55 protein-coding genes, 1 other RNA gene and 1 pseudogene (1 of these 57 cut by a window edge) are annotated in these 56020 nt (G+C 62.5%); 33 read left to right on the forward strand and 24 right to left on the reverse strand.

Translation table 11 applies throughout. The features are described from left to right. Together dnaE and HY836_RS15540 are read right to left on the reverse strand one after the other, a co-directional pair. Nucleotides 1-2188, reverse strand: a 2188-nt coding sequence (gene dnaE / locus HY836_RS15535; RefSeq protein ID WP_290677705.1) for a DNA polymerase III subunit alpha, incomplete at its 3' end; no start/stop codon positions are given. 31 nt (nt 2189-2219) lie between these two features. Next, nucleotides 2220-3266, reverse strand: coding sequence for an AraC family transcriptional regulator (locus HY836_RS15540; RefSeq protein ID WP_290677708.1), 1047 nt, complete (start codon nt 3264-3266; stop codon nt 2220-2222). A 126-nt stretch (nt 3267-3392) separates the two neighbouring features. Between HY836_RS15540 and HY836_RS15545 the strand changes: the two genes are divergently transcribed. Next, nucleotides 3393-4601, forward strand: a complete 1209-nt coding sequence (locus HY836_RS15545) for an alkane 1-monooxygenase (RefSeq protein ID WP_290677711.1) — start codon at nt 3393-3395, stop codon at nt 4599-4601. Nucleotides 4602-4637: 36 nt separating this feature from the next. Here HY836_RS15545 and HY836_RS15550 read toward each other — a convergent pair whose 3' ends face one another. Together HY836_RS15550 and HY836_RS15555 are read right to left on the reverse strand one after the other, a co-directional pair. Continuing rightward, nucleotides 4638-5207 carry an N-methyl-D-aspartate receptor NMDAR2C subunit gene (locus HY836_RS15550; protein WP_290677714.1) on the reverse strand — a complete coding sequence of 190 codons (570 nt, stop codon included), beginning with the start codon at nt 5205-5207 and terminating at the stop codon, nt 4638-4640. A 30-nt stretch (nt 5208-5237) separates the two neighbouring features. Further along, entirely contained in the window at nt 5238-5906 is a 669-nt protein-coding gene (locus HY836_RS15555) for a TetR/AcrR family transcriptional regulator (RefSeq protein ID WP_290677717.1), read from the reverse strand. Between the two features lie 90 nt (nt 5907-5996). Between HY836_RS15555 and HY836_RS15560 the strand changes: the two genes are divergently transcribed. Genes HY836_RS15560 through HY836_RS15575 form a run of 4 tightly spaced genes read left to right on the forward strand, consistent with a single transcriptional unit; the run spans nt 5997 to nt 10246 of the window. Beyond that, nucleotides 5997-7511 carry an NAD(P)/FAD-dependent oxidoreductase gene (locus HY836_RS15560; RefSeq protein ID WP_290677719.1) on the forward strand — a complete coding sequence of 505 codons (1515 nt, stop codon included), beginning with the start codon at nt 5997-5999 and terminating at the stop codon, nt 7509-7511. Continuing rightward, on the forward strand, nt 7508-8410 hold the full coding sequence (locus HY836_RS15565; RefSeq protein ID WP_290677722.1) for an alpha/beta hydrolase: 903 nt from the start codon (nt 7508-7510) through the stop codon (nt 8408-8410). The genes HY836_RS15560 and HY836_RS15565 overlap by 4 nt, the downstream gene beginning before the upstream one ends. An 11-nt stretch (nt 8411-8421) precedes the next feature. Then, a complete protein-coding gene (locus HY836_RS15570) occupies nt 8422-9288 on the forward strand; it encodes an SDR family oxidoreductase (protein ID WP_290677725.1) in 867 nt (288 codons plus the stop codon). A 7-nt stretch (nt 9289-9295) separates the two neighbouring features. Beyond that, the gene (locus tag HY836_RS15575; RefSeq protein WP_290677728.1) at nt 9296-10246 is read left to right on the forward strand and encodes an alpha/beta hydrolase; all 951 of its coding nucleotides are present in this window, start codon (nt 9296-9298) and stop codon (nt 10244-10246) included. A 12-nt stretch (nt 10247-10258) separates the two neighbouring features. Here the strand turns inward: HY836_RS15575 and HY836_RS15580 are convergent, their stop codons facing one another. Both HY836_RS15580 and HY836_RS15585 read right to left on the reverse strand, forming a co-directional pair. Then, a complete protein-coding gene (locus HY836_RS15580; RefSeq protein ID WP_290677731.1) occupies nt 10259-10882 on the reverse strand; it encodes an NADPH-dependent FMN reductase in 624 nt (207 codons plus the stop codon). A gap of 90 nt (nt 10883-10972) precedes the next feature. After that, nucleotides 10973-11530 carry a flavodoxin family protein gene (locus HY836_RS15585; protein WP_290677734.1) on the reverse strand — a complete coding sequence of 186 codons (558 nt, stop codon included), beginning with the start codon at nt 11528-11530 and terminating at the stop codon, nt 10973-10975. 90 nt (nt 11531-11620) lie between these two features. On the opposite strand from HY836_RS15585, the gene HY836_RS15590 reads away from it, so the two are divergent. After that, entirely contained in the window at nt 11621-12487 is an 867-nt protein-coding gene (locus HY836_RS15590) for a 23S rRNA (adenine(2030)-N(6))-methyltransferase RlmJ (protein WP_290677737.1), read from the forward strand. Between the two features lie 31 nt (nt 12488-12518). Here the strand turns inward: HY836_RS15590 and HY836_RS15595 are convergent, their stop codons facing one another. Next, nucleotides 12519-13220, reverse strand: coding sequence for a pirin family protein (locus tag HY836_RS15595; protein ID WP_290677740.1), 702 nt, complete (start codon nt 13218-13220; stop codon nt 12519-12521). A gap of 174 nt (nt 13221-13394) precedes the next feature. Here HY836_RS15595 and HY836_RS15600 point away from each other — a divergent pair, with 174 nt between their 5' ends. From HY836_RS15600 to HY836_RS15615, 4 genes are all read left to right on the forward strand, one after another. Then, nucleotides 13395-14339 (forward strand): LysR family transcriptional regulator, encoded by a 945-nt coding sequence (locus HY836_RS15600; protein WP_290677743.1) that lies wholly within the window; start codon nt 13395-13397, stop codon nt 14337-14339. Beyond that, nucleotides 14336-15235, forward strand: coding sequence for a tRNA glutamyl-Q(34) synthetase GluQRS (gene gluQRS / locus HY836_RS15605; protein WP_290677745.1), 900 nt, complete (start codon nt 14336-14338; stop codon nt 15233-15235). Before HY836_RS15600 ends, gluQRS begins: the two co-directional genes overlap by 4 nt. A 34-nt stretch (nt 15236-15269) precedes the next feature. Continuing rightward, nucleotides 15270-15662, forward strand: coding sequence for an MAPEG family protein (locus HY836_RS15610; protein WP_290677747.1), 393 nt, complete (start codon nt 15270-15272; stop codon nt 15660-15662). A gap of 150 nt (nt 15663-15812) precedes the next feature. Further along, nucleotides 15813-16421, forward strand: a complete 609-nt coding sequence (locus HY836_RS15615) for a hypothetical protein (RefSeq protein WP_290677750.1) — start codon at nt 15813-15815, stop codon at nt 16419-16421. A 3-nt stretch (nt 16422-16424) separates the two neighbouring features. On the opposite strand, the gene HY836_RS15620 is transcribed toward HY836_RS15615, so the two are convergent. Both HY836_RS15620 and orn read right to left on the reverse strand, forming a co-directional pair. Beyond that, entirely contained in the window at nt 16425-16796 is a 372-nt protein-coding gene (locus HY836_RS15620) for a cupin domain-containing protein (RefSeq protein WP_290677753.1), read from the reverse strand. An 18-nt stretch (nt 16797-16814) separates the two neighbouring features. After that, nucleotides 16815-17405, reverse strand: a complete 591-nt coding sequence (orn, locus tag HY836_RS15625; RefSeq protein WP_290677756.1) for an oligoribonuclease — start codon at nt 17403-17405, stop codon at nt 16815-16817. Between the two features lie 139 nt (nt 17406-17544). On the opposite strand from orn, the gene HY836_RS15630 reads away from it, so the two are divergent. Genes HY836_RS15630 through HY836_RS15640 form a run of 3 tightly spaced genes read left to right on the forward strand, consistent with a single transcriptional unit; the run spans nt 17545 to nt 20095 of the window. Continuing rightward, nucleotides 17545-18813 (forward strand): M48 family metallopeptidase, encoded by a 1269-nt coding sequence (locus HY836_RS15630; protein WP_290677759.1) that lies wholly within the window; start codon nt 17545-17547, stop codon nt 18811-18813. Further along, complete coding sequence (rsgA, locus tag HY836_RS15635; protein WP_290677761.1) at nt 18810-19778, forward strand: ribosome small subunit-dependent GTPase A; 969 nt, start codon at nt 18810-18812, stop codon at nt 19776-19778. The genes HY836_RS15630 and rsgA overlap by 4 nt, the downstream gene beginning before the upstream one ends. Nucleotides 19779-19831: 53 nt before the next feature. Beyond that, the gene (locus tag HY836_RS15640) at nt 19832-20095 is read left to right on the forward strand and encodes a hypothetical protein (protein WP_290677764.1); all 264 of its coding nucleotides are present in this window, start codon (nt 19832-19834) and stop codon (nt 20093-20095) included. Between the two features lie 25 nt (nt 20096-20120). Here HY836_RS15640 and HY836_RS15645 read toward each other — a convergent pair whose 3' ends face one another. Together HY836_RS15645 and HY836_RS15650 are read right to left on the reverse strand one after the other, a co-directional pair. Then, nucleotides 20121-21149 (reverse strand): peptidylprolyl isomerase, encoded by a 1029-nt coding sequence (locus HY836_RS15645; protein ID WP_290677767.1) that lies wholly within the window; start codon nt 21147-21149, stop codon nt 20121-20123. A 98-nt stretch (nt 21150-21247) separates the two neighbouring features. Further along, nucleotides 21248-22285 carry a nitronate monooxygenase gene (locus tag HY836_RS15650; RefSeq protein WP_290677770.1) on the reverse strand — a complete coding sequence of 346 codons (1038 nt, stop codon included), beginning with the start codon at nt 22283-22285 and terminating at the stop codon, nt 21248-21250. A 126-nt stretch (nt 22286-22411) separates the two neighbouring features. Here HY836_RS15650 and kstD point away from each other — a divergent pair, with 126 nt between their 5' ends. Then, nucleotides 22412-24166 carry a 3-oxosteroid 1-dehydrogenase gene (gene kstD, locus HY836_RS15655; RefSeq protein ID WP_290677773.1) on the forward strand — a complete coding sequence of 585 codons (1755 nt, stop codon included), beginning with the start codon at nt 22412-22414 and terminating at the stop codon, nt 24164-24166. A 47-nt stretch (nt 24167-24213) separates the two neighbouring features. Here the strand turns inward: kstD and HY836_RS15660 are convergent, their stop codons facing one another. Further along, nucleotides 24214-24900 carry a TetR/AcrR family transcriptional regulator gene (locus HY836_RS15660; RefSeq protein WP_290677776.1) on the reverse strand — a complete coding sequence of 229 codons (687 nt, stop codon included), beginning with the start codon at nt 24898-24900 and terminating at the stop codon, nt 24214-24216. 86 nt (nt 24901-24986) lie between these two features. On the opposite strand from HY836_RS15660, the gene HY836_RS15665 reads away from it, so the two are divergent. Both HY836_RS15665 and HY836_RS15670 read left to right on the forward strand, forming a co-directional pair. After that, nucleotides 24987-25427 (forward strand): hotdog fold domain-containing protein, encoded by a 441-nt coding sequence (locus tag HY836_RS15665; protein WP_290644011.1) that lies wholly within the window; start codon nt 24987-24989, stop codon nt 25425-25427. Between the two features lie 11 nt (nt 25428-25438). Next, on the forward strand, nt 25439-25840 hold the full coding sequence (locus HY836_RS15670; RefSeq protein WP_290677898.1) for a PaaI family thioesterase: 402 nt from the start codon (nt 25439-25441) through the stop codon (nt 25838-25840). Nucleotides 25841-25863: 23 nt separating this feature from the next. On the opposite strand, the gene HY836_RS15675 is transcribed toward HY836_RS15670, so the two are convergent. From HY836_RS15675 to rpsP, 6 genes are all read right to left on the reverse strand, one after another. Continuing rightward, a complete protein-coding gene (locus HY836_RS15675; protein ID WP_290677779.1) occupies nt 25864-26859 on the reverse strand; it encodes a CobD/CbiB family protein in 996 nt (331 codons plus the stop codon). A gap of 55 nt (nt 26860-26914) precedes the next feature. Further along, complete coding sequence (locus tag HY836_RS15680; RefSeq protein ID WP_290677782.1) at nt 26915-27607, reverse strand: CoA pyrophosphatase; 693 nt, start codon at nt 27605-27607, stop codon at nt 26915-26917. Nucleotides 27608-27795: 188 nt separating this feature from the next. After that, complete coding sequence (rplS, locus tag HY836_RS15685) at nt 27796-28152, reverse strand: 50S ribosomal protein L19 (protein ID WP_035043354.1); 357 nt, start codon at nt 28150-28152, stop codon at nt 27796-27798. Between the two features lie 123 nt (nt 28153-28275). After that, the gene (gene trmD, locus HY836_RS15690) at nt 28276-29064 is read right to left on the reverse strand and encodes a tRNA (guanosine(37)-N1)-methyltransferase TrmD (protein WP_290677790.1); all 789 of its coding nucleotides are present in this window, start codon (nt 29062-29064) and stop codon (nt 28276-28278) included. Nucleotides 29065-29094: 30 nt separating this feature from the next. Next, the gene (gene rimM / locus HY836_RS15695) at nt 29095-29775 is read right to left on the reverse strand and encodes a ribosome maturation factor RimM (RefSeq protein ID WP_290677793.1); all 681 of its coding nucleotides are present in this window, start codon (nt 29773-29775) and stop codon (nt 29095-29097) included. Between the two features lie 13 nt (nt 29776-29788). After that, nucleotides 29789-30049, reverse strand: a complete 261-nt coding sequence (gene rpsP, locus HY836_RS15700) for a 30S ribosomal protein S16 (RefSeq protein WP_290677796.1) — start codon at nt 30047-30049, stop codon at nt 29789-29791. A 245-nt stretch (nt 30050-30294) separates the two neighbouring features. Between rpsP and HY836_RS15705 the strand changes: the two genes are divergently transcribed. Continuing rightward, the gene (locus tag HY836_RS15705; protein WP_290677799.1) at nt 30295-30765 is read left to right on the forward strand and encodes a hypothetical protein; all 471 of its coding nucleotides are present in this window, start codon (nt 30295-30297) and stop codon (nt 30763-30765) included. Nucleotides 30766-30807: 42 nt separating this feature from the next. Here the strand turns inward: HY836_RS15705 and HY836_RS15710 are convergent, their stop codons facing one another. Next, complete coding sequence (locus HY836_RS15710) at nt 30808-31170, reverse strand: DMT family protein (RefSeq protein WP_290677802.1); 363 nt, start codon at nt 31168-31170, stop codon at nt 30808-30810. A gap of 87 nt (nt 31171-31257) precedes the next feature. Here HY836_RS15710 and HY836_RS15715 point away from each other — a divergent pair, with 87 nt between their 5' ends. The 8 genes from HY836_RS15715 to HY836_RS15750 all read left to right on the forward strand — a co-directional run bounded on the left by HY836_RS15715 (nt 31258) and on the right by HY836_RS15750 (nt 40671). Beyond that, on the forward strand, nt 31258-32391 hold the full coding sequence (locus tag HY836_RS15715) for an AIR synthase-related protein (protein WP_290677804.1): 1134 nt from the start codon (nt 31258-31260) through the stop codon (nt 32389-32391). A 42-nt stretch (nt 32392-32433) separates the two neighbouring features. Next, the gene (locus HY836_RS15720; protein WP_290677900.1) at nt 32434-33093 is read left to right on the forward strand and encodes a dienelactone hydrolase family protein; all 660 of its coding nucleotides are present in this window, start codon (nt 32434-32436) and stop codon (nt 33091-33093) included. 184 nt (nt 33094-33277) lie between these two features. Beyond that, complete coding sequence (locus HY836_RS15725) at nt 33278-34420, forward strand: response regulator (protein ID WP_290677806.1); 1143 nt, start codon at nt 33278-33280, stop codon at nt 34418-34420. Then, on the forward strand, nt 34413-37514 hold the full coding sequence (locus HY836_RS15730; protein ID WP_290677808.1) for a PAS domain S-box protein: 3102 nt from the start codon (nt 34413-34415) through the stop codon (nt 37512-37514). The genes HY836_RS15725 and HY836_RS15730 overlap by 8 nt, the downstream gene beginning before the upstream one ends. Nucleotides 37515-37544: 30 nt before the next feature. Next, nucleotides 37545-37643: signal recognition particle sRNA small type (ffs, locus tag HY836_RS15735), an RNA gene on the forward strand. A 100-nt stretch (nt 37644-37743) separates the two neighbouring features. Then, the gene (gene aroB / locus HY836_RS15740) at nt 37744-38865 is read left to right on the forward strand and encodes a 3-dehydroquinate synthase (RefSeq protein ID WP_290677811.1); all 1122 of its coding nucleotides are present in this window, start codon (nt 37744-37746) and stop codon (nt 38863-38865) included. A 24-nt stretch (nt 38866-38889) separates the two neighbouring features. Continuing rightward, nucleotides 38890-40017 carry a deoxyguanosinetriphosphate triphosphohydrolase gene (locus tag HY836_RS15745; RefSeq protein ID WP_290677814.1) on the forward strand — a complete coding sequence of 376 codons (1128 nt, stop codon included), beginning with the start codon at nt 38890-38892 and terminating at the stop codon, nt 40015-40017. 75 nt (nt 40018-40092) lie between these two features. Continuing rightward, complete coding sequence (locus HY836_RS15750; RefSeq protein ID WP_290677817.1) at nt 40093-40671, forward strand: hypothetical protein; 579 nt, start codon at nt 40093-40095, stop codon at nt 40669-40671. 9 nt (nt 40672-40680) lie between these two features. On the opposite strand, the gene HY836_RS15755 is transcribed toward HY836_RS15750, so the two are convergent. Next, complete coding sequence (locus HY836_RS15755) at nt 40681-41052, reverse strand: hypothetical protein (RefSeq protein WP_290677820.1); 372 nt, start codon at nt 41050-41052, stop codon at nt 40681-40683. A 191-nt stretch (nt 41053-41243) separates the two neighbouring features. Between HY836_RS15755 and HY836_RS15760 the strand changes: the two genes are divergently transcribed. From HY836_RS15760 to HY836_RS15780, 5 genes and pseudogenes are all read left to right on the forward strand, one after another. Continuing rightward, entirely contained in the window at nt 41244-42260 is a 1017-nt protein-coding gene (locus tag HY836_RS15760; protein ID WP_290677823.1) for a glycosyltransferase, read from the forward strand. Between the two features lie 90 nt (nt 42261-42350). Continuing rightward, complete coding sequence (locus HY836_RS15765) at nt 42351-43814, forward strand: methyltransferase domain-containing protein (RefSeq protein WP_290677826.1); 1464 nt, start codon at nt 42351-42353, stop codon at nt 43812-43814. Beyond that, nucleotides 43811-44848 carry a glycosyltransferase family A protein gene (locus tag HY836_RS15770; protein WP_290677829.1) on the forward strand — a complete coding sequence of 346 codons (1038 nt, stop codon included), beginning with the start codon at nt 43811-43813 and terminating at the stop codon, nt 44846-44848. Before HY836_RS15765 ends, HY836_RS15770 begins: the two co-directional genes overlap by 4 nt. A gap of 15 nt (nt 44849-44863) precedes the next feature. Beyond that, nucleotides 44864-45964 (forward strand): annotated as a pseudogene (locus tag HY836_RS15775) (DegT/DnrJ/EryC1/StrS family aminotransferase); the annotation flags it as partial. 102 nt (nt 45965-46066) lie between these two features. Continuing rightward, a complete protein-coding gene (locus HY836_RS15780) occupies nt 46067-46846 on the forward strand; it encodes a class I SAM-dependent methyltransferase (RefSeq protein WP_290677832.1) in 780 nt (259 codons plus the stop codon). Nucleotides 46847-46926: 80 nt separating this feature from the next. Here the strand turns inward: HY836_RS15780 and HY836_RS15785 are convergent, their stop codons facing one another. Genes HY836_RS15785 through HY836_RS15800 form a run of 4 tightly spaced genes read right to left on the reverse strand, consistent with a single transcriptional unit; the run spans nt 46927 to nt 52294 of the window. After that, entirely contained in the window at nt 46927-47688 is a 762-nt protein-coding gene (locus HY836_RS15785) for a class I SAM-dependent methyltransferase (RefSeq protein WP_290677835.1), read from the reverse strand. A gap of 26 nt (nt 47689-47714) precedes the next feature. Next, nucleotides 47715-48794 (reverse strand): hypothetical protein, encoded by a 1080-nt coding sequence (locus HY836_RS15790; RefSeq protein WP_290677838.1) that lies wholly within the window; start codon nt 48792-48794, stop codon nt 47715-47717. A gap of 8 nt (nt 48795-48802) precedes the next feature. After that, the gene (locus HY836_RS15795) at nt 48803-50305 is read right to left on the reverse strand and encodes a hypothetical protein (RefSeq protein WP_290677841.1); all 1503 of its coding nucleotides are present in this window, start codon (nt 50303-50305) and stop codon (nt 48803-48805) included. Nucleotides 50306-50362: 57 nt separating this feature from the next. Continuing rightward, on the reverse strand, nt 50363-52294 hold the full coding sequence (locus HY836_RS15800; RefSeq protein ID WP_290677844.1) for a tetratricopeptide repeat protein: 1932 nt from the start codon (nt 52292-52294) through the stop codon (nt 50363-50365). Nucleotides 52295-52640: 346 nt separating this feature from the next. On the opposite strand from HY836_RS15800, the gene HY836_RS15805 reads away from it, so the two are divergent. The 3 genes from HY836_RS15805 to fliD all read left to right on the forward strand — a co-directional run. Next, complete coding sequence (locus tag HY836_RS15805; protein WP_290677847.1) at nt 52641-53486, forward strand: flagellin; 846 nt, start codon at nt 52641-52643, stop codon at nt 53484-53486. Between the two features lie 249 nt (nt 53487-53735). Next, the gene (locus HY836_RS15810; RefSeq protein WP_290677850.1) at nt 53736-54584 is read left to right on the forward strand and encodes a flagellin domain-containing protein; all 849 of its coding nucleotides are present in this window, start codon (nt 53736-53738) and stop codon (nt 54582-54584) included. 139 nt (nt 54585-54723) lie between these two features. Beyond that, nucleotides 54724-56020 carry the 5' portion of a flagellar filament capping protein FliD gene (gene fliD, locus HY836_RS15815; protein ID WP_290677853.1) on the forward strand. Its footprint extends 182 nt past the window's final position, so 1297 of the gene's 1479 nt are visible here — the first part of the coding sequence; its start codon is at nt 54724-54726; its stop codon lies beyond the right edge, outside the window.

Consider the following 56020-nt stretch of genomic DNA (forward strand, 5'->3'; position numbering starts at 1 on the left):
CCTCGACCTTCTTCTTGCCCATCGCGCGGCGCAGCATGTCGGCGCCGCCGAGCGAGTAGCCCCCCACCTTCTGGGCCACCTGCATCACCTGCTCCTGGTAGACCATGATGCCGTAGGTCTCCTTGAGCACGGACTCCATCAGCGGGTGCGGATAGTCCACCTCTTCACGCCCGTGCTTGCGGGCACAGAACGAGGGGATCAGGTCCATCGGACCTGGTCGGTACAGCGCCACCAGCGCAATGATGTCCTCGAAGACGCTGGGCTTGGCGTCTCGCAGCATGCCCTGCATCCCGCGGGATTCAAGCTGGAACACGGCCACGGTCTTGCCTTCTGACAGCAGCCGGTAGGCGGCGGCGTCATCGAGCGGGATCTTGGCGAAATCGAAGTCCTTCTGATCCGGGTGGCGCGCAACGATGTAGTCCTTGGCCAGCTCCAGAATGGTCAGCGTGGCCAGGCCCAGGAAGTCAAACTTCACCAGGCCGATGGCCTCGACGTCATCCTTGTCGTACTGGCTCACGGCCGAGTCGCTGCCGGGCTGCATGTACAGCGGGCAGAAGTCGGTGATCTTGCCCGGCGCGATCAGCACACCCCCGGCGTGCATGCCGATGTTGCGCACCATGCCTTCCACGCGCATGGCGAGTTCGAGCAGCGAGGCCACTTCTTCTTCGGCCTTCTCGCGCTCCTCCAGCTCGGGCGCTTCCTTGCGGGCGTAGATGATGCCGGGATCAGGCTCGGCCGGCACCCTGGCCAGCGTCACGCTCTTGCCCGGAGGCGCCGGGATCAGCTTGGCGATGCTGTCCACATGGCCATAGCCCATGCCCAGCACGCGACCCACGTCACGCAGCGCGGCCTTGGCGGCCATGGTGCCGAAGGTGGCGATCTGCGAGACGGCGTCGCGGCCGTAACGGTCCTTCACGTAGTCAATGACGCGGTCGCGGTTGCCCTGGCAGAAGTCGATGTCGAAGTCAGGCATCGACACCCGTTCGGGGTTCAGGAAGCGCTCGAACAGCAGGTTGTACTTGAGCGGGTCCAGGTCCGTGATCTTGAGCGCGTAAGCCACCAGCGAGCCGGCACCGGAGCCCCGGCCCGGGCCCACAGGGCAGCCGTTGTTCTTGGCCCAGTTGATGAAGTCCTGCACGATCAGGAAGTAACCAGGGAAGCCCATGTTCAAGATCGTGTTGATCTCGAAGTCCAGGCGCTCGACATAGGTGGGGCGCTGCTTCTCTCGCTCGGCCTCATCAGGAAAGAGGTGAATGAGGCGCTCGTTCAAGCCTTCGTGCGACAGCTCGCGGAAGTAGTCCGCCATCGGCTGGGGCTCACCCTTGTGTGGCCCATCGGTCATGATGGGCGTAGGGAAGTTGGGCAGCTGTGGCTTGCCCAGCACCAGGGTCAGCGAGCAACGGCGGGCAATGGCCAGCGTGTTGGTGATGGCCGAAGGGATGTCGGCAAACAAGGCGGCCATCTCGGCCGTGGTCTTGAAGTGCTGATCGCGCGTGAAGCGCTTGACACGCTTGGGGTTGCCCAGGGTCTCGCCTTCGGCGATGCAGGTGCGTGCCTCGTGCGCCTGAAAGTCATCAGGCTCCTGGAACTGGATGGGATGAGTGGCCACCACGGGCAGCTGCAGGCGCGCGGCCAGGGGCACGGCATCGCGGATGTAGGGCTCGTTGGTGCTGTGCCCGGCGCGTTGCAGTTCGATGTAGAAGCGCTTGGGGAAGGTCTCGGCCAGCTTGCGGGCCTGGGCCTCGGCCTTGGCCACATCACCCATCAACAAGGCCTGCCCCACCATGCCCATTTCGGCACCTGACAGGCAGATCAAGCCTTCGTTGTTGGCAGCCAGGGAGGCCCAATGCACCCAGGCGTGCGAGCGCTGCCCCGGCGCCGTCCAGGCCTCGCCCAGCAGTTCACACAGGCGCAGATAGCCCTTGCGGTTCTGGATCAGCAGCAAGAGGCGGGTTGGGGCCTTGCCGGCATCATCAGGCTCCACCCACACATCGGCACCGATGATGGGTTGAACGCCCTTCTTCTGCGCGCTTTTGTAGAGTTTGAGCGCCCCGAACAGGTTGCTCAGGTCGGTCACCGCGACCGCAGGCTGGTTATCCTTGGCCGCAGCCTTGACCAGGTCGTCGATGCGGACGGTACCGTCAACGACTGAAAATTCGGTGTGGGAGCGCAGGTGTACGAAAGGCATCCGGGCATTGTAAGAAGCCCCGGCCCTGGATTCAGGCAGATGGCGCGTCAACGGCCTTCTGATCTACCCTGGCTTGCCGGAAATCACGCGGCGTGACGCCCAACCAACGCCTGAAGGTCCGGCTGAAGTTGGAGGTGTCCTGATATCCGAGTTTCTCCGCGACAGCCTCTACGCTCAAGCCCGTATGAACGAGCAACCAGCAGGCGAGCTCCTCCCGCACGCCATCCAGCAATCGCTGGTAGGTCATACCCTCTTCGCGCAAATGGCGAATGAGCGTGCGCACGGACACGTGCTCCATCTCTGCCATTTGCTCCAAAGATGGATAACTGCCATCACAACCGAGCAAGCGACGCTGAACGCGCGTGGTCACCGTCCCCAGTTGGATCTGACTGAGCTGGCGTTCGCAGTCACGCAGTGCCGTGCGATAAGCCTCCGGATCAGGCGCCAAGCTGGGGCAGGTGAGCAAATCGGGCGGCATCTCGATGCGAAGCTGCTCTGAACCAAACTCGCTTTGCGGACAGAAGTCCCGGTAGTGCTGCGCCCAGAGCGGCTCCGCAAAAGGCCAATGAATGGTGATGCGTCCCAGCAGGTCCTGCCCGGTGATGGTTTCCATCAGGCGCAACAAACCTGCCGCAATGTGGCCGATCAGGTATTCACGGACCTCAGGTGCCGAGATCACCTCGGTCAAGGTGATCGCAAAGCCACCACGCGTGTCGACATCAAAACGCCCCAGACGCTGACGCACATCGGCAAAGCGCTGCAGCAGCATCATCACTTCACCCACATTGCTGGCGGCCATGCCGGCATAGCCCACCGCCCCATGCGCGGACAACTGCGTGGTCTGACCAACCGCCAGGCCCAGCCAGGGGCATTGGGTCAACTCGATGGCCCGCACGATCAGACGGCGCGCCTGCTCGAAGCTCAGAAACAGGTTGCTGCCATGCAGCTCCGCCCAGTTCAGGCGCGTGCCTTGCAGGATCTCTTCTTCGGAGAAGCCGCGACGCCGCAGCTCCGCACAGATCAGGCGCGCGTAAACCGGATGCATGGACGGCTTGAGCCAATCTACTGGCGCATGCATGTCAGTCCTTTCGTGCCGGGTGCGCGTGTCACCAAATGACGATATTCTGCCAGCACAAGCGGTGTCGCGTCGAGGACGAAAAACGCACAGTCTCGTCATGGTTCAAGGAACTGAGGAGACACATCAATGAGTACCGTTCTGCCCTTGCATGCGCAAGACCCCGCCAGCTACCGTGACCGCAAGAAAGCCATGTGGCTGCTGTCGGTGATGGCACCTGCCGCTGTTGTGATCGGCCCCGTGGCTTATCTGCAGGGCTACACCCACCCCCTGTGGTTCTTCGCCAGCCTCATCGCGTTCTACATCGGCATCCCGCTGATGGACGCCATCATGGGCGAAGACCTGAGCAATCCGCCCGAAGCCGCCGTGCCCCGCCTGGAGGCTGATGGCTACTACCGCTGGATCAACTATGCCGTGGTGCCGGTGCTATGGTGCAGCCTGCTGTTCAACGTGGTCTTCCTGGCTACGCACGACCTGCCCTGGTACAGCTGGCTGGCCACCACCATCGTCACCGGCTCCATGCTGGGCTTTGGCCTGAACCTGAGCCACGAACTGGGCCACAAGAAGGACTGGATCGGCCGCAAGATGGGCCTGTTCAATTCGGCGCTCGGCGGCTACGGTCACTTCTCGATCGAGCACAACCGCGGTCACCATCGCCATGTGGCCACGCCGGAAGATCCGGCATCGTCCAAGATGGGCGAGACGATCTACCGCTTCATGTTCCGTGAACTGCCAGGCGCCTTCTTCCGCGCCTGGGACCTGGAAACCGAGCGCCTCGATCGCCTTGGCAAATCCGTCTGGAGCATCGACAACGAGATCGTGCAAGCCGGCCTGGTCACTGCCTTGCTGTATGGTGGCCTGACATGGGCCTTCGGCACGCAGATGATCCCTATCCTGGCTGTCGTGGCCTTCTGGGGCGCCTTCCAGCTGACCTCGGCCAACTACATCGAACACTATGGCCTGTCGCGTCTGAAGAAGGCCGATGGTCGATACGAGCACTGCCAGCCGCACCACTCTTGGAACAGCAACCACATCGTGTCCAACCTGGTCGTGTTTCATCTGCAGCGCCACTCGGATCACCACGCCAACCCGACCCGCAGCTACCAGTCCCTGCGCAACTTCCCTGAACTGCCCACCCTGCCCTCCGGCTACTTCGGCATGTTCCTGGCCGCCTATGTGCCACCGATCTGGTTTGCCGTGATGGACAAGCGCGTGATTGCCGCCACCGGTGGTGAGGTGGACCGCATCAACTTCCTGCCAGCCAAGCGCGCCAAGCTGATGCGCCAGTTCGGTCTGAAGGAATCAAGTGCTGGCCAGGCCGCTGCCAAGCAAGCCTGATCACCCGGGCATTCACGCCTGACGCCGCGTTGATGGTCAAGCCGTCAGCGTGGCGATTTCACGTTGCAGGTTGGCGCGGGCCTGGTCTTCCCACAGTGCCTGCAAGGCTGGGGTGAAATAGACCTGAGGCCGATCCACAAAGGCTTGCAGGACCTTGGCCCGCCCCGCCTTGTAAGCCTGTTCGGGCACCCAGTTGTACTCCTGGGCAACCTGCCCGGCATAGCGGTCATACGCGTCAGGAGACGCAGCCAGGATGCCCAGATCCAGATCGAGGAACACCGCCGTGTCCGTGTCGCCATCGGTCCACTCATGGCGATGCGTGGCGCGTACCTTGCGCTGCACCGAGTCGATCAGGGCTGGCGAAGCACCGGCTTGCGCCAGCATGTCGCCGGCCAGCAAGGCACTGCGTTCTTCGTTGTCGTGCTGGTGGGTGTCATACACCGCATCGTGGAACCAGATCGCCAGCATCACGGCCTGGTGATCCCGGATGAGATCCCGATGCGCCAGTTGCCCTTGCAGCAAGGCCTCGATATGGGCCATGCCGTGATAGGCACGATGGGGCTCTTCGTAGCGCTGGGTCAGTTGCTGGCGGATGGCTTCAAGCATGCCGCCACCATAGCAGGCCTGGCTACAGGTTCAAGCCCGCCTGGGCGCCGCCCCCACCAGGGACAACAAGCCTTGATACGGCAGCAGATTGGTCTTGACCACTTTGTCGATGGGTTCGGCAAAGCCGTCCTGCATCCAGCGTGAGGCCAGCAGCACGTTCAGGCCGATCATGCCGTCGGCCAGCAGATCCAGGTTGATCTCGTCGGCGCGTTCTTTGGGCACCAGCAGGTGCAGGTGCTGACGCATCATGGTGGAGTAGTCACGCGCGGTGGCCCCGCTCATGGCGGCCACTTCGTCATTCACGCCCAGTGAATCCACCAGCATCACGCGGCCACGGCGGGGGTCGTCGCGGATGAACTCCAGGAACACGCGCATGGCGGGCTCCAGCATGCCCAGCGGCGTCTGCTCGGCCTGTTTGATCGACGCGAGCGTCAAGTCCATCAACTGCGCGCGCAGTTCGGCGTAGGTGGCCAGGAAAAGCTGCGGCAAGGTCTTGAAGGATTCGTAGAAGTAGCGCTCCGTCAAGTGCGCCGCCACGCAGACCTCGCGCACGGTCGTGGCGTGAAAGCCTTTGGTCCCGAACACCTCCAGCGCGCCCTCGATGAGCTTGGCACGCCGAAGGCGCTGGCGCTCTTCGGGCAGGACGCCGCCATAGCGGCGCTTGTTCGGGGGGGAGGAGTCGGAAATGGCTGCGTCCATAGGAATCCCTATATTGACATGGATCATTGTCAAAGATATTCTGACAAGAATCCTTGTCACAAATCAAGGTGTTTTCACTTTGATCGCCACATGAAGCCAAACGAATTCAAACCAGCGGCCACAGCCAGTCAGAACCCTGGCACGGGCATCGAACGCCACCGCATCATCGTTGTCGGAACCGGATTTTCGGGCCTGTGCATGGGCGTGAAACTCCGTGAAAACGGCGAGGACGACTTTGTGTTGCTGGAGCGCGCCAGCGACGTGGGCGGCACCTGGCGTGACAACACCTACCCCGGTTGCGCCTGCGACGTGGAGTCGCACCTGTACTCCTTCTCGTTCGAGCCCAACCCGAACTGGTCGCGCATGTACGCGCCACAGCCCGAGATCTACGCCTACCTCAAGCACGTCGCCACCAAGTACGACCTGCTGCGCCACATCCGCTTCCACGCCAACATCACGTCCTCGCGCTATGACGAGGCCCGCAAGGTGTGGACCGTCCAGGCCGAAGACGGCCGCGTGTTCGAAGCCGATGTGCTGGTCTCCGGTATGGGGGGCCTGAGCAACCCGGCCATCCCCGACCTCAAAGGCCTGGACAGCTTCGAGGGCACCACCTTCCACTCCGCCACCTGGCGCCACGACTACGACCTGACCGGCAAGCGCGTAGCCGTGATTGGCAGCGGTGCCAGCGCCATCCAGTTCGTGCCGGCGATTGCGCCCAAGGTGGATCACCTCACCTATTTCCAGCGCACCCCGCCCTGGGTCGTGCCCAAGATGGACCGCCCCATCAAGCCGGAAGAAAAGGCCGACTTTGCAGCCAACCCCTGGCGCCAGAAGATCGCCCGTACCAAGCTGTACTGGACGCTGGAAGCCCGCTTCCTGGCCTTCAAGTTCAAGCCCGAGTGGATGAAGCTGGTGGCCAAGGTGGGCAAACACAAGATCGCCCAGGCCATCAAGGACCCGGCCCTGCGCGCCAAGCTCACGCCCGACTACACCCCCGGCTGCAAGCGCCTGCTGATCTCCAACAACTACTACCCCGCGCTGGCTCGGACCAATGTGGAGGTCGTGACCGATGGCATCCAGGCCATCACGCCCCGCGGCGTGCGCACCCAGGACGGCCGCGAGCACGAGGTGGACGCCATCATCTTCGGCACCGGCTTCAAGGTGCAGGACCCGATCCCGCCCAAGGCCGTGTTCGGCAAGGGTGGTGCCGACCTGGCGGATGTGTGGAAGCAAGGCGCCGAGGCCTATATGGGCATGTCCGTGGCAGGCTTCCCCAACTTCTTCATGCTGATGGGGCCCAACACCGGCCTGGGTCACAACTCCATGGTCTTCATGATCGAATCGCAGGCGCACTACATCGTCGAGGCGATCAAGACCATGAAAGAGCGCCGCATCAAGGCGCTGGAAGTCAAGCCACAGGCCCAGCAGCGCTTTGTGGACGACGTGCAGGCCGATCTCAAGAAGACCGTGTGGAACTCCGGCTGCAAGAGCTGGTACCTCGACGACAAGGGGCGCAACACGACCCTGTGGCCCGGGTTTACATTTGCCTACCGTTTGAAGACCCGTCGTTTCAATCTCAACACCTACAACACCGAGCGAGCATGAGCATCCAATCCATCATTGCCAACATGGTTCTGCGCCATCAGTTCAAGCGCGCCGGTCGCGGCCCCTTGAACGTGCAGAAGGCGCGCCACATGGTCAACAAGGTGGCCAAACGCAACCCGCCGCCCCCCAAGAGCATCAAGCACACGCCGGTGGCGGCTCAACCAGCCAACTCGCTGTGCTCGGCAGAATGGTTGAGCGTGGCTGCGCCTAAGCGCACGGTGCTGTACTTCCACGGCGGCGGCTATTTCTTCTGCGGCCTGGAAACGCACCGTCCCACCTGCGCCTACCTGGCCCGCACGGCCGAAGCCCAGGTGTTGTCGGTGGACTACCGCATGGCGCCGGAAAACGTCTTCCCCGCTGCCGTGGACGATGCTGTGGCCTGGTGGAAGGAGCTGCTCAACAAGGGCATCGACCCGAAATCCGTGGTGTTCGGTGGCGACTCCGCCGGCGGCGGCCTGGCGCTGGCCTGCATGCTGGCCTCGCGCGACCAAGGTCTGCCGCTGCCGGCTGGCGCCGTGCTGTTCTCACCCTGGAGCGACCTGACCTGCTCAGGCGACACCATGAAGTCCCTCGCCGATGTGGACGTGATGTTCAACCCCGAATCCCTGCCGGAGGCCGCTGCGCTGTACCTGAACGGCAAGCCCGCCAACACGCCGCTGGCCTCGCCGCTGTTTGCCGATCTCAAGGGCCTGCCGCCTTTGATGATCCACGCCAGCAAGCACGAGATCCTGCTGGCCGACTCCACCCGTCTGCACGAACGCGCCCAGCAACAGGGCGTCAAGAGCGAGCTGCACCTCAAGGCCAAGATGCCCCATGTGTGGCCCACGATGGTGATGCTGCCTGAAGCACGCCAGACCCTGAAAGAATGCGGCGCCTTCATCGCCCGCGTCACCCGCTGAGGAGCCACCACATGAAGTCATTCAAGAACAAAGTCGCCGCCATCACGGGCGCTGCATCCGGCATGGGCCGCACGCTGGCGCTGGAACTGGCTCGCCGCGGTTGCCACCTGGCACTGAGCGACGTCAACGAGACCGAACTGGTCAAGACCGCTGAAATGGCCGGCAAGTTCGGTGTGCGCGTCACCGTGCAAAAGCTGGACGTGGCCAAGCGCGAAGCCGTCTATGACTGGGCCGAGCAAGTGGTGCGTGACCACGGCAAGGTCAACCTGATCTTCAACAACGCCGGCGTGGCGCTGACCACCACGCTGGAGCACGTCAAGATCAGCGATTTCGAGTGGATCATGGGCATCAACTTCTGGGGCGTGGTCTACGGCACCCAGGCTTTCCTGCCACACCTGAAGGCATCCGGTGATGGCCACATCATCAACACCTCCAGCCTGTTCGGCCTGATGGCCGTGCCCACGCAAGGCACCTACAACGCCACCAAGTTCGCGGTGCGCGGCTACACCGAAGCGCTGCGCATGGAGCTGGAAATGGAAGGCGCCCCTGTGAGCGCCACCTGCGTGCACCCGGGCGGCATTGCCACCAACATCGCGATGGCCGGCAAGGTTGATCCGATCATGGAAAAGCTCACCGGCACCACCGAAGAGCAGCAAAAGCGCCGCGCCAACAAGCTGATCAACGTCACCACGGCCGAATCGGCCGCCCTGCAGATCCTGGCTGCCGTCGAGAAAAACGAGCGCCGCGTGCTGGTTGGCAACGACGCCAAGATGCTGGACAAGGTCGTCCGCATTTGTGGCTCGGCCTATCAAGTGCTCGTGATGCGCCAGTTGCGCAAGATGAACAAACCGCGCCAGGGCGCCAGAAGCGCGGCATGATGCGTGCATGAAGTGGCTGAAACGACTTTGGTGGAGTGCCGTCCTTCTGGGCATCGGTCTGGCGATTTCCGTCTGGGCGACCTGGGAGACTGACCGGCAACTGGGCGATCTCGTGGCGCGTTGGGCGCCCGAGCCATCCAGCTTTGTAGAACTCGATGGCATGCAGGTGCACATGCGGGACACAGGCCCGCGTGACGACCCCTACCCCATCGTGTTGCTGCACGGCATGTCGTCCAGCCTGCACACTTACGAAGACTGGCAAGCAGCCTTGCAAGGCAAGCACCGCGTCATCAGCGTCGACTTGCCCGGCTTTGGCCTGACCGGCCCCAGCCCACAGGGCGACTACCGCATCGACACCTATACCCGCTTCGTGCTGCGCCTGCTCGACACCTTGAGCCTGCGCCGCGTGATCCTGGTGGGCAATGCGCTGGGTGGTGAAGTGGCCTGGCAGACGGCCGTGCTGGCGCCCGAGCGCGTGCGCAAACTGGTGCTGATCGATTCGGATGGTTACCAGCCCTCGGTGCTGTCCATGCCGATTGCCTTCCAGATTGCCAGCATGCGGGGCCTGCGCTGGGTGGCCGAGCGCATCCTGCCGCGTTCGCTGGTCGAAGCCAGCGTGCGCAGTGTGTTCGGTGATCCGGCCAAAGCCACCAAGGACAAGGTGGACCGCTACTTCGAACTCAACCTGCGCGTGGGCAACCGCCGCGCCCTGTTCCAGCGCATGGATCAGGCGCAATTTGGCAGCAACTCGCCCTTGATCCGCCGCGTGCAACAGCCCACGCTGGTCATGTGGGGCGAAAAGGACGAGATGATTTCGCCGGATCAGGGCAATCTGTTTTGCCGCGATATCCCGCGCTGCAAACTCGTGACCTTCCCGGGTCTGGGCCATCTGCCGCAGGAAGAAAACCCCCAGGCCACGCTGAAGGTGTTTCAGGAATTTCTGGCCGCCACCAACTGACGACCAGTTGGATCACGCCGCGGCCAGGCGCCAGGCCGCCTGACGGATCACCGAAGCCACGACCTTGTCGAGCACCTGATCCAGTTCGGGCTTTTTCAGCACCACCTCGCCAGACAAGGCATCCAGTTGCTGATCAGCGTGAGGCAAGGCCAATTGCTCTGGCACCACCACCATCGCAAAGTTGGTGCTGAGATAAGTGCGCACGATGGGCAAGGCACGGATGCCACCCAAGGCGCCCGGCGACGCAGCCAGCAGGCCGACCGGTTTGCCAGCGGTGGCGCCACCACCTGAGGGCAAACCATCCTGCGCCTGCACGGTCGACAACCAGTCAAAGCTGTTGATCAGCAGCGGCGTGGGCAGCGCGTTGTATTCCGGGCAAGAGAGCAGCAAGCCATCGTGCTCGGCAAACAGCGCCCGCAAGGCCACGGCGCCAGCCGGTTTCCCATTGGCAGCCGCCCAGTCATCGTCATAAACCGGCATCGCCAGCTCTCGCAAATCCACATGCGTGACCTGGGCGCCCAAGGCTTGGGCCTTGCGGGCAGCCAGATCAACCAACTGTCGATTGAGCGATCCTTGGCGGGCACTGCCGGAGATGGCCAGCAACCGGACAGGACGGGGGGAAAGGCTTGCAGTCATGGAACGCTTTCTATGTACACAGCTTGCATCTTGCCGCAAACCGGCGCGCACCTGAACGCGACACGGTTCACGGATACCCGATGTCCACCTTCAGGCCGAGAACTTCGCCGCCACGTCGGCCACACGCGCGCCAAACAGACGGGCGGTTTCCAGGTCACCTGGCAGCATCTCATCCACGCTGGCATCGGAGGGCGTCGAGGCCATGGCGCCGCTGAACGAGGCCACGTAGTTCACGTCGTTGCGCGTGGCCGCCTTGCTGTTGCTGGGCATCAGGCCGGTGCCGACCCAGATCATGCTGTGCTGCATGGCCAGGGTGAACAGGTAATGCAGCGTGGACAGCTTGTCGCCGTTCATCGAAGCCGAGTTGGTGAAGCCCGCTGCGATCTTGTTCTTCCAGGCCTGGCTGTACCAGGGTTTGGACGACGCATCAATGAACTTCTTGAACTGCCAGGGCACGCTGCCCATGTAGGTAGGGGCGCCCATGATGATGGCGTCCGCAGCGGCCAGTTGTTCCCAGCCACCTTCGGGCAGATTGCCCTCGCCATCCACGGCCAGCAACTGGCCACCGGCGCCTTGCGCCACGGATTCGGCCATGCGTTTGGTATGGCCATAGCCGCTGAAATACACGATCACGATCTTCTTGCTCATGGCGGGTCCTATCGGGTTAAAGAAATGGGTCGACGAAAAAAGTCACAGACCCCGTGGGGCAAAACGGCATAAAACCGCTACCCTTGGGGGATGTTCAGTTACAGACACGGCTTCCACGCGGGCAACCATGCCGATGTGCTCAAGCACATGGTTTTGGTGCAATTGCTTGAGCACATGCTCAAGAAAGACAAACCTTTCTGGGTGGTGGACACCCATGCCGGCGGCGGTCTGTATGACCTGGCCAGCAACTACGCGGTCAAGAGTGGCGAGGCCGAAGACGGCATCACCTCGCTGTGGGAGCACCGCAAGGACAAATCCACGCCCCAGGCCGTCAGAGACCTGATCGCCCAGATCGCCGTCTGCAACGACGGTGACGCGCTGCGCTGGTACCCAGGCTCGCCCCAGATCGCCGCGCAAATGCTGCGCGAGGGTGATCACCTGCGCCTGTTCGAACTGCATCCCACCGAAATCAAGCTGCTGGAGGGGCACTTTGCCTCCGTCAAGCGCGGCGTCAGCATCCAGTGCGCGGACGGCTTTGCCAGCCTGCGAGGCTGCCTGCCGCCTCCGCCTCGCCGAGGGCTGGTCCACATCGACCCGCCTTATGAGCTCAAGGAAGACTACCGCCGCGTCCTGCAGACCGTGAAAGAAGCGCTCACCAAGTTCCCGACCGGCACCTACGCGATCTGGTATCCGGAAGTGGCCCGTCGCGAATCGCAGCAGCTGCCCGGACAGCTCAAGCGCCTGGCGGCCGAGCTGCCCAAGGTGGACTGGCTGCACGCCACGCTGCGCGTGAAGGCCGCCGAACCAGGCGGCAAGGGCCTGTTCGGCTCCGGCATGTTCATCATCAACCCGCCCTGGACGCTGTACGACCAACTGGCCGACGCGCTGCCCTGGCTGGTCGAAACCATTGGCCAGGACGAGCACGCCGCCTACACGCTGGAAGCGCAGCAAAGCTGACAGCGGGCCGAGCAGCATGGTGCGATGAGCCTCAGGCTGCCAGGTCGAAGAACAACACCTCGGCCTGCTGGCCCTGCGCGATCGTCAGGCTGGATTCACCTTCCAGCTTGAGCGCATCACCCGCATTCAGCGCCTGACCGTTGACCACCACCTGCCCGCGCGCCACGTGCACATAGCCCTTGCGCGCCGGGTTCAAGGCCAGCTCAGCCGTCTCGGCACCATCAAACAAGCCCACCGACAAGCTGGCATCCGCGTGGATGGTGACCGAGCCTTCGCGGCCATCCGGGGAAGCCACCAGACGCAAGCGTCCGCGCTTGTCTTCGGCACTGAAGTTCTTCTGCTCGTAGCTGGGGCGCAGGCCACGCTCGTTGGGCTCGATCCAGATCTGCAGCAGATGGGTCTGCTTGTACAGATCGTGGTTGAACTCGCTGTGCAGGATGCCCTTGCCGGCACTCATGCGTTGCACATCACCCGGCAGGATGCTGGCGCCATTGCCCAGGCTGTCCTTGTGGGCGAGATCGCCTTCCAGCACATAGGTCACGATCTCCATGTCGCGGTGGCCATGCATGCCGAAGCCGCGCCCCGGGGCGATCACATCGTCATTGATCACCCGCAGCGGGCCAAAACCCATGTGAGCCGGATCGTGGTACTCGGCAAAGGAGAAGCTGTGGAAGCTTTGCAGCCAGCCATGGTCGGCATAACCTCGTTCACCGGATCGGCGCAGTGTGAGCATGTTGGGGCTCCTTTCCTCTTTCGTTGCTGGGGCGTTGCGGGGGCGTTGACACAAGCGTTCAGGTGTCTCGCCATGGGTTTCACTGTAGGTCGCCCACCCCGGCTCGCCGCTGCGGCACACTGATGGCATCATTCAAGGAATTTGAACAGTCGCCGGACTTTCGGCCCACGCCCCATGACGGACCGCGCCCACGCTCTCTCGCCCGAAGCCCTGGAAATGGTGGTGGCCATCGCGCGCACCGGCAGCTTTGCCGCCGCGGCCCGCGAGCTGGGCAAGGTGCCTTCTGCCCTGACGTATTCGGTGCGACAGCTGGAGGACGCGCTGGACGTGCTGCTGTTCGACCGCCGCAGCCGCCAGGCGAAGATGACGGCGGCCGGCGAAGAACTGCTGCGCGAAGGCCTGTTGCTGCTTCAGCAGATGAATGCCGTGGCCAACCGCGTGCAACGCGTGGCCTCCGGCTGGGAGGCCGAGCTCACCGTGGCCGTGGACAAAGCCATTGCGCCGCACGCCGTGTTCGACCTGATGGAGGCGTTTTACGCGCTCAAGCCACCCACACGCCTGCGCATGCGCAGCGAGGTCATGACTGGCACCTGGGAGGCATTGGCCTCCGGCCAGGCGGATCTGGCCATTGGCGTGGCCGCAGATCGTGTGTCCAGCCAGGACATCCGCTTCGAGGCCATCGGCGAGCATCACTTCGTGTTGACCGTGGCACCGCATCACGCACTGGCGCAGGCGCCCGAACCCTTGTCTTCGGCGACCCTGGCCCAGCACCGCATCATCGCCGTGGCCGACACAGCGCGCGACCTGACGCCCATGACGGTCGGCATCCTGCCCGGCCAGGATGTCCTGACCCTGCCCTCCATGGCCGCCAAGCTGGAGGCGCAGTTGCGCGGCCTGGGTTGTGGCTTCCTGCCCGAGCCCATGGTGCGCCCCCACATCGCGGCAGGCCGCCTGGTCCGCAAGGAAGTGGACACACCGCCACGTGTGGTGCGCACCCATTACGCCTGGCGGCAAAGCGGCGCCCAACCCGGCATGGCACTGACCTGGTGGCTGCACCAACTCGCCAGCCCCACCACGCGCTGCGCGCTGCTGGATCTGCATGAGGGCCTGATTCTGTGAGCGGCTACGTCGGTCGTTTTGCCCCCTCTCCCACCGGGCCCTTGCACGCGGGCTCGCTGGTGGCGGCGCTGGCCAGTTGGCTGGATGCGCGAGCCCACGGTGGCCGATGGCTGGTTCGCATCGAGGACGTGGATCTGCCTCGATGCATCCCCGGCGCGGATCAGATCATCCTGGCGCAACTGGCCCGCTGTGGGCTGATCCCGGATGAGACGCCGCTCTATCAAAGCCAGCGTGGCGAGGTCTACCAACAGGCCCTGGATCAGTTGATCGCGGCCCACCATGCCTACCCCTGCGGCTGCACCCGAGCCGACATCGCCCAGGCCAATGCGGCCTTGGGTCTGACCAAACAACGCCATGGTGATCTGGTCTACCCCGGCACCTGTCGCCCAGACCAAGGCGGGCTCCATGGCAAGCCCGCGCGCGCCTGGCGTCTGCAGGTACCCGATGCACCCGATGACCTGCTCACCTGGCAGGACCGTGCCTTGGGCACGCAGCAACAGCACCTGGCCAGCGCCGTAGGCGACTTCGTGATCAAGCGTGCCGATGGCCTGTGGGCCTACCAACTCGCAGTCGTAGCAGATGACGCAGCACAAGGCGTGACCGACGTGGTGCGCGGCGCCGACCTGTGCGACAACACCCCTCGGCAGATCTTGCTTCAGCGCTGGCTGGGGCTGCCTACACCGCACTATCTGCACACGCCCTTGGTGCTGGGCGACAACGGCGAGAAACTGTCCAAGCAGAACGGCGCCCAGGCGCTGGATCTGCGCTCACCATTGGCCGCGCTGCAGGCTGCGGGCGCCGCGCTGGGCCTGTCATCGCCAGCTTCTGCGCCAGGCGACTGGCTGGCCGAAGCCGTCGAGCAGTGGCGAGATCGTTGGCCCCCGCTGCAGGCATAAAATCCCGCCACAACGACAAACTCCGGGATATGCCATGACCACAGACTTGTGGATGCTGACGTATACCGCCCTGCTATGCCTGGGCATCCCCTTCCTGTATGGCTCGGGGCGTTTTCTGCAACCGGGCGGGTTCCAATGGTCTGCCGGCAACCGCGACAAGGACCTGGCCGTACCCGACTGGACCACGCGCGCCGTTCGTGCCCACTTGAACCTGCTGGAGAGCCTGGCACCGTTCGCCATCGTGGTGCTGGTGGCCCACGTGGCAGGCAAGGCCAACGCCACCACGGCGCTGGGCGCCACCATCTTCTTCTGGGGGCGTGTGGCGCACCTGATCGCCTACACGGCCGGCATCGTCTACCTGCGAACGCTGGTCTGGTTTGCGGCCTGGTGTGGCGGCGTCATGATCATCACCCAGTTGTTCCACTGAGCGAGATCGCGCCAACCCCGAGGCAAAATGCGTGAAAGATTGCCCACCAGGCGCCTGCTTTATCACCTGACGCCTTGACACCGGGAACGATCGCCCTCATTGATGATCTGAAGAGATAACGTGACCTCAACCGCTTCAACAGGTGCATCCATGAACGCAGTCCGCATTGGCACACTGGCCCTGGTGGTCCTGCTGTCGGCGTGCGCGTCCAAGAGCGTCTCCAAGACGCAATCGCGGATGACAACGGCCGCCGTGACGCCCTTGAACGACCTCAACCTCGTTCGAGATGAGATTCCCGAGGTGCTACAAAACGCCGTCAAAGCGCCCTATCTCAAGCCCGCTGACGGTAGCTGCCCGATGGTGGTCACGGAAGTTCATCAGCTTGATGACGTACTGGGTGCCGACCTGGATGCGCCAGAGTCCGACGAACCGTCCCTGCTGGACCGCGGCACCGATGCGGCAGAGAACACGGCTGTCGGTGCACTTCAGCGCACCGCAGAGGGGTTGGTGCCATTCCGAAGTTGGGTTCGCAAGCTGTCTGGTGCCGAGCGGCATTCCAGGAAGATGGCGGCCGCCATCTCGGCAGGCTCCATTCGCCGCGCCTTCCTCAAGGGCGTCGCGGCCTCACAAGGCTGCGTGATCAAGCCACCCGTGCAACTGGCTGCTGCATCCGCACCAGCTTCCAGCGTGGCGCCAGAAAAAGTCAACCCGTGCAGTGACGCAGCCGCCACCAACTGCACCAGGCCACCGGCCCCTTGAGCCTCAAGCGGAGCGGTCCACCACCACGAAGTGCTTGCGCACCGGGCTGATCACTTCGAACGCGCCTTCAAAACCGCCAGGGATCACGGCACCCTGGCCGGCCAGCACGTCCACCGCTTGCCCGGCCTGATCGTGCAGACGCACATACCCCTCCAGCACGAAGAAATACTCCTCCTTGCTGGCAGGAAAGACGATGCGCCAGCGCCCCACCTCGCAGGCCCAGATGCCGCTCGTCATCAGGCCATCGGCTGATTCGTACAGCGTCCAGGTTTCCCGGCGTGGGTCGCCCTGCTCCAGGCGATCAGGCCTGGGGTGATCGATGCGGCCGGGTGTATCCGGTTGATCAAAGCGCGTGATCGCGGGCTGACTCGACATGATCTTTGCCACCCCTTCTCACTTGACCAGGAGGTGCTCGCGGTAATAGGCGAGCTCGTCGATCGATTCATGGATGTCCGCCAGTGCCGTGTGCTTCTGGGCTTTCTTGAAGCCCTCTGCCAGGCCAGGCTTCCAGCGTTTGGCCAGTTCCTTGAGCGTGCTCACATCCAGATTGCGGTAATGGAAGTAAGCCTCCAGCGTGGGCATGTAGCGCGCCAGAAAGCGGCGATCCTGGCAGATCGAATTGCCACACATGGGCGACTTGTTGTTGCCGATGTAGGGCTTGAGAAAGGCGATGACGGCCTTGGCGGCCTGATCCTCATCGACAGTCGAGGCCTTGACGCGATCGATCAGGCCGCTCTTGCCATGTGTGCCCTTGTTCCAGGCGTCCATGCCATTGAGCATCTCATCGGACTGGTGGATGGCGAACACCGGGCCTTCCACGCGGATGCTCAGATGCGGATCCGTCACCACCACGGCGATCTCGATGATGCGATCGCTGTCGGGCTTCAGACCCGTCATTTCCAGGTCGATCCAGATCAGGTTCTGGTCGCTTTTGCTCAGCACGGCAGGGGCGCTGTCGGCGGCAGGAGTCGGCGCGTCGCTCATCAATGCAGGTCCTTGGGGTCGGCGCCCCGTTCTTGTCATACGAAAATCACGGACCCGCACAAGTCAAAAACTTTGTTTTTGACAGCCTATGCAGCCGAGCCCGAACGGGCAATTGTGCGGCAAACGTACACTGACGCCCATGCAACCCAGTGATCTGACCCTGCTTTTCGCGGTCTTCGTGACCGCCTCCCTGCTGACCAAACTCTGGCTGGACACCCGCCAGGCCCGCTTTGTGGCCCAGCACCGTGCTGCCGTGCCAGGCGCGTTCAGCAAGGACGTGACCCTGCACAGCCACCAACGCGCAGCCGACTACACCCAGGACAAGCTGCGCTTCGGCTTGCTCAACACCGCCATCAGTACGGCTGTGTTGCTGGGCTGGACGCTACTGGGCGGCCTCGATATCCTGAACCACGCCGTGCGCGACGCGGTGTTTCCGCGTTGGGGCGGGCTGGCCTATCAGCTCGCCTTGCTGGGTGCCTTCACCGCCATCGGTGCCGTCATCGAATGGCCCATGGACGCCTGGAACACCTTCCGCATCGAACAACGCCACGGCTTCAACCGCATGACCTGGCGCATGTGGATCGGCGACCAGATCAAGCAAGTGATCGTCGGCATCCTCATCGGTACACCGATTGCCGCGCTGATTTTGTGGCTGATGGGGGCGGCTGGTCAGGCCTGGTGGCTGTGGGCCTGGGCCGCCTGGGTGGCCTTCAGCCTGCTGCTGATGGTGATCTTCCCGATCTTCATCGCGCCGCTGTTCAACAAATTCACGCCTTTGCAGGACGACGGCCTGGCCACCCGCGTGACCGACCTGATGACACGTTGTGGCTTCAAGGCCAAGGGCTTCTTCGTGATGGACGGCAGCCGCCGCTCGGCCCATGCCAATGCCTACTTCACCGGCCTGGGTTCATCCAAGCGCGTGGTGTTCTTCGACACCTTGCTCAACAAACTGTCGCACGGCGAGGTTGAGGCCGTGCTGGCGCACGAGCTGGGCCACTTCAAGCACAAGCATGTGCTCAAGCGCATGATCATGATGTTCGTGATGAGCCTGGCCGGTTTTGCCTTGCTGGGCTGGCTGTCGCGCCAGTTAGGCTTCTACCTGGGCCTGGGTGTGTCGCCGAACCTGGGCGCACCGAATGATGCGCTGGCCCTCTTGCTCTTCATGCTGGCCTTGCCGTCTTTCATGTTCTTTGTGTCTCCCGTGTTCGCCTACTTCTCGCGCCGTGACGAGTACCAGGCTGACGCCTATGCCTGCCAGCAATCCAGCGGCCAGGATCTGGCCATGGCCCTGATCAAGCTGTACAAGGACAACTCGTCCACCCTGACACCTGATCCGATGTACGTGCGCTTCTACTATTCGCACCCGCCCGCCTCCGAGCGACTGGCTGCGATGGCGGCCTCAGCATGAAGCGCCACGGCAAAGGCGCCCCACAAGGACGCCACGGTCGCCCCGGCAAGACAGCCGACACCAGCGGGTGCAGCAAGGGCCTGGTGGTGGCCACGCACGGCCGACACGTCGTGGTGGAAGATGAAGACGGCGAGCGCCTGATCTGCCATCCCCGCGGCAAGAAGAGCGAAGCCGTGGTGGGTGACCGCGTGCTGTGGCAACACACGCTGGACGGCGGCGACGAAGGCGTGATCGTGGCCGTGGAAGAGCGCAAGAGCCTGCTCTACCGCCAGGACGAATGGCGCAGCAAATCGTTTGCGGCCAACCTCGATCAGTTGCTGATGTGGATCGCCGTGGAGCCCGTGTTCAGCGAGTCTCAACTCACGCGCGCCCTGATTGCGGCCGAGTCCGCCGGCATCCCGCCCATCATCGTGCTCAACAAGATCGACTTGCCTGGTGCACCAGCCGCCCGGGAACGCCTCGCGCCCTACCGCGCCATGGGCTACCGCGTCGTCGAACTGTCTTTGAAGCAAGAAACAGAGGCCGCACGCGCGCAGGTCGGCCCCTTGCTGGATGGCAAGGCCACCCTGGTGCTGGGCCCCTCCGGCGCTGGCAAGAGCACCCTGATCAACACCCTGCTGCCCAACGCGCGAGCCGAAACGCAAGAGATCTCGCAAGCGCTCAACTCGGGCAAACACACCACCACCTCCAGCCTCTGGTACTGGCTGGACGACACGCGCACCACCGCCGTGATCGACTCGCCGGGCTTTCAGGAGTTCGGCATGCACCACATCCCGCCCACCGAACTGGCGCGCTGGATGCCTGACATCGCCAAGCACATGAACGACTGCCGCTTCCACAACTGCACGCATCGCCAGGAACCAGGCTGCGCCGTGCAGGCAGCAGTGGAGCGCGGTGAAGTCAGCCCCATTCGTTTGAGCCTGTACACCGCCTTGTACGAGGAACTGAGCCAGCCGCGCTGGTAAGCACCGCCCGCTCGGCACCTTTTACCCGGATCAACCGCCCCTTCCTGAACACCATGAGCGACCACCTCTCGACCCTGCCGGCCACGCTGGATGATTTCAAGCTCGGCTACCTGAGCCTGCACGATCTGGCCCGCACCTGGCGCGATGCTGCCCAGTCGCATGAACCGGCGCTGCCGCAACGCTATGTGGACGTGCTGGAGCGCGTGCTCAACCAGCTGGAAAGTGCCGCGCTGTTCACGGAAGAAAGCTGCTCGTTCAGCCAGGCCGACATGGTGGCCGCGCTGGGTGACTGGTTGACCAAGGCTCGTGCCGTGTAAGGTTGTGCACGAGCTCAATTCCGGCCTATTTGGCCGAAGTCTGTTGCGTCTGACTGGCAACCTTCTTGCGTAACTGAGCCTCGATACGTTCCCTCACCCGCTCATATGGCGGAGGCACGACAGAACGCATATCGGTCACTAGGATGACGTGCCAGCCAAACGGGGACTTCACTGGTGCGGCAGTCATGTCATTGGGTTTGAGTCGCTTCAAAGCTTCACCGAAAGGCGGCACGTAATTGGTCGGGACCGCCCAGCCAAGATCGCCACCTTGCTCGGCTGACCCGGGATCACGTGAAACAGCTCTGGCCACTGTCGCAAACGGCTCCCCGGCTTGCACACGTTTCAAGGCTGCATCAGCCTGGTCTCGCGTTTCAACCAGAATATGGCTGGCCTTGTACTCGGTGCGGTCCAACGTAGCGATCCAGCGCTCGTATTCGGCTCTGATCTGCTCTTCGAGGATGTCGGGGCCTGTTGAATCAGAAGGTAGATCTGTATAGGCCAGACCTCGGTTCACAACAGGCAAGGCCTTCAGCTTGGGATAGCGCGACTGCATTGCAACGGTCGTCGCTTCAAAATTGTCCTTGGCATCCTTGAGGTTCCAGCGAGTACGGACGGTGGTGCCGACCATCGATGTCGTCACAGCGCCATCGAAATCACCAAGGTAATAGCTGTACCCCCCCTTCAGGGTCACATGCTTGAAGAGGTCCGGTGGAGCTGGTTTGCGCGTACGCACGGTGCCGTCACCGTCGGAATACACCACTTCTGTCCACGAGCATGTAGCTGGTCGAATCTTGACGACCATGATCGGGTCTTCACGGTCCATGCGCAGTACATAACGTGACTTGTCATCACACTCGATAGCAAAACCCATGGTCTGATGCCCATCCAGACCCAAGAATGCCTTGGGGGCATCCATATAAAGGCGTCCATACAGGTACGCATCTCTCAATGTCGGTACTTCATTGACATCAGCGCGATGGGCATATCCGGCGCAGCCTCCCAGCAAGAGCGCCAGCGCGAACGGAATCGATCGCGCGAAAACAGTGGATTTCATTTTTGTGAAATGGGGTCCAGCAAACAGGCTGCCATGATGAATGAATGGCAACTCGCTGGCTACCCCGTGATCAAGTAGCAGGCATGCATGCCCTACGATCAAGCCGCGCGATCTTGCAACCCTTGCTGTGTCGCACTCATCGGGCCAAATGCGGAAGCCAGATCCGCCACCACATCGGCCGCCCACATGACAGATCGAATGCGCGCCACCTCGTCACCCGCATACAAAGCCGTGCTGTCACGCATGTGGGGCGGCATGGACGCCTCCATCGCCGCCGCAGAAAACAGGGGCAGATAAGGCCGCTGCCATTGCACCAACGCAGCCTTCATGGGCGTGAAACGCCGCGTCAGACCCGTCAACTTGTAGAGCAGGCTGATCCAGGCGGGCGCCTGGCCTTGGGAGTCACACCAACGCCGCGTGGCCTCGTTATCCAGCACACGATGGGGCGCCGCCCAGTTCATGCCAAACAGATTGGTGAGCACGGTGTGCTCGGCCCTGACCAGCGCCTTCTTGTACAGGTCGTGTGCCTGGCTTTCGTGCGTGGCCACAAAGCGTGTGCCGGTTGAAACGCCCGCGGCACCTTGATGCCGTGCAGTCAGCGCGTCTTCGGCCGTGTACATGCCACCCGCGGCAAACACAGGCACGGGCCCTGCCTGATCGACGATGGGCGCCAGAATCGACTTGAGCAGGCTGGTGCCCCGCACATGCCCACCAGCCTCCCGCCCCTGCACAATCAGCGCATCCACGTCATCCTGAAGCGCCATGCGCGCCTCTTCCACACTGCCAACTTGCTGAAAGGTGTAGATGCCCGCCTGCTTGAGCCGCCGAATCAAGGCCGGATCGCGCCCCCAGAACAAGGTCACCATGGCCACTTGATGGGAGATGATCAGATCCACATGCCGGGGGCGTGTGAAAGGCAGCAGCAGATTGGCATTGAAGGGTTGGCTTTCACACAAACGACGCGTCAAGGCCAGGGCCACACCCCATTCGGACGCGTCCATGATGCCCAGCGTGCCGATGCCACCTGCACGGCTGACTGCGGCAGCCAGTTTGGGCCCTGCAATGCCCGGCATACCCGCCTGCATGACCGGGTAACGAACGCCAACACGTCGCAATGCCGCCAGTTTGTCCGTCATAGCGCCTCCAAAGGCCGCAGCCCAGGTTTACCCACCACCGACATGGGTGGCCTCCCTGTCATCCGAAGCCCCCGTATTTGAACCGAGAATGGCCCGATAACCAAACCGTATTTTTCAGGAACATACATGGCCGCAACTCCCAATCGTCGACAGATTCTTCAGGGCGCCGCGTCCGCTGCACTGGTCTCCAGCGTGGTGAGTGGCATGACCTCCAGAGCACACGCAGCAGAAGTCGAGTTCGACGTGGTGGTGATTGGTTCAGGCGCGGCGGGCATGACAGCAGCACTGGCAGCGGCCAAGCGGGGCCTGCGGGCTGTCGTGATCGAAAAAGCCCCCAAGTTTGGTGGCTCCACCGCCCGCTCTGGCGCCGGCATCTGGATCCGCAACAACGAGGTGCTGCAAAAGGCGGGTGTGCCGGATACCCCTGAAAAGGCGGCCACCTACCTGGACGCGGTGGTGGGCCCCATCGTGCCCGCAGACCGCAAGGCGGCCTACCTGCACTACGGCCCCGAGATGATCTCTTTCATCCTGCGCAATACGCCGATGCGCTTCCGCTGGATGACAGGCTATTCCGATTACTACCCCGAACTGCCCGGCGGCATGCCCAACGGCGCGTCCATCGAGCCCGATCAGTTCAACGGCAAGTTGCTGGGCAAGGAACTGGCCAACCTGAACCCACCCTACCTGGCCACGCCACCCGGCATCGTGATCTTTGGCGGCGAGTACAAGTGGCTCAACCTGGCAGCTGTGTCAGCCAAGGGGGCGGCGGTCGCTGCCAACTGTGTGGCGCGTTACCTTGAAGCCATCCTCAAAGGCGAAACACCGCTGACCATGGGCCAAGCTCTGGCGGCTGGGTTGCGCGCCGGACTGCTCAATGCCAACGTGCCCGTGTGGCTCAACGCCCCCTTGATCGACCTGCAACAGGACGGCAGTGGCCGCGTCACCGGCGCGCTGGTCAACAAGGAAGGCACGCCCACGCTGGTGAAAGCTCGCCTGGGCGTGGTCATGGCCACCGGTGGTTTCGAGCACAACCTGGAAATGCGCCTGGCCTACCAGCAGCACCCCATCACCGCGGACTGGACGGTGGGCACCAAGACCAACACCGGTGACGGCCATCTGGCAGGTCAGCGTGCCGGCGGTGCTTTCGACCTGATGGACGACGCCTGGTGGGGCCCCATCATCCCGCTGCCCGAAGGCCCTTACTTCCTGCTGGCCGAGCGCACCTTGCCCGGCAGCATCATGGTCAACGGCCAAGGCAAGCGCTTCCTCAACGAGGCATCACCCTATACCGACTTCGTGCACACCATGTACCAGCAGGTCACCGAGGGCAAGGACATCACCACGTGGATGGTGGTCGACCAGCGCTTCCGCAACCGCTACCTGTTCAAGGAGACCCTGCCCTTCCTGCCTCTGCCCAAAGCATGGTTCGATTCAGGCGCGGTGGTCAAGGACCTGACGCTGGAAGGCCTGGCCACCAAGATGGGCGTGCCGCCAGCCGCCCTGCGCAACACCGTGCAGCGCTTCAACGGCTTTGCCGAGGCGGGCAAGGATCTGGACTTCCATCGCGGCGACAGTGTGTACGACCACTACTACACCGACCCCGCCGTGCGCCCCAGCTCCAGTCTGGCCGCGCTGCGCTATGCGCCGTTCTACGCCTTCAAGGTCAAGCCCGGCGATCTGGGCACCAAGGGCGGCCTGCGCACCGATGCCCGAGCCCGCGTGCTGCGCACCGACGGCAGCGTGATCCAGGGCCTGTATGCTGCCGGCAACGTGAGTGCATCGGTGATGGGCCGCACCTATCCCGGGGCCGGCTCCACCATCGGCCCGGCCATGACCTTCGGCTACATCGCCGCCAACGACTTGGCCGATAACCAGGCATGAGAACCCAGGCTTGAGGCACCAGGCCTGATCAGAAAAGCCCAGCAGGGTCAATCGCAAGCCGCCACGCTCAGCCAGGCGGCTTGCGCCAACCTCTCGCGTTGCTGTGCCGGCGTGGCCTTGACCCGCCCGGACAGCCACGCGCGACTGTAGTTCTCGGCTGCACCGATGATCAGGGACGGCAGCAGCTCCATCGGCCAGTCCTTGATGCGCCCGGCACGCCCCGGCTCGCCAAACCAGCTCATCACCAGCTTGGCACGTTGTCGATTGCGTTGCTGCAACTCGGACCCATGCGGCCCTTTGGACACCGCCGAGCGCGCCTGGAACATCAAGCGTGCCAGCTCGGGCTGCGCACTGATCCAGTCCACATAGCTGTAGACCAGCGCTGCCACGCCTTCGCGCATTGTCTGCGCCTTGGCCAACTCGGCATCAATCAGATCGCCTTGATCCTGCAAGGCACAGAAGAACAGTGCCGCCACCAGCCCTTCCTTGCTACCGAAGTGGTGGTACAGGTTGCCCACGCTGGCTTCACAACGCGCCAAGATCATCTCGATGGTCGTGGGCTCGATACCGTGTTCATTGAAGCAGGCGAGCGCCCCCGCGAGCATGCGCCGCTTGAGCTGGGCCCTGGCACCTGGGTAGGCACGCTCCAGCACGGCCTTGGGGCCGGCACCGGCAGGGGTTGAATTGGCTTTGTGTGAGGCGGACTGGCTGGGTGCGTCCATGGCGGCTTTCATGAACCTGTATTTGACACCGAATATTATTCCAGAATATTATTCTGCTTGTCATCAACAAGTCCGAGACAGGACACCGAGGAGCCCCCATGAGCCAAGTTCTCAACATGTTCAACAGCGTTGGCGCCGAACAGTTCACCAACATGATCTGCCAGATCGCGCCCTACTTCAGCACCATCCAGCCCAGCATGACCACCCTGCGCCCAGGCTATGCCGAAGCCACCGTGCCGCTGCGCCGCGAGGTCACCAACCACCTGGGCACCATGCACGCCATCGCGCTGTGCAACGCCGCCGAGTTGGTGGCCGGCACCATGACCGATGCGTCCATCCCCGAGGGCTATCGCTGGATCCCCAAGGGCATGAGCGTGGAGTACCTGGCCAAGGTCAAGACCGACATCCGCGCCGTGGCAGATGGCAGCAGCATCGACTGGACGCAAGCGGGTGACCAGGTCGTGCCGGTGGACGTGTTCGATACCGAAGGCAAGAAGGTCTTCGCCGCACGCATCACCATGAACGTGAAGGCCGCCTGACCGTGATCGACATGCTCGCCATGGGCCAGCAGGTATTGGCCTCGCAACCCTTCAGCGTCTTCCTGGGCACGCAACTCATCGCCTTCAACGATGAACAGGTCGAGTTGCACCTGCCCCTGCGGGATGAGTTGAAGCAGCAAAACGGCTTTGCCCATGGCGGCGTGTTGAGCTATCTGGCTGACAACGCGCTGACCTTTGCCGGCGGCGCCAAGCTCGGCCCTGCGGTGCTGACGGCCGAATACAAGATCAACTACCTGCGCCCTGCCGTGGGTCGCCAGTTGATCGCGCGCGCCAGCGTCATCTATGCAGGCAAGACCACGGCCACCTGCCGGTGCGATGTGTTCTGCGTGAACGAGGCTGGCGTCGAGAAGATGTGCGCCACGGCGCAAGGCACGATCGCCAAGGTTGGTTGAAGCCCGGCGACCGGTGAATTGACTCAGCCGATGAGGTTGGCCAGTGACAGCAAGGCCAGCAGCAGCATCCACAACACGACCGAGCGCCAGATCAGGCCCACCACGCTGCGCAGATGGGCCATCTGGGGCAAGGCACCGGTGGTGCTGCCTTGCGCCTCGATCACGTCGGGCGCATCGCCTTGCGTCAAGGTGCGGCTGACGTCCTTGCCATCGTCGGATGAAGGTGCAACCTGGCCACCTAGTCGCACACCCAGGGCACCCGAAGCCGCCGACAGGATCGTGCCTTCATTGGGGCGCACCCACAGCACCGCGTGACGGCGCCAGGCATCCACCGCATCCTCGAAGTTGCCGACCACGGCAAAGCCGAATGCCGTCAGCCGGGCTGGGACATGGTCCACCAGCGAGAACAGGGTCTGCGACAGGCCCATCAGGCGATCATGGGTCGACACGCCTGTGACCTGGCTGCGGTACGACCAATAACGGCTGGCAAACTCGGCCATGCGGTACAGCACGGCACCCGCAGGCCCCAGCCCCAGTGACGAAAGCGCCACAAACCAGAAGAACACGCCAAACACATGGCGGTGCGCGGCCAGCAACGAGTACTCCAGCACATGGCGCAGGATCTCGGTGCGCGGCAACTCGCTGGCATCCAGGTTCTGCCAATGGGCCAGTAACTCGCGGGCGCGGTCTTCACGGCCAGCTTCCAGCGCATCGCGGATGCCTGTGAAATGGTGGCTGAACTGCCTGAACCCCAGGGTCAGGTACAGGATAGCGACATCCATGCCCAAAGCCATCACCGTGCTGTAGCGATTGGTGAGCACATAGAGGCCGGCGATCATCGCCGCTGGCGCCACCACCGTGACCGCCCAGACGATGCGGGCGTGCATGTCTTCACCTGCATCAAAATTGCGCCCGACCCAACGCACCCAGCCAGTCAGACCATGATGGATGGGATTGAGGTTCGACAGAGGCTTGAGCTGCTCCGCCAGCAAGGCGAAGAGCACGGCAAAAAAGCTCATGGACAGATCATAGCCCCCGCCCTGCCCTGCAAAGGCCGGTAAAGGTGGCCAAGTTTCAGGCAGACAGGAAGCGGTATAAATTTCGCAACATCGCGGCGGTGGCACCCCAGATGAAGTACTCCTTGTCGTTGGCGTGCGACGTCCAGGGCATGGAGAAGAACTCCAGGCGCGTGCCGGACACATCGAAGGCGCGTCGCTCGTGATAGCGAGGGTCCATCAGGAAGTGCAAGGGCACCTCGAAGATCTCGTCCACCTCGCTCGGATCGGCTTGCAAGATCAGGCGATCGCCCTCGCTGGCTTGCGGCACGATCAAACCCACCACGGGGGTGACCACGAAGCCCGTGCCCGTGGTGTAGGTGGGCAAGGTGCCCAGCACATCCACGCGCCCCGGGTCGAGCCCCACTTCTTCCTGCGCCTCGCGCAAGGCAGTGGAAACGGCATCCGGATCGGTGGGCTCGCTGCGACCACCGGGAAAACTGATCTGCCCGGCGTGTTTCTTGAGATGCGAGGTGCGCTGCGTCAGCAATACGCTGGGCTCATCGCGCATGACCAAGGGCACCAGCACGGAGGCGGCCACCGGGTTCGGCGATCGGTACCACTTCTCCACTTCGACATCGGGTTGCCAGATGGGCGGCTGCTGAAAGCGCTGTGCCAGCGAGGCCCGCGTGAAACGTTGCGGATCAACGGCCGGCAGGTGGGCGTCGTGGCCCAGGAGCTCGGCCACACGGGGATCGATCGTGAATGCCATGGCGACACCATAACAAAAGCCGCCGGAGCTTGCGCAACGGGCGGCTTTGGGTTGAGCGTCCTGAGGGGACGTCTGTGCTGAGAGAGGCTTTGGCAGCAGGCCAGCTTTTGACTCGCCTGTGGCTCGTCGAAACCTCGCTTGTACTGCTTCGCAGTACACCGTGGCTTGCCGCCACGGCTGAGCTACGCTCAGGCGAGCTTTTCTTTGATACGTGCCGACTTGCCGGAACGCTGACGCAGGTAGTACAGCTTGGCGCGACGCACATCACCGCGACGCTTGACTTCGATGCCAGCGATCAGGGGGCTGTACAGCTGGAACGTACGTTCCACGCCTTCGCCGCTCGAGATCTTGCGCACGATGAAGCTGGAGTTCAGGCCGCGGTTACGCTTGGCGATCACCACACCTTCGTAGGCCTGGACGCGCTTGCGGGTACCTTCCACCACGTTGACGGACACGATCACGGTGTCGCCAGGGGCGAAAGAAGGAATGGTCTTGTTCAGACGAGCAATTTCTTCTTGCTCGAGCTGTTGAATGATGTTGGACATCAAAGGCTCCTAAATGATCTTGCCCGCGCCAGAAAAATTGATCGCCGTGCGCACTGAACTAAACCAGCTTGCTCGGCACCCCAAAAGGGGCATAGGCCGGGTAGAGGATCGGAAAACCGCAGATTATAGCGCGAGTTGGGACAAAAAGTGTTCGTCTTGTTTGGACAATTCACCTCGCGCCCTGGCCGCCTCGATCAATTCGGGGCGACGACGCGCCGTGATGGCCAGTTGCTGCTCCCGGCGCCAGCGGGCAATGTGGGCGTGATGGCCCGACATCAGCACAGGCGGCACGGCCGCTTCCACGCTGGCCAGATCACCCTGCTCGGGCAGGCTCAGCACCTCGGGGCGGCTGTAGTGCGGGCAGTCCAGCAAGCCGTCGGAAAAACTATCCTGCTCGTGGGAAGCCGCATCGTGCAACACACCGGGTTGCAGACGGGTAACCGCATCGATCAAAGTCAGCGCCGGCAGCTCGCCACCGGAGAGGACGTAATCGCCCATGGAAATTTCCTCATCCACGTGGGCATCGATGAAGCGCTGGTCGATGCCTTCGTAGCGGCCGCACAGCAGCACCGCCCCCGCCCCCTGGGCCAGTTGCTGCACGCGCTGTTGCGTCAAGGGCTTGCCGGCCGGGCTGAACAGCACCACCGGCAGGCGTTCGCCACCAGCAGCCTGTTGATCAGACCGAATCGCCGACAAACAGCGCACCAGCGGCTCCACCAGCATCACCATGCCGGGGCCACCACCAAAGGGACGGTCGTCCACCCGGCGGTAAACGCCCTCGGCGTGATCGCGCAGCGGCCACAGGCGCACGTCAACCAGGCCGGTTTCGAACGCGCGGCGCGTCACACCCACGTTCTGAAACGGGGCGAACAACTCGGGAAACAGGGTGATGACGTCGAAGCGAACGGCCATCTCGGCCCTCCGTTCAAGGTAGGTGGAGAATCAGTAGTCCAGGCCCCAATCGGCCACGATGCGCCGATCAGCCAGGCTGACACTGACAATGAAGGCCGACACGAAGGGGATCAGGCGCTCGACGGGCTTGCCATCTTCGCCGGCTTCGCCTTCGCAGCGCAGCACGCTGTTGGGGCCGGTGTCGAGCAGATCGACCACCTTGCCCAGGGCTTCGCCCTCTTTGTTGACCACGTCCAGGCCGATCAGGTCGACCCAGTAGAACTCGTCTTCGTCGGGCGTCGGGAAGGCCGAGCGCGACACGTAAACCCGGGCACCCTTGAGCGCCTCGGCGGCATTGCGGTCATCCAGCCCTTCGGCTGTGGCCACCACCACGTCGCCCTGATCACGCGCCTGCTTGACCTGCAGGAAACGCGGCTTGGCCAGGCGCGCCACACCCTTGGGGGCGGCAGCAGGCTTGGCAGCCGGCGCGGCAGCATTGGCTGCACTTTTGGCGGCGGACGGACGCGGCAAAGCACCCGAAGGCGTATCGCCCGGGCGCAAAAACCATTTCTTGGTACAAAAGAGCGCCTGAGGATCGGAGGAGAAAGGCTGGACCTTGATCCCGCCCTTCACACCCCAGGCGTCAACGATGCGCCCGACCTCTACCGCGTCTGCAGGCCAGACGACACCGTCGTCCAGAACAGGGGCGTAGGTCTCGGCGCGATCGTTCATGCAGTCGTCAAGCTCAGGCAGCAGGGGCGGCCTTGGCCTTGGCGTCGCGAACCAGACGGGTCACGGCTTCGGAAGGCTGAGCACCGTTGCTGACCCAGTGGTTCAGACGGTCCAGCGACAGGCGCAGGGTTTCGGCATTGCCGGAAGCCAGGGGGTTGTAGAAACCCACGCGCTCCAGGAAACGGCCGTCACGGCGGTTCTTTTGCTCAGCCACAACGATGTTGTAGAAAGGGCGCTTCTTGGAGCCACCGCGAGAGAGTCGAATCACGACCATGATGTGTCCTTCAATTGGTTGGGCGGCTGCCTTTCCCGGGAGACACTCGGGGGCCGGCGGCCATTGGTCGGTCAGACGCAAAAAAAGACTGTCCGACCAGGTAAATGTTTTTTCGTGAACCGTTTAGATACGCGCCAGATGCGCCCTAGGCTGCCAGTCAAAACCGCCGCCTGGGTAACACCCAACTCGAGCCACGAAACCGCGCATTATAGTCTGGTTCAACGCCACTGTGTGAAAACCTATCCATGACATCCACCACCACTGGCTACAAGTCCAAAACCCTGGCCACCTGGGTAGCCCTGCTGACAGGCCCGGTCGGCGGGCACCGCTTCTACCTCTACGGCCTGGGCGACCTCTGGGGCTGGCTGCACGCTGTGCCAACGTTGGTGGGCGCCTGGGGTCTCAACCGGGTCTTCGAGTTCGGGCAGGACGACCAACTTTCGTGGCTGCTGATCCCCGTGCTGGGCTTCATGGTGGCCTACACGATGCTGCAAGCCATCCTCTACGGCCTGACGCCCGACGAGAAATGGCATGCGCGCTTCAATCCGCAACTGGCTACATCCACCGGGTCTGCGCCAGCCAGTGGCTGGTTTGCCGTGATCGGCGCGGCCCTGGCGTTGATGCTGGGCGCCACGGTGCTGATGTCCACGATCGCGTTTTCCGGCCAACGCTATTTCGAATACCAGATCGAAGAGGCGCGCAAGATCAGCCAATGAAGCCAGCCAACCCCGCGCCTTTCGCCTGATGAAAGCCGAGACTCAGGCGCGGAACATGAAATACGCTGCCCCGACCAGGCACAGCGCCGCCCAGATGTAGTCCAGCTTGAAGGGTTGCCCCAGGTAGAACACGGCAAAAGGCACGAACACGCTCAGGGAGATCACCTCCTGCATCACCTTGAGCTGGCCCACCGTCATCTGCTGGGCGCCAATCCGGTTGGCCGGCACCTGCAGCAGGTATTCGAACAGGGCAATGCCCCAACTCACGATCGCCGCGAAGAACCAGGGCTTGCTGGCCATGTTCTTGAGGTGCCCATACCAGGCAAAGGTCATGAACACATTGGACATGACCAGCAGCAGCGCGGACTGCAGCGGCACCGGAATGGACTGGATGAAGCTGTTCATGCCCCGCAGTCTATGCAAATTGACCCACAGGCCGCTCGGGTACGGGATAATCGCGGTTTTCCCGAACACACAGCTCTTTGCCCGCCCATGACCACGCCCACCAGCTCCAACAACGGCACGAACGCACCCCTCACCTACGACCAGGCCGGTGTCAACTATGACCTGATCGACCCGTTGAAGGTCGCGGCGCAACGTGCCGCCGCTGAAACCGGCGCCAACCTGGCCAGCCATGGTTTCTCGGAAGTGCTGGCTTCGCGTGGCGAATCCGCCTACGTGGTGGACGTGGGCCCGATGTACCTGGCCTCCATCGTGGAATGCCTGGGCACCAAGACGCTCGTGGCCGATGAAATGGCCACGCTGACCGGCAAGAGCTACTACGACAGCATCGCGCAAGACACCATCGCCATGGCCGTCAACGACCTGATCACCGTAGGCGCCACGCCCCTGGTTGTGCAGGCCTACTGGGCCGCAGGTGGCTCCGACTGGTTCGGCGACAAGATCCGCGCCAACGCCCTGGTGGCCGGCTGGAAAAAGGCCTGCGAGGTCTGCAATGTGGCCTGGGGTGGCGGCGAAACGCCCGCCCTGGCCGGCATCGTGGCCGATGGCCGCGTGGACCTGGCTGCCTCGTGCACCGGCATCATCAGCCCCAAGACCCGCCTGTCCGTGGGCGACAACATGGAAGCCGGTGATGCCATCGTGCTGCTGGCATCGAGCGGCATCCACGCCAATGGCCTGTCGCTGGCACGCAAGCTGGCCGAGCGCCTGCCCAAGGGCTACCTGACCGATATCGGCAATGGCCAGACTTATGGCGAAGCCCTGCTGGCCCCGACCACGCTGTACTCGCCCGTGACCGAAGCCCTGGCGGCCGCCGGCATCAACCCGCATTACTGCGCCAATGTGACCGGCCACGGCTGGCGCAAGCTGCTGCGTCACCCCAAGGCCCTGACCTACCGCATCACTGCCCTGCCCGACAAAACGCCTGTGCTGGCCTTCATGCAGAAGGAGTGCGGCCTGGATGACCACGAGGCCTACGGCACGCTGAACATGGGTGCCGGCTTTGCCCTGTACGTGGCCGCCGGCGACGCGCAGCGCGTGGTCGAGATCGCACAAGGTCTGGGCATTCCCGCCCTGGTTGCCGGCCGTGTGGAAGCCGGCCCCAAGCAGGTCGTGATCGAGCCCTTGAACGTGGTCTACGGCGCCGACGAACTGCAACTGCGCTGAGCCTGACGCAACGCAACCAGGCCAGGAGCCGGCATGGGCCAGATGATCACCTTCCAGCGCCCCGACGGCGGCCAGACACGAGGGTATCTGGCCGACGCTGGCCCGAACCGCCCCAGCGTGATCCTCATCCAGGAGTGGTGGGGCCTCAATGACCACATCCGCTCTCTGGTGGATCGCATGGCCGCCGACGGGATCACGGCCCTGGCACCAGATTTGTACCGAGGCCGCCTGGCCAGCACCGCAGACGAAGCCAGCCACATGATGAGCGGCCTGGACTTTGCCGACGCCACCCACCAGGACTTGCGTGGTGCCGCGCAGTACTTGGCGCAGCGCGGCAGCAATGTCGGCGTGATGGGCTTCTGCATGGGCGGCGCGCTCACCGTGGCCAGTGCGGTACATGTGCCGGGCCTGTCGGCTGCGGTGTGCTTCTACGGCATCCCGCCCGCTCGATTTGCCGATCCGGCGCAGATCCGCATCCCGCTTCAGGGGCACTTTGCCAGTGAAGATGACTGGTGCACGCCGGCTGCAGTCGACAAGCTGGAGGCTGCCATGACAGAAGCCGGCCAGCACCCTGACCTCCACCGCTACAAGGCCCAACACGCCTTCGTCAATCAGACTCGCCCCGAGGTCTATGACGCAGTTCGCGCCCAGCAAGCCTGGGATCGCTCCGTCACGTTTCTGAAGCAGCACTTGCTGACCTGAAGCTGCACGTGAAATCAGCGTGAAATAGTTCCAACCTCGCTGAGAAGTGGGGGCAGGCCGCGCATTTTCAACCTCAATTTTTCCAAGGGCCTGTCGATCTCCTCCTCGGGGATCAGGCGCCCCGGGCTGCCAGTTTTGCATCAGCCGCAATCAGTGAGTCGCCTGGCACATCAAGGGACGAACAATGGCTCAGGCTCGCGTACTGATCACGGACGACGATGACATGACCCTGGAGATGCTCGAAGCGGCATTACAGGATCGTTACCAGGTCACCCTGGCGCACAGTGGCAGAGAAGCCATCGACAAAGCGCACAAGGAGGCTTTCGATCTGATCGTGCTCGACGTCGACATGCCCGAGATGGATGGCTATGCCACTTGCACGGCACTCAAGTCGGACAGTGGTACGGCAGACATCCCTGTGTTGTTTCTGTCGGCCCGCGTCAACATCGAAGAACGCTTGCGTGGCTACCGAGTAGGGGGCACCGACTACCTGACCAAACCCTTCGATGTCATCGAACTGACGACCAAGATCGATCTCGCCGTAGAGCAACGGGTTCGCAACCAGTACCTCAACAGCCAGTTCGAAGAGGCCATGAACACGGTACTGACCACCGCCAACATGTATGGCGAAGTGGGTGTCGTGCTTGACCTTCAACGGCAACTGAGCAACTGCTACAACTACACCGACGTTGCCAACGCCTTCTTTGGCGCATTGAGCAAAATGGGCTTTGAGGGCTCGCTGCGACTGATGGGCCGCCAGGGCGTGGCCTCCCGCTCCGGCCAAGGCGAATGCACGGCTCTGGGCAACTCCATACTCGACCACATTGAAAAGAGCAGCGGCCCGAAGATCCAGGCCGTGGGCGACAACACCAGCTTCAACTACGGCAACGTGCTGATGCTGGTGCGCAACCTGCCCATGAATCCGCAAACCGGCCAATACCCTCAAGATGAACTCGATCGTCTGGCACGGGTGCGCGACAACGTGGCCTTGATGGCTGAGGGAATCGTCTCGCGCATGCGCGCACTGGATGTGGAACTGGAGAAGTCCAGTTTCGAACACACACAGAAGCTTGTGGCGGTCACGCGTGAGGCCCTGGTGGACATCTCGGCCCAGCAACATGCCAACCGCATGCACATGGGCCAGGTGTTCCAGCGCATGCATACAGAAGTAGAGCACTCGTTCATCCACCTCGGCCTGTCAGAGTCGCAGGAGGAGCACCTGTCCAACACGCTCAAGCGCTACATCAGCGAAGCCATGGGCGTCTTCGATCACAGCAACCAGATCGAAGCCCACCTCAACAAGTTGATTGAACGCCTCAATGGCTGAGCAAGCCAGATTGAAAGCAGTCAAAGGGACCGATGAGCCCCTGACGCTGGAGACCGTTCGCCAGCAGATTGACCAGTCCATCCTGCGCAACGTCAACATGACGATGCGCATCGGCGCGGCTGGCGGTGTGATGCTGGCGATCGGCCTGAGCCTGATGCCCAATCAGGAGCCACACATCCGTCATTTGCGGATGGCCAGTGGCGCTCTGTTTGCGGTCCTGGCCATCGCGGCCATGCTGATCAACCAGCGCTGGGGCCCCAGGGTCGCCGCCACCGCTTTCGCGATCTTCACCATGATCGTGAATTACGGGCTGGCTCTGGCATTGGGCACGGGCATCTCGTCTTCGGCTGGGGCTGTACCCGCTGCGCTCATCGTGGTGATGGGCTACGTGCACGGCCCCAAAGTGGGTGTTCTGGTAACACGGCTCTCCGTTGGCTGCGTGCTGGCCTTGCTCGCCGCGCAATGGTATGGCTTTATCCCCGGCATAGGCCCCACCAACACCCCGCCCGTGGCATCGTATGCCGTTGTGCTGATCATCGTCTTCATGGTGATCGACTCGACCATCACGCATTTCAGCCGCCTGTTCTGGAACGCCATGGCCACGATCGACAAGGCCCGCCAGGACCTGCAGGACAAGGTCGAGATGCAGGAGAAGACGCAGCGAGAGCTGGTCGACAGCAAGCAGCGCCTGGCCACCTTGCTGGACCACGCGCCCATGGCCGTGCTGATCTTCGACAAGGACACGGGGCGACTTCACTATGTGAACCATCACGCCCTGCAGGCCCATGGCGCCAAACGCACCAAGGACATTGGACGCCATCACCTGTTCACTGAAGACCCTTACACCCAGACCACATTTCTGGAGTACATCCACGCCACGCGAGACCACGGCGCACTGGAATTGCAATGGCGTACCGTCAAAAAAGATGGCGAATTCATCTGGTGGTCCGTCAAGCTCGACACCATCACGATTGACGACCAATCCTACGTCGTGGCGTTTGGGCATGACATCACCAAACGCCTGGAAGCCGAACAAGCGCTGATTGATCACCGTGCACACCTGGAAGAACAGGTCAAGGCCCGCACCGCAGAAGTGCTGGTCCAGCAACATCGACTGGAAACCGTGATCGAGGCCTTGCCTGTGAGCCTGACGATCAAGGACCGACAAGGCCGTTACCAGCTCAGCAACAAGGTCTTCGAGGAAGCCTCTGGTCTGAGCAAGGAGCTGCTGCTGGGCAACACGGCTGACGAGCTCTTCCCGCCCGCCATGGCCGAGCAGATCCGCGAGCACGATCACAATCTGCTCAATGGCACGGACATGGTCCGCTACGAGAACTCCCGCATGCGCCGCGACGGCAGTCGCCGCGATCATCTCGTGACCAAAGTACCCTTGCTCGATGCCTTTGGGCAGCCCGAGGCCATCCTCACCCTGGCCGTGGACATCACCGATCAGAAGACCATGCAGCGCGAGCTGGTCGACGCCAAGACAGAGGCCGAGCGACTGGCAAGGGTCAAGACCGAGTTCCTCGCCAACATGAGCCATGAAATCCGCACCCCGCTGCATGGCGTGCTGGGCCTGGCCCAGGTCGGCCAGAAATGCCCGCCTGGTGATCCTCAGGTTCAACAGATTCTGGAGCGCATCACCCGATCGGGGCGCCACCTGCTGGGCGTGATCAATGACATCCTCGATTTCTCCAAGATCGATGCGGGCAAGCTCACCATCGAAAAGTGCGCACTGGATCCGCGTCAACTGGCCGAGGATGCCGTGGCCATGGTGGAAGAACGCGCATCGACCAAGAGCCTGAGTCTCGATTTCCAGTGCGAAGGCGTGCCACCCGCCGTGATCGGCGACCCGCTGCGCATTCGTCAGATCCTGATCAACCTGCTGAGCAATGGCGTCAAATTCACCGAAAAAGGTGGCGTGACGCTCACCCTGTCGGCCAGCCACGGCAAGCTGTACTTCGCCATCAAGGACTCCGGCATCGGCATGCACCACGAGGCGCAGGAGCGGGTGTTCTCACCTTTCGAGCAGGCAGATGGTTCCACATCGCGCCGCTTTGGTGGCACCGGCCTGGGCCTGAGCATCAGCCGAAAGCTCGCCTTGTTGATGGGTGGCGACATCACACTCAACAGCGCCCTGGGAGAGGGCTCGACCTTCACCCTCGTGCTGCCGCTGGAAGAAGCCGATGCGACCAGCCTGCCTCATCCCGATGAGGGCCTGACCTCGCCGGCCAGCGCCGACATCGATACGCCTCGCCTGTCCGGCTTGCGCATCCTCGCCGCCGATGATGTGGACATCAACCGCGAGATACTGCTGGGCCTGCTGACCCAGCAGGAGGCAGAAGTTCATTGCGCTGAGAACGGCAAGCAGGCCCTGCAGATCCACAAGGAACAAGGTGCAGGCTATTTCGACATTGTGCTGATGGACGTGCAGATGCCCGTGATGAACGGCTTGCAGGCCACCGAACTGCTGCTGATGCGCGAGCCTGAATTGCCCATCGTGGCCTTGACGGCCCACGCCATGGCCGAAGAACGACAACGCTGCACGGACGCGGGCATGGTCGGCCACCTGGCCAAGCCCTTTGACGCCGACGACATGATCCGCCTGATCCTGCGACACAGCCGCAGCACACCCAAAGCGCCTGTTGCGGAGCCGCCACCCGTACCGCCCGTGCAACGGGAAGAAGCCTCCAGCAGCGCACAAGTAACACGCCAGGCTGATATGCCACCCGAAGCGGACCCCGGAGAGGCCGCGCTAGACATGGCCGGCGCCCTGAAGCGTTGCGGTGGTAAAGACGCGCTGCTGCGCAAGCTGATCACGCGATTCAGTGAAGAACAAGCGGATTTTGTGAGCCGTTGCCAGCAATTGCTCTCTGAAGACCCCGATCAGGCCAGGCGCGTGGCCCACATGCTCAAGGGCACTTCGGCCAACCTGGGACTGGAAGTGCTGTCGCGCCATGCCGGCGACCTGGAAAACGCCCTCATTGCGCAAGACACGCCCCTGGTCAGCCGCACGCTGATGACGCTCAACACAGCCCTGCAACAGCACATCACCCTGCTGAAACGGTGGCTGGCCGAACAGGTCCCGGCCTGAAGCTGCACGACATCGCATACAATCGCAAGTGACGGGCCTCCCCGCATGGGGGTGCGGCCAACCGGGTCAGGTCGGGAACGAAGCAGCCCTAACCGATTACCTTCAGTGCCGGGGTTCAGGCTCGTCACCCCAATTCCTGTTTTGATGCCCCCTGCGTCGCGGCCGGGACCGAACTTCCGCGAAGTTCGGGGCGCGTTCATCGCTCCACTCTCGCCCGCAACCCTGGCTCATGGCATCGACTCCGCTCCCTCCCGCATCCGCTCCCACCTCCGGTAATACCCAAGTCAGCATCGACCTGGGCGACCGCAGTTACGACATCCTGATCGGCGGCGGCCTGCTGGTGGCCGACACCTTTGCCGGCCTGCCCAAGTCGTCCAAGGCGCTGATCGTCACCAACACCACGGTGGGCCCGCTGTACACGGCCAAGCTTCGTGCCGCATTGGTGCCGCATCACAAGACCGTGCTGGACGTGGAACTGCCCGATGGCGAGCAGTACAAGGACTGGCCGGCCCTCAACCAGATCTTCACCAGGCTCCTGGAAGAAGCCGCCGACCGCAAGACCGTGCTGTACGCCTTGGGCGGCGGCGTGGTGGGCGACATGACCGGCTTTGCCGCCGCCTGCTACATGCGCGGCGTGCCCTTCGTGCAGGTGCCCACCACCTTGCTGGCCCAGGTCGATTCCAGCGTGGGCGGCAAAACGGCCATCAACCACCCGGCCGGCAAGAACATGATCGGGGCTTTCTACCAGCCCCAACGCGTGATCTGCGACCTCGACACGCTGGACACCCTGCCCCAGCGTGAACTGCTCGCCGGCCTGGCCGAAGTCATCAAGTACGGGCCTATCGCTGACGCCGAGTTCCTGAGCTGGCTCGAAGCGAACATGGACAAACTGCTGGCCCGCGACCGCGCCTCACTGATGCATGCCGTCAAGCGCTCGTGCGAGATCAAGGCCTGGGTTGTCGGTCAGGACGAAAAGGAATCCGGCCTGCGCGCCATCCTGAACTATGGCCACACCTTCGGTCACGCGATCGAAGCCGGCATGGGCTATGGCGCCTGGCTGCACGGCGAGGCCGTGGGTTGCGGCATGGTCATGGCCACGGATCTGTCAGCCCGACTGGGCCTGATCGATAAGGCCACCGCCCAACGCATCCGCACGCTGATCGAACGCACCGGGCTGCCCGTCAAGGGGCCGGACCTGGGGCCCGACCGCTACATCGAGCTGATGCAGGTCGACAAGAAGGCCGAAGGTGGCGAGATCAAGTTCGTGGTCGTGGGGCCGCTCGGCCAGGCCACCACACGGTCGGCACCAGACGCCCTGGTCCGCGACGTGATTGCCGCGCATACCCGCTGATCTACTTCTGAACAGAACAAACCGATGTGGTTAGCCCCTTACGCCAGTCAGCCTGAGCAAACAAGGGGGCGCCGCTTCCCCGAACCGCCCGCCCCCACGCGCAGCGACTTCCAGCGTGACCGCGACCGCATCGTGCACAGCACAGCGTTCCGGCGCCTGGTCTACAAGACCCAGGTCTTCCTCAACCACGAGGGCGATCTGTTTCGCACCCGCCTGACGCACTCGCTGGAGGTGGCGCAATTGGGGCGGTCCATCTCCCGCTCGCTGGGTTTCAACGAGGATGTGGTGGAAGCCATTGCGCTGGCCCATGATCTGGGCCACACCCCCTTTGGCCACGCGGGCCAGGACGCGCTCAACGAGTGCATGAAGGGGCACGGCGGCTTCGAGCACAACCTGCAATCGCTGCGCGTGGTGGACAAGCTCGAAGAGCGCTACCCCGGCTTCGACGGGCTCAACCTCAGTTTTGAAACCCGCGAAGGCATCCTCAAGCACTGTTCCAAAGTCCATGCCGAACTGCTGGAAACGCAAGAGCCCAACGGCGTGGGCCGCCGCTTTCTGGATGGCACCCAGCCCAGCCTGGAAGCCCAGTTGTGCAACCTCGCCGACGAGATTGCCTACAACGCCCACGACATCGACGATGGCGTGCGCTCCGGCCTGATCACCATCGAGCAACTGGAAGCCGTGCCCTTGTTCGTGCGCTTTCGCGACGAGACGCTCTCGGAGCACCCGCACGTCACGGGCAAACGCCTGCTGTTCGACACCATCCGCCGCATGCTGTCGCAACAGGTGTACGACGTGATCGACGCCACGCGCGCCAGGTTGGCCGAGCACATGCCGCTCACCGCCGATGAGGCCCGCAACTGCCCGCCGCTGGTGCGTTTCAGCCAGCCGATGCGAGAAGCCAGCACGCAACTCAAGCGCTTCCTGTTCAAGGAACTGTATCGTCACCCGCAGGTCAATGAGACCACCGCGAGGGCCAAGCTGGTGCTGATCGAACTTTTCAACGCCTACGTGGATCAACCTGAGTCGATGCCTGCGGATTTTGCGCGCCGCGACGACCTGCACCGCTCGGTCGCGGATTACATCGCCGGCATGACGGATCGTTTCGCAGTGCGGGAACACGAGCGCCTGACCGGGCGCAAGCTGTTCTGAACCCCGGACAAACCATGATGATCCCTACAATCAGCTGAATCGCGTCCGATACAAAGATCAGTTTCAGAGAGCACCATGGCGTTCACGTTCCCCTATCCGCATGCAAGCCGACTGGCCCTGGCTGCCGGTCTGGCCGTCTGTGCCCCGCTGGCACAGGCCGCCGTGCTGGATTTTGAAGACAAAGTTTGCGCCAGGAGCCAACCCATCTGCAACCTGGGTGATGTTTATCGCGCCAAAGGCTATGTCCTGAGCTATGCACCGGCGCCGGATGACGAACACCCCATCGGGTTTCATGTGGTGGGTCGCCAGTGGGCGCCCAATGTGGGTGGCAGCATCGCCATGCTGGCAAACAGTTGCAACGCCACCACCACGTTGGCCTCACAAGCCGGCAAGCCGTTTTCCGTGCTGACCATGGATCTGGCCGAAGCCAATGCAGACAGCCCTGCCCGCGTGACCTTCACCGGGCTCAAGACGGACGGCACGACCGTGCGGCTGGCTGTCAATCTGGACGGCAAGCCCGGATGGCAGCGCATCGTGCTGCCCGGAACGTTCTACAACCTGATTTCACTGCAGTGGGTCCAGGGCGACTGCGTCGACAACAAGTCGCACATGTTCGACAACATCCTGGTCATGCCAGGCATCTCGACGCGCTGAACTCGTTTCTCAGAACGTCAGCTCATAGCGCATGGTCACGCCATCGCGCTTGAAGCCCAGACGGTAGTTGTCGTAGCAGATTTCCGCACGGCGATTGAGGCGCAAGGCCCCTTGTTGCTGCATGGCCAGGCCCTGCACCTGACCGGAATCGGGCTCCCACTCGACGCGCAAATCCTTGAGTTGCTCGGACAGCAACTTGCCTACCAACCGCGCCAGCGTCGGCACAGCGGCTGCGCGAGGGCTGGAAGGAGGCTCCATGGCCTTGAGATGCGCCTGTACCGTACTGACCTGCTGTACCACTTCGGTGTCCGCATCTTCCGCGCGCGCAGTCACCATCATCGACATCAGTATCGACAACACCAGAATCAGTCGCACACGCATGGGGCTCTCCTGCATCGACTCGGTTTGAGCTTAGTACCTGAGATTGATTCTGCAATGGTGTGATCATGGGGTAAGCCTTCAGTAGCGCCTCGCCGGTGTCTCTATTTAGGTGTTGTCCCAGGCCCTGTTTCGGGGTTTGGCCCTCAAGTTCGACGCCACAATGCCGAGCACCTCTCCCACTCGGACTGCTCATGCCTCGCATTGCCCTGGTGATGATTGCACGCGACGAAGCGCGCTGCATCGTGCGCTGTCTGCGCAGTGTGCGTCCCTGGGTCGATGACATGATCGTGCTGGACACGGGTTCTACCGACCAGACCATTGCGCTGGCCCAGGCCGAAGGCGCTCAGGTTCACCACTTCACCTGGATCAACGATTTTGCGGCAGCGCGCAATGCCGCCCTGGCCTGCAGCGATGCAGACTGGAACCTGATCCTGGATGCCGACGAAACGCTGGACGAAGGCGGCCCTCTCATTGCCGCATTGCGCAGTCAGCAGCCTGACTTCATCGGCCGGATCGACGTACGCAGCAGCTACACCACGGATAGCCAGCAGCCCGCCCAGGCCGCATCCAGCTGGTTGCCCCGCGTGCTGCCCAAGGGCGTTCGTTATGAGGGACGTGTGCATGAGCAACCCGTGTCCACCCTGCCGCGCCAGGATCTGGCTGTGACCGTTGGGCACGACGGCTACATGCCCGCGCAGATGCTGTCCAAAGGCAGCCGCAACCAGTCCCTGCTCAAGCTGGCGGTGGCGGAGCGACCGCAGGATGCCTACCTGCACTATCAACTTGGCAAAGATGAAGAAGTGCACGACCGCTTCGACACGGCCTGGCAGGCCTACGCGCGTAGCCTGCAATTGCTGGGGCCACAAGCCAGGCGAGATCCCCCCTGGCGACATGACCTGATCCTGCGCAGCCTGTTCACATTGAAGGCCAAAGGGCAACTGGATGAAGCCATTCACCTGGCTGAAACCGAGATGCCAAACTGGCCTGATTCGCCAGATTTTTATTTCGTGCTCGGCGACGTGCTGCTGGACCTGGCCATGGCCCAGCCCGACCAGGCTGGCGACATCCTGCCCATGGTGGAAAACGCCTGGCGCCAGTGCCTGAGCATCGGCGAGAACCCCGCGCTGGAGGGCGCCGTGCATGGCCGAGGCAGCCACCTGGCTCGCCACAATCTGGACCTGCTGCTCGGCACCATGGCCGCGATCTGAAGGGGTCCAGCCTGCTCAGGCCGGGATTAATGCACTCTTCGCGCACCTGATTGGCGGATCGGCCCTGGGCGAAAAGCCCATCATGGCAGTATGAATGCACCTGCCACTTTCAATGCGCCCCCACCTGCCCTGATCGTGATCAGCGGTGGTGCGCCGGCCTCCACCAGCCACGAGCGCGCGGCCCGTGCGGCAGCACCCGCCCTGCAAAAGCTGCTGGCTGCCCTGCAACCCGCCGACCGCGTGCTGGAGCTGGGCTGTGGCCTCGGCGAACTCGCCCAGGCCTACAAGGCGCGCCATGGCGAATGCCACTGGGTAGGCGTCAGCAGCCATCCGGTGCAGCCTGGCCAGATGCATGCATCCGTCAACCAGACGCTGAGCGTGGACCTCCACGCCAACAGCATCCTGCACATTGGCGCCAGCTTCGACCTGATCATCGTCAACCGGCTGGAGCACCTGCCCAACGCCGCCCGCACGCTGGCCGAACTGGGCGAATTGCTGACGCCCGGCGGCAAACTGTTCGTGCTGGCCGAAAACCATGCCTGCCTGTCCGCCATGGCGCACCTCATCGAGGCTGACCCCTCCACCGGCATCGCCGCCCTGCCCGACGATCCGCTGGGCATGGACAAGGCTCACCCTCGCTTCCAGTCCCACTCCACCATCTTCAAACTGCTCCTGGACGCAGGTTGGACGCCATCGCTGGCGGACCACGTGCCCGAGCAAGGCGTGGACGACAAACTGGCCGCAGCCGTGCGCTACATGGGCGATGCACTGGGTGTCCCGCCCGGCTGCGCCGACCGCGTCCACCGCATGAAGCATTTCATCATCGGCTGTCAACGCCAGTTCGATGACGCCGTTGCGCCCTCTTCGCGTGCGTTGTTCGATGTGGTGGTGCCCACCACCAAGGAACAGCAACTGCGCGTCAACGTCGAACAATCGCCTGGCCTGCAAGAAGTACAAGCACGCATCATTTCCTACCGCCATGCGGCCACGCCAGCCGAAGCGCTCACCCAATCGCTGCAGCACGTTGGCAGCGACTGGGTGTTGCTGTGCCATCAGGACGTGTACTTTCCCAAGGGGTTTGGCCAGCGCCTCAACGCCCTGCTGTCCACCATCTCGGCCGAAGACCGCCCCAAGACACTGCTGGGCTTCATCGGCATGGGCGTCAACCGCCAGACCGAGCAGCCTGAAGCGGCCGGCTTTGTGATCGACCGCGTGAACTGTGCCGACCACGCTGAATCAGATGCCGTTGTGTCCATCGACGAGCTGGCCCTGGTCATTGCCAAAGACTCGCTGCATCAGATCGACCCCCACATCGGCTGGCACTTGTGGGCCACCGATCTGTGCCTGACCTCGATCTGCACCCACCGCGTGTTTCCGCGCATCGTGCGCATGCCCCTGTTCCACAACACGCAAAGTGGATGGCAGCTGCCCGAATCCTTCTACGACTCGGCGGAATACATCCTGCAAAAGCATTCGTCCTTCAGCACCATCCATTCGCTGTGTGGCGTCATCGATCAGGGCTTCGTGGCCCGACACCGGAGCACCAAGCCATGACCCAGATCACCACCCTCATCCCGGCCTACAAGAAGGAATTCCTGGGACCGCTGTTTCTGGCCCTGCGCCGCCAGAGCTTCAAGGACTTCAAGGTCATCATCTCGGACGACAGCCCGGGCGGCGTGATCACCGACATGATCCGCAACCGCCACTGGGGTGACCTGACCGCCGAGCTGAACATCACCGTGGTCCGTGGCCCGCAGAACGCGCGCCGCAACCACGAACAGTTGCTGGACCTGTGGGCAGGCCAGACCCCGCTGGTGCACTTCAACCTGGATGACGACCTCATCTACCCGGAGTTCTACCGCACCCACGTGGCCGCGCACATGGCGGCGCCCTGCTGTGCCTCCGTCAGCCAGCGATGGCTGAGCCATGACGACGGCGTGCCCGCCTGGACCCTGCCCCTGCCGGACTTCGTGCACGAGTGCAACGGCCACGTGCTGCAACCCACCACATCCGAGCTGTTCGACAGCACCGTGGGCACCTGCCAGAACTGGCTGGGCGAGTTGAGCAACATGGTGTTCTCGGCCGAGGGCGCGGCGATGTACCCACGCCCACCCACCAATGACCTGAGCTACTACGGTCTGCTGGATGTGGGCGCCTTGCTCAACGCCAGCCAGCACCTGCCCGTGACCTTCATCCGCGAGTACCTCGGCGTGTTCCGCCAGAACGATCAGCAAACCACCACAATCGGCACCCACAGCCACGGTGGCCGTGTGGGTTTCCTGGCCTGGGTGACCTATGCCCTGGCAGCATGGCGAGATGGCCACATCAGCCCCGAAACGGCCATTGGCGCCATCGGCAAGGCCACACAACGCATCGTGCACCACTTCCATGACGACACGGTCATGGCGGAATACTTCCACATGCTGGATACCCAGGCGGGCTCGCTGGACCAGCTCTACCTGGCCTACCGGACCTTCTGGCTGAAGCTGCTGGCCAGCAACCCAGGCACCAGCGCCGCCATGCCTGCACCCGCTGCCGCGGCTGGCAGCCGCAGCCCCCAAAGCGAGCTCGCCGACGCCACGATCTGAGCAGGACCCACGCGCATGAACACCAAGCCCCCCATCTATGTGACCCAGCCGGACTTGCCGCCGCTGGAGGAGTTCATGCCCTATCTCCAGCAGATCTGGGACAGCAAGATCCTCACCAATGGCGGGCCCTTCCACAAACAACTGGAAACCGAACTCGCCGAGTACCTGGGCGTCAACTACATCTCGCTGTTCACGAATGCCACGATCGCGCTTGTCACCGCCCTGCAATCGCTGCGCATCAGCGGCGAGGTCATCACGACGCCGTATTCGTTTGTGGCCACGGCCCATTCGCTGCTGTGGAACGGCATCAAACCCGTGTTCGCCGACATCGACCCGAACACCATGAACCTGGATCCGGCCAGCATCGAGGCTGCCATCACACCGCAGACCACGGCCATCATGCCGGTGCACTGCTATGGCCGCCCGTGCGACGTGGAAGCCATCCAGCGCATTGCCGACGACTACAACCTCAAGGTCATCTACGACGCAGCGCATGCCTTCGGCGTGAAGCAGCACGGCCAGAGCATCCTGCAACATGGCGACCTGTCCATACTGAGCTTCCACGCGACCAAGGCCTTCAACACATTCGAAGGCGGCGCGATCATCAGCCCGGATGCCCGTACCAAGCAACACATCGATCACCTCAAGAACTTCGGCTTCGTCAACGAAACGACCGTGGTGGCTACCGGCATCAACGGCAAGATGAGCGAGCTCAATGCCGCACTCGGCCTGCTGCAACTCAAGCACGTGGGCAAGGCCATTGCGCGCCGGCGGGAAATCGATGCGCTGTATCGCCAGTTGCTGACGGGCGTCAAAGGCATTCGCGTGCTGGAGCCGGCCGCCGACACGCAAGCCAATTACTCCTACTTCCCCATTCTGGTCGAGCCGGACTATCCGCTCAGCCGCGACGTGATCTACCAGCAGATGAAGGATGCCGGCATCTATGGCCGACGCTACTTCTACCCGCTGATCTCGGATTTCCCGATGTACCGCGGTCTGCCCTCGGCCCACGCCAGCAACCTGCCAGTGGCAAAAGCCACCTCGTCGAAAGTCATCTGCCTGCCTATCTACCCCGCGCTCAGCGACGAGGAGGTGGCCAGCGTAGCGGCCCTCATTCGCCATCCTCAACTGCCTCAGATCGCGCCTGCACCTGCACCAAGCCTGGACGCGCATCACGCAGGCACACCAGTCTGAACATCGGCCGAACAGGAACACACCATGCCGTATTGCTGCGTATGCGACCAGACCGTCTCCGCCTGGCTGCCATTCCCCCATGCCCACAACCGCAGCCCGCTGATGCAGGTACTCGACACGGTGGGTTCAGACCCCGATGTGTTCATGTGCCCGACATGTGGCTGCCATGACCGTGACCGCCATCTGTGGTTGTACATGCGGGCTTCGGGCGTCAAGAGCCAGCTGAAAGGCGCCAGCATCCTGCACATGGCGCCGGAACCTCATCTGGAGGTCCTGATCGAGGCGGCGCAACCAGCCAACTACATCCGTGGCGATCTTTATCCACAGCGCCCCCATTTGCAGCGCGTGGATCTGGAAGATCTTCCCTTTGAGGACAACAGCCTGGACCTCATCATCTGCAACCACATCCTTGAGCATGTGCACCATCCCGATGTCGCGCTCTCGGAGATCCATCGCGTACTCAAACCCGGCGGCATCGTGATCGCCCAAACGCCCTATGCGCCCAACCTCAAGCACACGCTGGAGATGAAGACCGTGCCGGATTCGCAAACGGCCCATCTGCTGTACGGACAAGCCGATCATGTACGTCTCTTCGGCGACGACATCAGGGACTACTTCCACGCAGCCGGACTGCAAGGAGACCTGCTGGCTCACCAGGCCTTGTTGCCAGGGGTGACCAAGACTGAGTTCGGTTGCAACGAGCGCGAGCCCTTCTTTGTGTTCTGGAAGGCCCGGCAGACGGTGGCAAACGATGGGGCTGACGTGCGCGATGAAGCGGCGTCATCACTGGCGGAAGCGGTATAGCGCCACCGATTGCAATCAATCCGACTCATGAGCAAGGCCCGCACGCAGCGGGCCTTTTCAATGGTGCATGCCTGTCGGCATCACACCAGAACGCGGCTGCGCATCTTGAACAAGGGACGGTTCATGAACTCCCCGACCTGGTTGTTGCGCGGCAGGTTGTCCTCACTGATGGGCTCGTAGACACGGCTGACGGGATTGGGCACGGTGACTTCTTCGATGACCCAGCTGTCACCAACACCCTGCGCCACGAAGTCGATCAACGCTGCCTTCTCGCCGCCGTCGAACAAGGGGCACCGCACATCGCCCTTCCAGTTGAAGCCCAGTTGCAGCACGAGCACGCGCGTGAGGCCAGCCATGTGGCGCAAACTTTTTATCATCTGCTCGCGGGCTGCATCCACGCTCAGGCTCTGATCACCGAAGTCATCACCCAGGTGGTGCAGCACGTTGAGGCAGTAGGTCACGTCGAAGGTCTCGGAGATCGGCGCCAGGAAATCAAAATAGCAAGCGTTCATGCGCAGGCGATCAGCCAGGCCGGCCTGCTCGGCGCAATGGGCCACAAATGCCGCATGCTCCTGGTTGCCCTCGTAGCAGGTCACATGCTGCGCACCGCTGTCGAGCGCGCCAAAGCTGAAATAGCCTGTGTTGGCGCCAATGTCCAGCACGCGCGCACCCAGCAGCGGCAGCGCCCGGTCGAAATAGGTCTGGCGCGCCACCTCCAGCTTGCCGGCAGGCAGATCACTGGTATCGCCCAGCAGCTTCGCGACCAGCGGATGCACCAGTTGGTAATTCGCATGCTTGCTGCGTTGCAGGTAGAGATCCTTGAGGGAAGGCGTCGAGGGCATGGTGGTCTCGTCCGTTCAATGGTTGTTCAGTGGCAGGCTTGCAGTGCCCAAGTGTCGTCACGCGCGTAAACGTCATGAACCGACAACAGCCGCTCACGCTCTTGCAGACTGATGGCCTGCCCTGCAGGATGCACGACACCACCGGGCTGGTGAGCGCCATAAGCCCAGGCATAACAGGCGTTTTCCGGCCGCTGTGCGGTGATCGTCGGCGTATCGAAACCCTGGTCGCGAGCAAACAATCGCAGGATGTCAGGGCATACATCGAGGGCGAGTTGCAGCGGCCCCCAGAAACGTGGATTCACTTCGATGTAGTACAGCCGGCCCCGAGATGCAATCACTTCCAGCATGAAGGCACCGTGGTAGCCCCTGGCGCGCAGGCCCTGGAACAGATTCAACTCATCCAGACCAGGATTGGCGCAAGGCCGGGCCAGCACGATGGACTTGCCACCGCCTTGCTGCATCAGGTTGACTTGCCAGAAGGATGCAAATTCGCCATCACGGGCGAGATATCCACACAGATAGTGGCTTTGCCCAGTGACGAAGTCCTGCGCGAAATAGGCGGCGCGATCCAGCCCGTGGAGCGCCTGTTGCAGATCATCATCCGTGCGGCACAGCAAGGGGTAGAGCACTCGCCCCTGGCTCACATTCTCATGCGGCTTGAGCACACAAGGCGCTTGCCAATGGCCTTCAGGCTGCGTGCCCGGCAGATACAGATCGGCGCACAGGCTGGTCATCAGGGCCTGGCTGCTGTGCTTGCCGGTCAGTTGCTCGTAGATGGCAGGCTCTGGCAAGCCAATGTACAGACTACTACCGGCCAGCTCGGCCCGATGGCTCAGAACAAAGTGATTGATGAACTCGGTGGTAGGGCAATAGACCAGCTCACCACCCAGGCTGCCCGCCAGTTGGCGCAGCCAGGGTACGGTCACCAGCTGATCCAGGCGATTGAACACCACCCGCTCGGCCCAACGTGTGCGGTGGATGGCGTCAGCTGCACCGGCTGCCACGATGACAAAGGGCAAACGCGCCTGCTCGAAGAACCGACACAGCGCCACCACGGCACGATCGTTGTGGCCGGAAAAAAGCAGGAAGCGGCGCTCATCAGCCATCAGGCACCTCAGGCAACCAGTCTGGCTGATGGCTCGGGTGCCAGTTGAGGCAAGTCATCCGGCACCGAGAAGTCCGCCTGCATGGTGCGCGCCAGCGTGCGTTCGTGCGCCGAGGTTTCCACCTTGATCAGCAGCACGTTCATGGTGGCGGCCTGCTCGCGCTCACACACCTCGTTGCGCTCGTTCATGTACTCGAAGCGGTCCACGTGGAAGCGATGCTCGAACCATCCGACCTGCCAGAACATCTCGCTGAAGTACAGCCAGGTCTTTTCGTTGAAAGCACGGCGATGGGTCGGATCCTGCCAGGCACGCATGGCCTGCTCATGTGATACCTGAACAATCAGCTTGCCGTGGGTCTTGAGCATGGCCAGACAGTTGCCCATCAACATGGGCAAGTCAGTGGCCTGCTCCAGGGCCGTGCTGGCGTAGATCAGGTCCACGCTGGCCGGCTGTACATCGATGGGGCCGGTCTGGGGTGTTTCACCTACGAAGGGCAAACCGATGGGCTGCGACAGATCGCCGATCACATCGGGCTGAACCAACTCGTCAACATCCACATTCAACCAGCCTGGCAGATAGTCGTTGCCGGAGCCGACGTGCACCCGCTTGGGGCTCCAGGGCGCCGACGGGCGTCGCGCCTGATGCTCACGGCCAAAGCCTGCAGCGAAAGCCAGCAGATCGGCATAGGCTTCAATCGGGTCCGCAGCTTCGAAGGCCTTGACCGCAGCGCGGGCCTCCTCGAAGAACGCGGGGGTTGCGAAATGCTCGCTGAAATATGCCTCCAGCTGATCCTCGCTCAGCCACAGCACGCTGTGCTCGAAGGCGGCGTGTGGGCGCGTCTGCTGGCGTCGCTCCGAGATGACGGGCGTCCCCAGTGACAGGCAGTGCGAGGCACGAGCCTGCTCAAACCGGCTGGTCTCGTAAAAATGTGCGTTGAACACAGCCTTGGCCTGCACGATATAGGCGTCGCGCTCAGGGCCATACAAAGCACCGTCGAACATGCTGACCTGCACACCCGTTGATTCGATGCGCTGGATCATCGCGCGGCGACGCTCGTTCATGCTGCCGATGAACAGCAAGTCGATGGGTCTATCCTCCAGCGGGATAGGTTCAGCCTGCTGCAGATAGGGTGCATGCAGGAAGGGCACCACCATCACTTCATCGGGGTGACGGGAATAGGCCTGGATGTTGTCATGGTCATAGTCCACCACGGCAGATGTCTGCAGGAGCGCCAGATAGTCGCGCGACACCGCCGCACCGCCCAGCCCCAGTTGCTCCAGGTTGACAAACACGCAGCTGTAACGCTCACGCAATTCAGCCTCGAAGCCCAGATGGGCCCCGAAAATGAAGTTGACGGCGTCATGGCGCAGACGGTTCTTGCCCATGGAGACTTCTGCCCCCATGCGCCGGAACTGGTGCCGGAAGTAGCGGGCCTGGTCCAGGAAGCCCAACGAGTGCACGTAGCCCTTGGGTTGAACGATGCTCAAGTGGATGCGGGGCAGTTCATTCATGACGGCGCTCCGGTTTCCGCTGGAGGAGACAAGTGAGGGAATCATGTTGTTTCTCCTTCAGCTCAAATGATCGGGGGACAGACCCTGGGCCTGGCGATCAGCCATGCGCCACAGCAGTTCACCAAAATCGCGGGCATAGGCATCACTGTCAAACAGAGGCGCCTCGTCGCGGGCGCGGTGCAGGCTGGCCCTGATGGCGTCACGCTGGGGTTGGTCTGCGGCCAACGCCTGTACTTTGGCCATGTAGCCATCCGCATCGTGGCTGATTAGATCAGGCAGCCCGACGTTGTGCAACAGGCTGGCGGCCACACGTTGCGCGAAGCTGTGACCTGCATAGGTCACCACCGGCACGCCGGCCCACAAGGCATCGCTGACGGTCGTGTGACCATTGCAGGGCCAGGCGTCCAGATAGATATCTGCCAGCGCAAAACGGCTGATGTGTTCGCTGATATGGACCTTGGGGGCGAACACCAGGCGTTGCGGATCGATCCCTCGCTTGGAAGCCTCCTGGCGCAAAACGTCCTCGGCCGAGCCCAGCCAGTTCAACAGCCACAACACGGCGTTGGGAATTCGATGCAGGAGTTCGCACCAGACGTCGAACACCTCGGGTGAAATCTTGAAGGGCTGATTGAACCCGCACAACACGATCGCATCGTCGGGCAAGCCGTGCGCCGATCGGCTATCTGGCTGAGGCAGAGGGCGCTTGCGATCGTTGGGCTGGTAGCAATGCGGCATCAAGGCCAGCTTCTCGGTGTAATGCGGTGCTTCGCTCAAAGGGCTGACCAGGGCATCGCCGATCATGTAGTCGATATACGTGGCGCCACTGGTGCCGGGGAAGCCCAGATAGGTGACCTGCACCGGTGCCGGCCGATAGGCAAAGATGCCCAGGCGACCATTGACCGTGTGGCCCTTGAGGTCGACCAGCACATCGATCTGATCGGCCCTGATCTGCTCGGCTACTTGCCGATCGCTCCAGTCGCCCACCTCCACGAACTGTGTGGACACCGCCTTGATACGCCGACGCATAGGGCTGTCTTCATCAGGGCCATGCGAATAGAGGTGCAACTCGAAGCGACCGGGATCCAGTTTCTCCAGGACCTCGGCCAGCAAGATGGTGGTGGCGTGATGGTGAAAGTCGCAAGAGACCATGCCCACGCGCAACCGATCCGGCATGGCACGCAGCGGCTGGGGTGCCAGCGGCTGGACGCCATGCGCATAGTAATTGGCACAGGCCTGAGCGGCCTTCAGCTGCCGGCCTACGTCACCGTTGAGGGTCACGGCGGCAAACACGGAAGACCAGCAGATCGAATCGGGCTTCAAGTCATCCAGCAATCGGTTGACCTCGCCCATCTCGCGCTCGGCATCGTCCCACTGGCACAGCTCACGGCGGATGAACAACATCAGGCTGCGTGCGGCCAGATCACCACCGGCCAGGTCCATGGCCAGCGCGGTGGTCAGGCATTCGATGGCCTCGGCCTTCATCCCCACGGCGTTGAAGCACAAACCCAGTCGGTAGTGGCTCATCGCGTGTGTCACATCCAGGGACAACGCTTCGAACAGCACGTTGATGCCTTCTTTATAGCGTTGTGCACTGAAGAGTGTGTTGCCCAGTATCTGCAGGTACTCGGCACTGGGGCGCAAGCCTTCCGGCATCTCCATCATGAAGGAGGCTGCCTCGCTGTGGCGACCGACTTGCGTCAGACACTCTCCCATGAACTGACGTGCCAGCAGATTGGCAGGCTCCTGCTCCAGGATGCGGCGCGTGTGCTCGATGGCGCGATCGGCTTGTTGAGACCTCAACAAGGCACGGGCCAGATTCAGCCGAAACAAGGTGTCAGAGGGTGCCGCCTTGCAGGCCTTGTCGAACTCCTTGACCGCCCCCTGCCACTCCCCCTTCTTGCTGAAAGCCAGGCCGTGCTCCCAATGTTGGTGAGCCTGCTTCAGAAGTCGTGCCTGCTGGCCGAAAACAGCTTGTGTCGAGGTTTGCATGGCGGATGACACCCATTTCATAAGGAAGAGGTGCCGTCAGTCTAGACATCAGCGGTTCCCATGGGGATCGGAGATGAACAGCAAAGCAATGTCATTTCTCTCGACACTATTTCACGAAAGCTGGTTTTGCAAATCACTCAAGTCCACACAAAGGGGCGCCGATATGCAAAGCAACGGTCTTCAAGAATGGGTCCGTGGTCCGGTTAGCCGGCCGATGTTTCTGGTGGCAAGACGCCACTTCGGGCAATGCGGTTGACTAGCGACGGTCTGGCAGTGCGGTAGCTGTATCACCGCGTTTACATGCCGGCGCTATCTGCCGGGAGTTTTGCAACCATAGGAGAGCACCATGCCTTCAGTTATCAATACCAACCTGCTGTCGATGAACGCACAGCGCAACACCAGCGTTTCGCAAGCTTCGCTGACCACTTCCATGCAACGCCTGTCCTCCGGCTTGCGCGTCAACTCCGCCAAGGACGACGCCGCCGGTCTGGCGATTGCAGAACGCATGAATGCACAGGTTCGCGGCATGAACGTGGCCATGCGCAATGCCAACGACGGCATCTCGCTGGCGCAAACCGCAGAAGGTGCACTGGCCAAGGTCGGCGACGCCCTGCAACGTATGCGTGAACTGGCTGTCCAGGCTCGTAACGCATCCAACAGCTCCAGCGACAAGGACTCCCTGAACAAGGAATTCCAGCAACTGTCGTCTGAAATCAAGCGTGTGATCGGTGGCACCACCTTCAACGGTCAGACCATCATCGGCTCCAACGCCGGTGGCAAGGACTTCCAGATCGGTGCCAATACGACCAGCAATGACACCATCACGGTCACCACCGCCAACATGAACAACGATGCCAGCATCACGGCTGTGACTGGCGCGGCATCGAAGATCGACAGCCAGCAAAATGCGACGGCCATCAAGACGGTGATCGACAACATTGACGGCGCCATCGACAAGGTCAACTCCGAACGCGCCATGTACGGCGCCACGCAGAGCCGCTTTGACTCGGTGATCTCGAACCTGCAGGTGTCGGTCGAGAACCAATCCGCCGCTCGCAGCCGCATCATGGATGCCGACTTCGCGACAGAAACGGCCAACCTGTCACGAGCCCAGATCCTGCAACAGGCTGGCAACGCGATGATTGCGCAGGCCAACCAGCTGCCACAGCAGGTTCTGTCTCTGCTGCGCTGATATATCAGTGCGTATCGCCGAAAAAACTCGGCGATCTCCTCTGTCAACGCACTTCAAGCCGCCTTCGGGCGGCTTTTCCTTTTCCAGTTTGGAATAGGCCCCTGATAGGGCCTTTATTCGCACTTTTGGTTCTCGAAAAAACTCCGAACATCCATACCACTGGCTGAAGGAATTTTTTTGGACTCCTTCGGCGACAAGCTGAAGGTCGGCGACATCGCCGGAAGTCTGACGAATTTTTAGGAGTGCGTTATGCCTCAGACGATCAATACGAACTTGAACTCGCTGAACGCTCAGCGCAACCTCAACACGTCGCAGATGTCACTGTCCGTATCGATGCAACGGCTGTCATCGGGTCTGCGAGTCAACTCCGCCAAGGATGACGCTGCCGGCCTGGCTATCGCCGAACGGATGAATGCGCAAGTCAAGGGCATGAACGTCGCGGCACGCAATGCCAACGACGGCATCTCCCTGGCGCAAACTGCTGAAGGCGCCCTGGGCAAGGTCTCCGACGCCCTGCAGCGTATGCGGGAGCTGACGGTTCAGTCCCGCAACGCCTCGAACAGCTCCAGCGACAAAGATTCCCTCAACAAGGAATTCAAGCAGCTGTCGATGGAAATCGTTCGGGTGCTGGGTGCCACGACCTTCAACGGCAAGGACATCCTGGCCTCCGGCGCCGGCGCCCTGGACTTCCAGATCGGCGCGAACACCACAACGAACGACCTGATCACGATCTCGACGGCCAACATGCTGACCAACGCCAGCATCACGGCGGTCACCGGCAACACTGTCTCGATCGGCAGCGACGCCAACACCACCGCGCTCAAGAATGTGATCGACTCGATCGATGGTGCGCTCGACAAGATCAACTCCGAACGCGCGGTCTACGGTGCCACGCAGAGCCGCTTCGACGCCATCATCTCCAACCTGCAGGTGGCGGCTGAAAACCAGACCGCTGCACGCAGCCGGATCATGGATGCCGACTTCGCTGTAGAAACCGCCAACCTGTCGCGGGCTCAGATCCTGCAACAGGCCGGCAACGCGATGGTGGCGCAGGCCAACCAGTTGCCACAGAACGTGCTGAAGCTGCTGGGCGGTTGATCCCCCTCATGAACGCAGGGACAACAAGCCGGTTGCTCAAGTCCTGACGTTTCATGCCGAATTACACGATGTCCGGCCCTGACCGGACATCGGCATTTCATGCCCGATCCGGCATGAGCGGCGCAAAAGGAAGATCAACATGACCACCACTTCGGGATCCGCCTCCATCACCTCCCTGGGTGTGGGCAGCGGTCTGCAGGCAGAGTCCATCGTGACCAAGCTGGTTGCGCTGGAGCGTCAACCCATCTCCCTTCTGCAGAACGCCGCAGACAAGATTCAGTCGAAGATCTCCGCATTCGGCCAGGTGCAGTCGGCCATGTCCACGATGAAGGATGCGGTGCAAAGACTCGCCAACCCCGACATCTGGGGCAGCACCACCTCGTCTTCGTCAGACACCAGTGTCGTGAACTTCACAACCTCGTCCGGTGCGGCCACTGGCAGCTACGCCGTGTCGGTCTCGGCGCTGGCCTCCGGGCAGTCGGTCGTGACCAACACGGCGCTCAGTGCCGGTACGTCCACGCTGGGCAGTGGCACGCTCACCATCGACCTGGGCTCGCTGAGTGGCACCACACTCACGCCCAGCAAGACCACCACGGTGAGCATTGGCGCCACGGACACGCTCGAGACCATTCGCGACAAGATCAACGACGCCAGTGCAGGCGTGAGCGCCACCATCGTGAAAGACGCCAGTGGTGCGCGCCTGGCCATCAGTTCCAGTGCCACAGGCGCCGCCAATGCCTTTCGCATCTCGGTGGCCGACACGGGCGATGGCGACGACACCAACAATGCTGGCTTGTCCGCACTGGCTTACGACCCCGCGGCTTCAATGCCAGGTACGACCAAGACGCAAACTGCCAAAGATGCGTCAGCATCGATCAACGGGGTCGATGTCACTTCCAGCACGAACAGCTTTTCTGACGTGTTGACCGGCATCAGTTTCACCGTGGGCAAGGTCACCAAGACCAGTACCACCGATGTGCCCCCCGTGGTCACCGACAACCCGGCCACCGTCACGGTCAAGCAGGACAACGACACCATCACGAAGGCTGTCAACGAATTTGCGACGTCGTATTCATCGCTCATCACCTTGCTGCGTAACAACACGAAGTACGACGACGCCACCAAGACAGCCGGCACCTTGCAGGGCGACGGCACTGCCGTAGGCATCCTCAATCAGTTGCGCGCCATGGTCGGCGGCACAGCTGGCAACTCCAGCATCTTCACGACCCTGTCGTCGATCGGGGTGGAAGTGCAAAGCGGCGGCACCTTGACGGTCAACAGCACCAAGTTGACCAATGCGTTGGGCAAACTGACCGAAGTGAAAAAGCTGTTCGCCAACGCCAATCTGACCGACAGCAGCCAGGACGGCGTCGCCACCAAGCTGCGTACACTGGCCAGCAACATGCTGGGTTTTGACGGCGCACTGACAAGCCGAA

This window comes from Aquabacterium sp., assembly GCF_016234775.1.
Classification (GTDB): domain Bacteria; phylum Pseudomonadota; class Gammaproteobacteria; order Burkholderiales; family Burkholderiaceae_C; genus Aquabacterium.

Excerpts from the sequence above, each read along its gene's own strand:
- HY836_RS15770 (WP_290677829.1), top strand. The coding sequence starts at position 43,811 with ATGACCCAGATCACCACCCTCATCCCGGCCTACAAGAAGGAATTCCTG.
- HY836_RS15725 (WP_290677806.1), top strand. The coding sequence starts at position 33,278 with ATGGCTCAGGCTCGCGTACTGATCACGGACGACGATGACATGACCCTG.
- HY836_RS15745 (WP_290677814.1), top strand. The coding sequence starts at position 38,890 with ATGTGGTTAGCCCCTTACGCCAGTCAGCCTGAGCAAACAAGGGGGCGC.
- HY836_RS15800 (WP_290677844.1), bottom strand. The coding sequence starts at position 52,294 with ATGCAAACCTCGACACAAGCTGTTTTCGGCCAGCAGGCACGACTTCTG.
- HY836_RS15630 (WP_290677759.1), top strand. The coding sequence starts at position 17,545 with ATGCAACCCAGTGATCTGACCCTGCTTTTCGCGGTCTTCGTGACCGCC.
- HY836_RS15595 (WP_290677740.1), bottom strand. The coding sequence starts at position 13,220 with ATGCTCACACTGCGCCGATCCGGTGAACGAGGTTATGCCGACCATGGC.
- HY836_RS15720 (WP_290677900.1), top strand. The coding sequence starts at position 32,434 with ATGATCACCTTCCAGCGCCCCGACGGCGGCCAGACACGAGGGTATCTG.
- HY836_RS15675 (WP_290677779.1), bottom strand. The coding sequence starts at position 26,859 with ATGAGCTTTTTTGCCGTGCTCTTCGCCTTGCTGGCGGAGCAGCTCAAG.
- HY836_RS15680 (WP_290677782.1), bottom strand. The coding sequence starts at position 27,607 with ATGGCATTCACGATCGATCCCCGTGTGGCCGAGCTCCTGGGCCACGAC.
- HY836_RS15755 (WP_290677820.1), bottom strand. The coding sequence starts at position 41,052 with ATGCGTGTGCGACTGATTCTGGTGTTGTCGATACTGATGTCGATGATG.
- HY836_RS15550 (WP_290677714.1), bottom strand. The coding sequence starts at position 5,207 with ATGCTTGAAGCCATCCGCCAGCAACTGACCCAGCGCTACGAAGAGCCC.
- HY836_RS15590 (WP_290677737.1), top strand. The coding sequence starts at position 11,621 with ATGTTCAGTTACAGACACGGCTTCCACGCGGGCAACCATGCCGATGTG.
- aroB (WP_290677811.1), top strand. The coding sequence starts at position 37,744 with ATGGCATCGACTCCGCTCCCTCCCGCATCCGCTCCCACCTCCGGTAAT.
- HY836_RS15665 (WP_290644011.1), top strand. The coding sequence starts at position 24,987 with ATGAGCCAAGTTCTCAACATGTTCAACAGCGTTGGCGCCGAACAGTTC.
- rimM (WP_290677793.1), bottom strand. The coding sequence starts at position 29,775 with ATGAACGATCGCGCCGAGACCTACGCCCCTGTTCTGGACGACGGTGTC.
- HY836_RS15560 (WP_290677719.1), top strand. The coding sequence starts at position 5,997 with ATGAAGCCAAACGAATTCAAACCAGCGGCCACAGCCAGTCAGAACCCT.
- HY836_RS15575 (WP_290677728.1), top strand. The coding sequence starts at position 9,296 with ATGAAGTGGCTGAAACGACTTTGGTGGAGTGCCGTCCTTCTGGGCATC.
- HY836_RS15570 (WP_290677725.1), top strand. The coding sequence starts at position 8,422 with ATGAAGTCATTCAAGAACAAAGTCGCCGCCATCACGGGCGCTGCATCC.
- HY836_RS15705 (WP_290677799.1), top strand. The coding sequence starts at position 30,295 with ATGACATCCACCACCACTGGCTACAAGTCCAAAACCCTGGCCACCTGG.
- HY836_RS15715 (WP_290677804.1), top strand. The coding sequence starts at position 31,258 with ATGACCACGCCCACCAGCTCCAACAACGGCACGAACGCACCCCTCACC.
- HY836_RS15600 (WP_290677743.1), top strand. The coding sequence starts at position 13,395 with ATGACGGACCGCGCCCACGCTCTCTCGCCCGAAGCCCTGGAAATGGTG.
- HY836_RS15610 (WP_290677747.1), top strand. The coding sequence starts at position 15,270 with ATGACCACAGACTTGTGGATGCTGACGTATACCGCCCTGCTATGCCTG.
- HY836_RS15785 (WP_290677835.1), bottom strand. The coding sequence starts at position 47,688 with ATGCCCTCGACGCCTTCCCTCAAGGATCTCTACCTGCAACGCAGCAAG.
- HY836_RS15540 (WP_290677708.1), bottom strand. The coding sequence starts at position 3,266 with ATGCATGCGCCAGTAGATTGGCTCAAGCCGTCCATGCATCCGGTTTAC.
- HY836_RS15555 (WP_290677717.1), bottom strand. The coding sequence starts at position 5,906 with ATGGACGCAGCCATTTCCGACTCCTCCCCCCCGAACAAGCGCCGCTAT.
- HY836_RS15620 (WP_290677753.1), bottom strand. The coding sequence starts at position 16,796 with ATGTCGAGTCAGCCCGCGATCACGCGCTTTGATCAACCGGATACACCC.
- HY836_RS15760 (WP_290677823.1), top strand. The coding sequence starts at position 41,244 with ATGCCTCGCATTGCCCTGGTGATGATTGCACGCGACGAAGCGCGCTGC.
- HY836_RS15660 (WP_290677776.1), bottom strand. The coding sequence starts at position 24,900 with ATGAAAGCCGCCATGGACGCACCCAGCCAGTCCGCCTCACACAAAGCC.
- HY836_RS15670 (WP_290677898.1), top strand. The coding sequence starts at position 25,439 with ATGCTCGCCATGGGCCAGCAGGTATTGGCCTCGCAACCCTTCAGCGTC.
- HY836_RS15585 (WP_290677734.1), bottom strand. The coding sequence starts at position 11,530 with ATGAGCAAGAAGATCGTGATCGTGTATTTCAGCGGCTATGGCCATACC.
- HY836_RS15615 (WP_290677750.1), top strand. The coding sequence starts at position 15,813 with ATGAACGCAGTCCGCATTGGCACACTGGCCCTGGTGGTCCTGCTGTCG.
- HY836_RS15580 (WP_290677731.1), bottom strand. The coding sequence starts at position 10,882 with ATGACTGCAAGCCTTTCCCCCCGTCCTGTCCGGTTGCTGGCCATCTCC.
- HY836_RS15640 (WP_290677764.1), top strand. The coding sequence starts at position 19,832 with ATGAGCGACCACCTCTCGACCCTGCCGGCCACGCTGGATGATTTCAAG.
- HY836_RS15545 (WP_290677711.1), top strand. The coding sequence starts at position 3,393 with ATGAGTACCGTTCTGCCCTTGCATGCGCAAGACCCCGCCAGCTACCGT.
- kstD (WP_290677773.1), top strand. The coding sequence starts at position 22,412 with ATGGCCGCAACTCCCAATCGTCGACAGATTCTTCAGGGCGCCGCGTCC.
- HY836_RS15765 (WP_290677826.1), top strand. The coding sequence starts at position 42,351 with ATGAATGCACCTGCCACTTTCAATGCGCCCCCACCTGCCCTGATCGTG.
- rpsP (WP_290677796.1), bottom strand. The coding sequence starts at position 30,049 with ATGGTCGTGATTCGACTCTCTCGCGGTGGCTCCAAGAAGCGCCCTTTC.
- HY836_RS15565 (WP_290677722.1), top strand. The coding sequence starts at position 7,508 with ATGAGCATCCAATCCATCATTGCCAACATGGTTCTGCGCCATCAGTTC.
- HY836_RS15795 (WP_290677841.1), bottom strand. The coding sequence starts at position 50,305 with ATGAATGAACTGCCCCGCATCCACTTGAGCATCGTTCAACCCAAGGGC.
- HY836_RS15790 (WP_290677838.1), bottom strand. The coding sequence starts at position 48,794 with ATGGCTGATGAGCGCCGCTTCCTGCTTTTTTCCGGCCACAACGATCGT.
- HY836_RS15650 (WP_290677770.1), bottom strand. The coding sequence starts at position 22,285 with ATGACGGACAAACTGGCGGCATTGCGACGTGTTGGCGTTCGTTACCCG.
- HY836_RS15810 (WP_290677850.1), top strand. The coding sequence starts at position 53,736 with ATGCCTCAGACGATCAATACGAACTTGAACTCGCTGAACGCTCAGCGC.
- trmD (WP_290677790.1), bottom strand. The coding sequence starts at position 29,064 with ATGGCCGTTCGCTTCGACGTCATCACCCTGTTTCCCGAGTTGTTCGCC.
- rplS (WP_035043354.1), bottom strand. The coding sequence starts at position 28,152 with ATGTCCAACATCATTCAACAGCTCGAGCAAGAAGAAATTGCTCGTCTG.
- HY836_RS15805 (WP_290677847.1), top strand. The coding sequence starts at position 52,641 with ATGCCTTCAGTTATCAATACCAACCTGCTGTCGATGAACGCACAGCGC.
- orn (WP_290677756.1), bottom strand. The coding sequence starts at position 17,405 with ATGAGCGACGCGCCGACTCCTGCCGCCGACAGCGCCCCTGCCGTGCTG.
- HY836_RS15710 (WP_290677802.1), bottom strand. The coding sequence starts at position 31,170 with ATGAACAGCTTCATCCAGTCCATTCCGGTGCCGCTGCAGTCCGCGCTG.
- rsgA (WP_290677761.1), top strand. The coding sequence starts at position 18,810 with ATGAAGCGCCACGGCAAAGGCGCCCCACAAGGACGCCACGGTCGCCCC.
- HY836_RS15750 (WP_290677817.1), top strand. The coding sequence starts at position 40,093 with ATGGCGTTCACGTTCCCCTATCCGCATGCAAGCCGACTGGCCCTGGCT.
- HY836_RS15780 (WP_290677832.1), top strand. The coding sequence starts at position 46,067 with ATGCCGTATTGCTGCGTATGCGACCAGACCGTCTCCGCCTGGCTGCCA.
- HY836_RS15645 (WP_290677767.1), bottom strand. The coding sequence starts at position 21,149 with ATGAAATCCACTGTTTTCGCGCGATCGATTCCGTTCGCGCTGGCGCTC.
- HY836_RS15730 (WP_290677808.1), top strand. The coding sequence starts at position 34,413 with ATGGCTGAGCAAGCCAGATTGAAAGCAGTCAAAGGGACCGATGAGCCC.